Annotated in this window: 54 protein-coding genes, 1 tRNA gene and 1 pseudogene (2 of these 56 only partly in view); 42 read left to right on the forward strand and 14 right to left on the reverse strand. The window is 69.5% G+C overall.

Going from position 1 to position 57671, the window contains the following annotated elements; translation table 11 throughout:
• The 7 genes in view from obgE to rsfS are tightly spaced (at most 50 nt apart) and all read left to right on the forward strand, a layout consistent with a single transcriptional unit that may run on beyond the window.
• On the forward strand, positions 1 to 830 hold the 3' portion of the coding sequence (gene obgE / locus QE388_RS15245) for a GTPase ObgE (RefSeq protein WP_058596274.1). Its footprint begins 715 nt before the window's first position; 830 of the gene's 1545 nt are visible here — the last part of the coding sequence; its start codon lies off the left edge, out of view; its stop codon occupies positions 828 to 830.
• The gene (proB, locus tag QE388_RS15250; protein ID WP_275797596.1) at positions 827 to 1663 is read left to right on the forward strand and encodes a glutamate 5-kinase; all 837 of its coding nucleotides are present in this window, start codon (positions 827 to 829) and stop codon (positions 1661 to 1663) included. The genes obgE and proB overlap by 4 nt, the downstream gene beginning before the upstream one ends.
• 4 nt (positions 1664 to 1667) lie before the next feature.
• Positions 1668 to 2927 carry a glutamate-5-semialdehyde dehydrogenase gene (locus QE388_RS15255; protein WP_275797595.1) on the forward strand — a complete coding sequence of 420 codons (1260 nt, stop codon included), beginning with the start codon at positions 1668 to 1670 and terminating at the stop codon, positions 2925 to 2927.
• A gap of 50 nt (positions 2928 to 2977) precedes the next feature.
• Complete coding sequence (locus QE388_RS15260; RefSeq protein WP_275797594.1) at positions 2978 to 3202, forward strand: hypothetical protein; 225 nt, start codon at positions 2978 to 2980, stop codon at positions 3200 to 3202.
• Positions 3203 to 3212: 10 nt separating this feature from the next.
• Positions 3213 to 3809, forward strand: coding sequence for a nicotinate-nucleotide adenylyltransferase (nadD, locus tag QE388_RS15265; RefSeq protein WP_307386197.1), 597 nt, complete (start codon positions 3213 to 3215; stop codon positions 3807 to 3809).
• Positions 3806 to 4897 (forward strand): hypothetical protein, encoded by a 1092-nt coding sequence (locus QE388_RS15270; protein ID WP_275797593.1) that lies wholly within the window; start codon positions 3806 to 3808, stop codon positions 4895 to 4897. Before nadD ends, QE388_RS15270 begins: the two co-directional genes overlap by 4 nt.
• Positions 4894 to 5271 (forward strand): ribosome silencing factor, encoded by a 378-nt coding sequence (rsfS, locus tag QE388_RS15275; protein ID WP_058596279.1) that lies wholly within the window; start codon positions 4894 to 4896, stop codon positions 5269 to 5271. The genes QE388_RS15270 and rsfS overlap by 4 nt, the downstream gene beginning before the upstream one ends.
• 210 nt (positions 5272 to 5481) lie before the next feature.
• On the opposite strand, the gene QE388_RS15280 is transcribed toward rsfS, so the two are convergent.
• From QE388_RS15280 to QE388_RS15310, 7 genes are all read right to left on the reverse strand, one after another.
• On the reverse strand, positions 5482 to 6411 hold the full coding sequence (locus QE388_RS15280; protein ID WP_307386200.1) for a TAXI family TRAP transporter solute-binding subunit: 930 nt from the start codon (positions 6409 to 6411) through the stop codon (positions 5482 to 5484).
• Entirely contained in the window at positions 6408 to 6968 is a 561-nt protein-coding gene (locus QE388_RS15285) for an ATP-binding protein (RefSeq protein WP_307387157.1), read from the reverse strand. The genes QE388_RS15280 and QE388_RS15285 overlap by 4 nt, the downstream gene beginning before the upstream one ends.
• Positions 6927 to 6999 (reverse strand) — tRNA-Ala (locus tag QE388_RS15290). The genes QE388_RS15285 and QE388_RS15290 overlap by 42 nt, the downstream gene beginning before the upstream one ends.
• Positions 7000 to 7042: 43 nt before the next feature.
• Complete coding sequence (locus QE388_RS15295) at positions 7043 to 7948, reverse strand: 3-methyladenine DNA glycosylase (RefSeq protein ID WP_307386203.1); 906 nt, start codon at positions 7946 to 7948, stop codon at positions 7043 to 7045.
• Positions 7945 to 8655, reverse strand: coding sequence for an SOS response-associated peptidase (locus QE388_RS15300; protein ID WP_307386204.1), 711 nt, complete (start codon positions 8653 to 8655; stop codon positions 7945 to 7947). Before QE388_RS15300 ends, QE388_RS15295 begins: the two co-directional genes overlap by 4 nt.
• A 68-nt stretch (positions 8656 to 8723) precedes the next feature.
• Positions 8724 to 9755: an App1 family protein gene (locus QE388_RS15305; protein WP_307386206.1), complete on the reverse strand. Its 1032-nt coding sequence runs from the start codon at positions 9753 to 9755 to the stop codon at positions 8724 to 8726.
• 5 nt (positions 9756 to 9760) lie between these two features.
• A complete protein-coding gene (locus tag QE388_RS15310; RefSeq protein WP_275797587.1) occupies positions 9761 to 10441 on the reverse strand; it encodes a DedA family protein in 681 nt (226 codons plus the stop codon).
• A 42-nt stretch (positions 10442 to 10483) separates the two neighbouring features.
• Here QE388_RS15310 and QE388_RS15315 point away from each other — a divergent pair, with 42 nt between their 5' ends.
• Together QE388_RS15315 and leuS are read left to right on the forward strand one after the other, a co-directional pair.
• Positions 10484 to 11722 (forward strand): anthranilate synthase component I family protein, encoded by a 1239-nt coding sequence (locus QE388_RS15315; RefSeq protein ID WP_307386208.1) that lies wholly within the window; start codon positions 10484 to 10486, stop codon positions 11720 to 11722.
• 65 nt (positions 11723 to 11787) lie between these two features.
• Positions 11788 to 14361 carry a leucine--tRNA ligase gene (gene leuS, locus QE388_RS15320; protein WP_307386210.1) on the forward strand — a complete coding sequence of 858 codons (2574 nt, stop codon included), beginning with the start codon at positions 11788 to 11790 and terminating at the stop codon, positions 14359 to 14361.
• Positions 14362 to 14510: 149 nt separating this feature from the next.
• Here the strand turns inward: leuS and QE388_RS15325 are convergent, their stop codons facing one another.
• Positions 14511 to 15005 (reverse strand): DUF2087 domain-containing protein, encoded by a 495-nt coding sequence (locus QE388_RS15325; protein WP_307386212.1) that lies wholly within the window; start codon positions 15003 to 15005, stop codon positions 14511 to 14513.
• Positions 15006 to 15103: 98 nt separating this feature from the next.
• On the opposite strand from QE388_RS15325, the gene QE388_RS15330 reads away from it, so the two are divergent.
• From QE388_RS15330 to holA, 3 genes are all read left to right on the forward strand, one after another.
• Entirely contained in the window at positions 15104 to 15721 is a 618-nt protein-coding gene (locus tag QE388_RS15330) for a ComEA family DNA-binding protein (protein WP_307386213.1), read from the forward strand.
• 20 nt (positions 15722 to 15741) lie between these two features.
• Positions 15742 to 18015, forward strand: coding sequence for a ComEC/Rec2 family competence protein (locus QE388_RS15335; protein WP_307386215.1), 2274 nt, complete (start codon positions 15742 to 15744; stop codon positions 18013 to 18015).
• 75 nt (positions 18016 to 18090) lie between these two features.
• Positions 18091 to 19128 (forward strand): DNA polymerase III subunit delta, encoded by a 1038-nt coding sequence (gene holA, locus QE388_RS15340; protein ID WP_307386216.1) that lies wholly within the window; start codon positions 18091 to 18093, stop codon positions 19126 to 19128.
• Positions 19129 to 19553: 425 nt separating this feature from the next.
• Here the strand turns inward: holA and rpsT are convergent, their stop codons facing one another.
• Together rpsT and QE388_RS15350 are read right to left on the reverse strand one after the other, a co-directional pair.
• The gene (rpsT, locus tag QE388_RS15345) at positions 19554 to 19814 is read right to left on the reverse strand and encodes a 30S ribosomal protein S20 (protein WP_307386218.1); all 261 of its coding nucleotides are present in this window, start codon (positions 19812 to 19814) and stop codon (positions 19554 to 19556) included.
• 118 nt (positions 19815 to 19932) lie between these two features.
• Positions 19933 to 20655 (reverse strand): alpha/beta fold hydrolase, encoded by a 723-nt coding sequence (locus QE388_RS15350; RefSeq protein ID WP_307386220.1) that lies wholly within the window; start codon positions 20653 to 20655, stop codon positions 19933 to 19935.
• A gap of 64 nt (positions 20656 to 20719) precedes the next feature.
• On the opposite strand from QE388_RS15350, the gene lepA reads away from it, so the two are divergent.
• From lepA to QE388_RS15430, 16 genes are all read left to right on the forward strand, one after another.
• The gene (gene lepA / locus QE388_RS15355; protein WP_307386222.1) at positions 20720 to 22579 is read left to right on the forward strand and encodes a translation elongation factor 4; all 1860 of its coding nucleotides are present in this window, start codon (positions 20720 to 20722) and stop codon (positions 22577 to 22579) included.
• 13 nt (positions 22580 to 22592) lie between these two features.
• Positions 22593 to 23237, forward strand: a complete 645-nt coding sequence (locus QE388_RS15360) for a DUF1990 family protein (protein WP_307386224.1) — start codon at positions 22593 to 22595, stop codon at positions 23235 to 23237.
• Positions 23237 to 24454: a radical SAM family heme chaperone HemW gene (gene hemW / locus QE388_RS15365; protein WP_307386227.1), complete on the forward strand. Its 1218-nt coding sequence runs from the start codon at positions 23237 to 23239 to the stop codon at positions 24452 to 24454. Before QE388_RS15360 ends, hemW begins: the two co-directional genes overlap by 1 nt.
• Positions 24455 to 24569: 115 nt before the next feature.
• The gene (gene hrcA, locus QE388_RS15370) at positions 24570 to 25610 is read left to right on the forward strand and encodes a heat-inducible transcriptional repressor HrcA (protein ID WP_275796596.1); all 1041 of its coding nucleotides are present in this window, start codon (positions 24570 to 24572) and stop codon (positions 25608 to 25610) included.
• Positions 25611 to 25685: 75 nt separating this feature from the next.
• Positions 25686 to 26807: a molecular chaperone DnaJ gene (gene dnaJ, locus QE388_RS15375; protein ID WP_275796598.1), complete on the forward strand. Its 1122-nt coding sequence runs from the start codon at positions 25686 to 25688 to the stop codon at positions 26805 to 26807.
• A 2-nt stretch (positions 26808 to 26809) separates the two neighbouring features.
• Entirely contained in the window at positions 26810 to 27544 is a 735-nt protein-coding gene (locus QE388_RS15380; protein WP_307386230.1) for a 16S rRNA (uracil(1498)-N(3))-methyltransferase, read from the forward strand.
• Between the two features lie 162 nt (positions 27545 to 27706).
• On the forward strand, positions 27707 to 28054 hold the full coding sequence (locus tag QE388_RS15385) for an HIT domain-containing protein (RefSeq protein WP_307386232.1): 348 nt from the start codon (positions 27707 to 27709) through the stop codon (positions 28052 to 28054).
• 49 nt (positions 28055 to 28103) lie between these two features.
• Positions 28104 to 29129, forward strand: coding sequence for a PhoH family protein (locus tag QE388_RS15390; RefSeq protein ID WP_307387158.1), 1026 nt, complete (start codon positions 28104 to 28106; stop codon positions 29127 to 29129).
• The gene (gene ybeY, locus QE388_RS15395) at positions 29126 to 29593 is read left to right on the forward strand and encodes an rRNA maturation RNase YbeY (protein ID WP_058595589.1); all 468 of its coding nucleotides are present in this window, start codon (positions 29126 to 29128) and stop codon (positions 29591 to 29593) included. Before QE388_RS15390 ends, ybeY begins: the two co-directional genes overlap by 4 nt.
• Positions 29590 to 30894 (forward strand): hemolysin family protein, encoded by a 1305-nt coding sequence (locus QE388_RS15400; RefSeq protein WP_307386234.1) that lies wholly within the window; start codon positions 29590 to 29592, stop codon positions 30892 to 30894. Before ybeY ends, QE388_RS15400 begins: the two co-directional genes overlap by 4 nt.
• Positions 30891 to 31784: a GTPase Era gene (era, locus tag QE388_RS15405; RefSeq protein WP_307386235.1), complete on the forward strand. Its 894-nt coding sequence runs from the start codon at positions 30891 to 30893 to the stop codon at positions 31782 to 31784. The genes QE388_RS15400 and era overlap by 4 nt, the downstream gene beginning before the upstream one ends.
• 32 nt (positions 31785 to 31816) lie before the next feature.
• The gene (locus QE388_RS15410) at positions 31817 to 32764 is read left to right on the forward strand and encodes an NADP-dependent oxidoreductase (protein ID WP_307386237.1); all 948 of its coding nucleotides are present in this window, start codon (positions 31817 to 31819) and stop codon (positions 32762 to 32764) included.
• Positions 32761 to 33348 carry a GNAT family N-acetyltransferase gene (locus QE388_RS15415; RefSeq protein ID WP_307386239.1) on the forward strand — a complete coding sequence of 196 codons (588 nt, stop codon included), beginning with the start codon at positions 32761 to 32763 and terminating at the stop codon, positions 33346 to 33348. Before QE388_RS15410 ends, QE388_RS15415 begins: the two co-directional genes overlap by 4 nt.
• Before the next feature lie 170 nt (positions 33349 to 33518).
• The gene (leuA, locus tag QE388_RS15420; protein WP_307386241.1) at positions 33519 to 35279 is read left to right on the forward strand and encodes a 2-isopropylmalate synthase; all 1761 of its coding nucleotides are present in this window, start codon (positions 33519 to 33521) and stop codon (positions 35277 to 35279) included.
• A 23-nt stretch (positions 35280 to 35302) separates the two neighbouring features.
• Entirely contained in the window at positions 35303 to 36091 is a 789-nt protein-coding gene (locus tag QE388_RS15425) for a methyltransferase domain-containing protein (RefSeq protein ID WP_307386242.1), read from the forward strand.
• A 32-nt stretch (positions 36092 to 36123) separates the two neighbouring features.
• Entirely contained in the window at positions 36124 to 36909 is a 786-nt protein-coding gene (locus QE388_RS15430; RefSeq protein ID WP_307386244.1) for an MOSC domain-containing protein, read from the forward strand.
• An 8-nt stretch (positions 36910 to 36917) separates the two neighbouring features.
• Here QE388_RS15430 and QE388_RS15435 read toward each other — a convergent pair whose 3' ends face one another.
• The 4 genes from QE388_RS15435 to QE388_RS15450 all read right to left on the reverse strand — a co-directional run bounded on the left by QE388_RS15435 (position 36918) and on the right by QE388_RS15450 (position 40403).
• Entirely contained in the window at positions 36918 to 38093 is a 1176-nt protein-coding gene (locus QE388_RS15435; RefSeq protein WP_307386245.1) for an acyl-CoA dehydrogenase family protein, read from the reverse strand.
• Positions 38090 to 39253 (reverse strand): CaiB/BaiF CoA-transferase family protein, encoded by a 1164-nt coding sequence (locus QE388_RS15440; RefSeq protein ID WP_307386247.1) that lies wholly within the window; start codon positions 39251 to 39253, stop codon positions 38090 to 38092. The genes QE388_RS15435 and QE388_RS15440 overlap by 4 nt, the downstream gene beginning before the upstream one ends.
• Positions 39254 to 39307: 54 nt before the next feature.
• Complete coding sequence (locus QE388_RS15445; RefSeq protein ID WP_275796626.1) at positions 39308 to 40012, reverse strand: trimeric intracellular cation channel family protein; 705 nt, start codon at positions 40010 to 40012, stop codon at positions 39308 to 39310.
• 109 nt (positions 40013 to 40121) lie between these two features.
• Positions 40122 to 40403 carry a pyrophosphorylase gene (locus QE388_RS15450; protein ID WP_081317249.1) on the reverse strand — a complete coding sequence of 94 codons (282 nt, stop codon included), beginning with the start codon at positions 40401 to 40403 and terminating at the stop codon, positions 40122 to 40124.
• A 269-nt stretch (positions 40404 to 40672) separates the two neighbouring features.
• On the opposite strand from QE388_RS15450, the gene QE388_RS15455 reads away from it, so the two are divergent.
• From QE388_RS15455 to QE388_RS15520, 14 genes and pseudogenes are all read left to right on the forward strand, one after another.
• The gene (locus QE388_RS15455) at positions 40673 to 46084 is read left to right on the forward strand and encodes a DUF6531 domain-containing protein (protein ID WP_307386251.1); all 5412 of its coding nucleotides are present in this window, start codon (positions 40673 to 40675) and stop codon (positions 46082 to 46084) included.
• Positions 46072 to 46467, forward strand: a complete 396-nt coding sequence (locus QE388_RS15460) for a DUF6188 family protein (RefSeq protein ID WP_275800278.1) — start codon at positions 46072 to 46074, stop codon at positions 46465 to 46467. Before QE388_RS15455 ends, QE388_RS15460 begins: the two co-directional genes overlap by 13 nt.
• 312 nt (positions 46468 to 46779) lie before the next feature.
• Positions 46780 to 47523 carry a hypothetical protein gene (locus tag QE388_RS15465; protein WP_275800279.1) on the forward strand — a complete coding sequence of 248 codons (744 nt, stop codon included), beginning with the start codon at positions 46780 to 46782 and terminating at the stop codon, positions 47521 to 47523.
• Between the two features lie 645 nt (positions 47524 to 48168).
• Positions 48169 to 48714: an Imm26 family immunity protein gene (locus QE388_RS15470; protein ID WP_307386255.1), complete on the forward strand. Its 546-nt coding sequence runs from the start codon at positions 48169 to 48171 to the stop codon at positions 48712 to 48714.
• A 7-nt stretch (positions 48715 to 48721) separates the two neighbouring features.
• The gene (locus QE388_RS15475) at positions 48722 to 49114 is read left to right on the forward strand and encodes a DUF6188 family protein (protein ID WP_275800281.1); all 393 of its coding nucleotides are present in this window, start codon (positions 48722 to 48724) and stop codon (positions 49112 to 49114) included.
• 395 nt (positions 49115 to 49509) lie between these two features.
• Entirely contained in the window at positions 49510 to 50103 is a 594-nt protein-coding gene (locus QE388_RS15480; RefSeq protein ID WP_307386257.1) for a MafI family immunity protein, read from the forward strand.
• Between the two features lie 5 nt (positions 50104 to 50108).
• A complete protein-coding gene (locus QE388_RS15485) occupies positions 50109 to 50489 on the forward strand; it encodes a hypothetical protein (RefSeq protein ID WP_307386259.1) in 381 nt (126 codons plus the stop codon).
• Positions 50490 to 50535: 46 nt separating this feature from the next.
• A complete protein-coding gene (recO, locus tag QE388_RS15490) occupies positions 50536 to 51264 on the forward strand; it encodes a DNA repair protein RecO (protein WP_058613112.1) in 729 nt (242 codons plus the stop codon).
• On the forward strand, positions 51261 to 52067 hold the full coding sequence (locus QE388_RS15495; RefSeq protein ID WP_307386262.1) for an isoprenyl transferase: 807 nt from the start codon (positions 51261 to 51263) through the stop codon (positions 52065 to 52067). The genes recO and QE388_RS15495 overlap by 4 nt, the downstream gene beginning before the upstream one ends.
• Positions 52068 to 52113: 46 nt before the next feature.
• Positions 52114 to 52797: a DsbA family protein gene (locus tag QE388_RS15500; RefSeq protein WP_307386264.1), complete on the forward strand. Its 684-nt coding sequence runs from the start codon at positions 52114 to 52116 to the stop codon at positions 52795 to 52797.
• Between the two features lie 81 nt (positions 52798 to 52878).
• Positions 52879 to 54046: pseudogene (gene dusB, locus QE388_RS15505) on the forward strand (tRNA dihydrouridine synthase DusB).
• A gap of 1 nt (position 54047) precedes the next feature.
• Positions 54048 to 55370 (forward strand): deoxyguanosinetriphosphate triphosphohydrolase, encoded by a 1323-nt coding sequence (locus QE388_RS15510; protein ID WP_307386266.1) that lies wholly within the window; start codon positions 54048 to 54050, stop codon positions 55368 to 55370.
• A complete protein-coding gene (dnaG, locus tag QE388_RS15515; RefSeq protein ID WP_307386268.1) occupies positions 55370 to 57208 on the forward strand; it encodes a DNA primase in 1839 nt (612 codons plus the stop codon). Before QE388_RS15510 ends, dnaG begins: the two co-directional genes overlap by 1 nt.
• Before the next feature lie 89 nt (positions 57209 to 57297).
• Positions 57298 to 57671 carry the 5' portion of an ATP-binding cassette domain-containing protein gene (locus tag QE388_RS15520; RefSeq protein ID WP_307386270.1) on the forward strand. Its footprint extends 400 nt past the window's final position, so the window shows 374 of its 774 coding nt (coding positions 1–374); the start codon lies at positions 57298 to 57300; the stop codon falls past the right edge of the window.

Genomic DNA, 57671 nt, shown 5'->3' on the forward strand with positions numbered 1-57671 from the left:
CTCTCGTGCACGTCCTCGACTGCGCGACCCTCGACCCGGGTCGTGATCCGCTGAGCGACCTCGACGTGATCCTCGCCGAGCTGGGCGCCTATCCGGTCCCCGAGGGGCAGCTGCCGCTCCTGGAGCGCCCGCAGATCATCGCCCTGAACAAGGTCGATGTCCCCGAGGCTCACGAACTCGCCGACTTCGTCCGCCCTGACCTCGAAGCCCGTGGATTCCGCGTGTTCGAGATCTCCACGGTGAGCCGCGCCGGCCTGCGCGAGCTCACCTTCGCCCTCGCCGACATCGTCGAGCAGCACCGCGTGGCGACGATCGACGACGCCCCGGCTGAGCGCATCGTCATCCGTCCGAAGGGTGCCGAGAAGGACTTCGAGATCAAGGTCGAGGGCGGCACCTACGGTCCGGTCTACCGGATCCTCGGCGACAAGCCCGTCAAGTGGGTGCAGCAGACCGACTTCCAGAACGAAGAAGCCGTGGGCTATCTCGCCGACCGTCTCGCGCGCCTGGGCGTCGAGGACGGTCTGTTCCGCGCCGGCGCCGTCGCGGGTGCGACCGTCGTCATCGGCCCCGGCGACGGCATCGTGTTCGACTGGGAGCCCACGCTCACCTCGGCCGCCGAGCTCATGACCGCGCCCCGCGGCACCGACCCGCGTCTCGTGCAGAACCCGCGCCGAACGTCGTCCGAGCGTCGTGAGCAGTATCACGAGCGAATGGATGCCAAGGCCGAGGCGCGCGCCGAACTCGAAGCCGAGCGCCGGGCGGCGCGCGCCGCGGGGATCGACCCGGACGGCGACTCCTCAGCTCTCCTGGACGAGGCGGACGAACGGTGACGGCCGCGACTCGCGCCGATATCCCGCGCGCCGCGCGCGTCGTCGTCAAGGTCGGCTCGTCGTCCATCAGCGGTGACGGCGCGCATCGCATCGACACGATCGTCGAGGCCCTGTCTCGCGCTCATGCGGGTGGCGTCGAGGTCGTGCTGGTGTCGTCCGGCGCCATCGCCACAGCCCTGCCGTTGCTCGCCCTCGACGGCCGACCGAACGACCTCGCGACGCAGCAGGCGGCCGCCGCCGTGGGTCAGAACGTCCTGATGTGGCGCTACCAGACGTCTCTGGACCGTTTCGGGCTCCTCGCCGGCCAGGTCCTGCTCACGGCCGGCGACCTCGAGAACGCCACCCCACGATCCAACGCGCGTCGCGCCATGGAGCGGCTTCTGGGGCTCGGCATCCTGCCCATCGTCAACGAGAACGACACCGTCGCCACGCACGAGATCCGCTTCGGAGACAACGACCGGCTCGCCGCCCTCGTGGCACAGCTGATCGGGGCCGACGCGCTCGTGCTGCTGAGCGATATCGCGTGCCTGTACACCGCCCCGCCGAACGAACCCGGCGCTCGCCCCATCACCGACGTGGCCTGGGGTGATGACCTTTCCGCCTTCGAGTTCGGGGCGGGTGTTGTGAACGGGGTCGGCACCGGGGGAGCGGCGACCAAGGTCTCGGCGGCGAAGCTCGCGTCGACGGCCGGTGTCGGCGTCCTCGTGACCAGCGCCGATCTCGTCGCCGACGCCCTCGCCGGCGAGTCGGTGGGGACGTGGTTCGCTCCGAATCCGGATGCCGTCACCCTGTCGACCGGTCCGATCGGCGCCGTCGCCGCGACGGTAGACTGACGCGATGACCACGATCGCCGTCTCCGTCGAGGAGCGCCTGCGTCTGGCGAAGGACGCGGCGCGACAGATCGGCCTGCTCGACGCCGCCGCGAAGACGTCCCTCCTGAACGCGATCGCCGACGCCCTCGACGCCGCGACCGATGACATCGTGCTCGCGAACGCCGACGACCTCGAGCGTGGTCGGGCGAACGCGATCGGCGACGCCCTTCTGGACCGTTTGCGCCTCGACGCGGGCCGCGTCGCCGCGCTGGCCGCAGCCGTCCGCGACGTCGCCGTGCTGCCCGACCCGGTCGGGCGGGTCCTCGATCGCCGCACCCTTCCGAACGGGCTCGCACTCGAGAAGGTCGCCGTGCCGTTCGGCGTGGTCGGCTCGATCTACGAGGCCCGACCCAACGTCACGGTCGACATCGCCGCTCTCGCCCTTCGATCGGGCAACGCCGTGGTGCTCCGGGGTGGCTCGGCCGCGCAGAGCTCCAACGCGGCACTCGTGACGGTCATGCGCGGGGCGCTCGCCTCGCAGGGTGTCTCGCCCGAGGCCGTGCAGACCGTCGATGACTTCGGTCGTGACGGCGCGCGCGCTCTGATGAACGCCCGTGGGCTCGTCGACGTGCTCGTCCCGCGGGGGAGCGCGTCGCTCATCGAGACGGTCGTCACCGAGTCGACCGTCCCCGTCATCGAGACGGGCGCGGGCGTCGTCCACGTCTACCTCGATGAGACGGCGCGTGCCGACTGGGCGCGCGAGATCGTCCTGAACGCCAAGACCCAGCGACCGAGCGTCTGCAACTCCGTCGAGACGGTGCTGGTGCACCGCGCGGCGGCCGACCGTCTGCTGCCCGAGCTGCTGGTCTCGCTCGCCGAGGCCGGGGTCAGCGTGCACGGCGACTCGACGGTCGCGGGCTACGACCCGCGCGTCGTCGCGGCCACCGACGCCGACTGGGCGGCCGAGTACCTCAGCCTCGACCTGGCGGTGCGCGTCGTGGACGATCTCGACGCCGCCCTCGACCACATCCGGCGCTATTCGACCCATCACACCGAGTCGATCATCACCGACGACGACACCGCGGCGCAGCGCTTCCTCGCCGAGGTCGATTCGGCGGTGGTGCTCGTCAACGCGTCGACCCGCTTCACCGACGGCGGCGAGTTCGGATTCGGTGCCGAGGTCGGGATCTCCACCCAGAAACTTCACGCGCGCGGCCCGATGGGTCTCGCCGAGCTCACGAGCACCAAGTGGCTCGGGCGCGGCGACGGACAGGTCCGCGTCTAACCGCCTAAAATGGCACTGCGCGCCGCGCAGACACCCGAAACGGAGCACTGATGACTTTCGCCTCACTTCTCGCCCATGCCGCCGAAGAGGCCGGTCACCACGGCGGCAACGTGCAGGCCCAGACCTTCTGGTTCGGCGCCCTCGCCTTCGTCGTGTTCGTGTCGCTCAGCCTCGTCACGCTGTCGTACCGCAACGTCTCGAACCGTCACGCGCACAAGGCCGAGGCCTACACGAAGAAGCACGGGACGCCGACGCCCGAGGCGCACGGCCACTGAGGCCCACCGTATGTCGGTGACGCGAGCCCCTCGCATCGGGGTCATGGGTGGGACGTTCGATCCCATCCATCACGGTCACCTGGTGGCGGCGAGCGAGGTCGCGCAGTCCTTCGACCTCGATGAGGTCGTCTTCGTGCCCACGGGCCGCCCGTGGCAGAAGGACGAGGTCACGGCGAGCGAACACCGCTACCTCATGACGGTGATCGCGACCGCCTCGAACCCGCAGTTCACCGTGAGCCGGGTCGACATCGATCGCGACGGCCCGACGTACACCATCGACACGCTGCGTGATCTGAAGAGGCAGCGCCCCGGCGCCGACCTGTTCTTCATCACCGGCGCCGACGCGGTCGCACAGATCCTCAGCTGGCGCAATCACCAGGAACTGTGGGATCTGGCGCACTTCGTCGCCGTCTCCCGCCCGGGACACGTCCTGACCACCGAGGGACTCCCCACCGAAGATGTGAGTCAGCTCGAGATCCCGGCCCTGTCGATCTCATCCACAGACTGCCGCGCCCGTGTGCGCCGAGGACACCCGGTGTGGTACCTCGTGCCCGACGGTGTCGTGCAGTACATCGCGAAGCACCACCTCTACCGGAGTAACGCATGAGCACTTCCGAGAACAATGGAACCCCGCCGCTGACGCGGCGCCAGCTGCGCGAGATCCGCAACACCGGCGCGACGCCGATCATCCCGACGCCGCCGGTCGAGCCCGCCGTCGAGGCGGCGCCCGAGCCCCCGATCGCGAACGAGCCCGCGGTCGCGAACGAGCCCGCGGTCGCCGAGGACGCGCCGGTCGCGCACGACGAGCGCATCGCAGATGGACAGCCCGGGTCGCCCGACGAGCCCACGTCGCACGACGACCGCGCGACGCAGGAGCCGCCGGTGGAGCCCGACGCTCCCGCCTCCTCGACGCAGCCCGCGCAGCCCGTGACGACGCCGGAACCGGCCGTGATCGGACTCCCCTCGTCAGCTGTCGACGACAATTCGGCGTACGCACCGACCGGACTCACCCGGCGTCAGGTGCGCGCGCAGGAGAAGATCCGCACGGCGTCGGTGCCTGTCATCTCGCCCGATCTCACCCCGGCCGTCCCCGGACAGAGCACACCCACGGGAGACCTCCCGGCGATCTTCCGCCCGGCCGTCGCCGAGGAGCCGGAAGCCACCGAACCCGTCCCCGCGCCGCCGGTCTCATCGACGGTGAACCCCGAACTCGGATCCGACCTCCTCAACGGCGCGACGCCCGACATCTCGCTGCCGCCCTCTTTCGATCAGCTGATCGCGCGTAGCGGCGCCGCGACGGGGTCGGTCTCGACCCCGAACGCGCTGATCCTCTCGGACGCCCCCGTCGGCGGACCGCTGGTCGCTCCGGTGACGGCGACGGGCGAGGTCATGATCACGGGAACGTTCGAACTTCCCCAGGGCCTGGGGTCCGTCGGCCACGCCCCCGGCACCACCGACGGCCGCGAAGCGGACGCCGTCCTCCTCGACGGAGAGCTACCGGCCGCGTCGTCGCCCACGCCGATCGCCGCCAGCGCGGCGATCAGCACCGTCAAGCAGCCGGGCGACATCATCCGCCCGCCCGCGCCGGAGAAGGGCAGCAAGCTCGTCATCGGCCTCATCATCACCACCGGCGCTCTGGCGATCGCCGTGGCGGTGGCTCTCGCCATCGCCGTCACGACAGGAGTATTCGGATGACCGCGACCCAGAACGGCCGCGAGATGGCACAGATCGCCGCTCTCGCCGCCGACAGCAAGTCGGGCGAGGACCTCGTCGCCCTGGACGTCTCGGAGCCCCTGCCGCTCGTCGACATCTTCCTGCTCGTGACGGGCCGCAACGAGCGCAACGTCGCGGCCATCGCCGACGAGATCGAAGAGAAGCTCCTCGAGGCGGGTCACAAGCGCCTTCGGCGCGAGGGGCGCCAGGAGTCACGCTGGGTCCTGCTCGATTTCGGCGACCTCGTCGTGCACGTCTTCCACGAGGAGGAGCGCGTCTACTACGGCCTCGAGCGCCTCTGGAAGGACTGCCCCGTCATTCCTCTCGAGCTGCCGAGCCCGGCCACGGCGGACTGACCCGCGCCGACACGGCGAATGCCCCCGCGCCTCTCGGCGCGGGGGCATTCGTGCGTCTTCGCGAGGAGCTTGTGGCTAGGAGCAGGTGTAGGTCACGCCGTTCACGTCGTGGGTTCCCGCCCCGAGATCGACACACGTGCCGATCAGGTTCGCGAAGACGACGATGAGGATGATCCCGACGATGATCGAACCGACGAGCCGAAGGTGACGTCATCCGTAGCGCTGACGATATCGGCGTTCGGCGGCCGGGTGCAGGGCGAGGGGGAGGGTATCGATGAGGCTCGCCGGGGTCAGGTACTGGATGCCGAGAGCGCCAGGAGGCACGAGAGCGGCGGCGTCATCGATCAGCACGTCGACGAGTCGCTCGACCACGAGATCATCGAGATCCTCACGCGCGACGAGAAGAGTCGCCACCCCGATCGCCCGGATAGGTGCCGACGCACCGTACACACCCGCCGGGATCGTCGTCGCGACATAGGCATCGGGGGAGCGGCGACGCAACTCAGGCAGCACCGTGGTGATGTCGAGGACGGCAATCGGCGTTCGCTCCGCGAGGTCGGCGATCTGGGGCGTCGGGATTCCCCCCGACCAGAACAGGGCGTCGATGCGGCCCTGGTCGAGGTCGGCCACGGCATCCCGGAAAGACCTCTCGACGGTGAGGGGCCCCCGATCGCCCGGGCCGAGGCCCGCGGCATCCAGAACCCGACGCGCCGTCGCAGCGGCTCCTGATCCGGGGGCGCCCAGCGAGACGACGCGCCCGGCGAGCTCCGGGAGCGAGCGGGGGCCGTCGTGTGCGCGGACCACGCATTGGAGGTAGTTCTGGTGCACGCGTCCGATCGCGACGAAGGCATCGCGTCCGCGGGCCTCCGCGGCGGCATCCGCCAGCGACAGCGCGAGGTCGATCTCCTGATCGCCGAGCAGGGCGAGGTTCTCGACGCTCCCCTGCGTGGCGAGCACGGTGATCCCCGCCTCGGCACCGGCTGCCTCCCTCAGCAGCTCCCCGAACTGGAGGTAGCTGCCGCCCGCTTCACCGCAGCCGAGCCGGACGACCGGGATACCCGTGGGGGCGCATCCGGCGAGAGCGATCGCGCCGAGTACGGCGCTCGCACAGAGGAAGCCGCGCCGGCTGACCGCCGTCACGTCCGCCTCCAGACCAGGCGGACCGACAGACCGCCGAGCGGGGAACGCGCGAGTTCCATCCGCCCGTCGGCGGCTCGCAGGAGCTGCACCACGATCGCGAGGCCCAGCCCGGTACCGGCGCGCGACGAGTCCCGTCCCGCACGCCAGAACCGCGTGCCCATGCGGGACAGATCCTCGTCGTCGAGATTCTCGCCGGAGTCGTCGGTCGCGTCGCGCTGACCCGAACGGATCCGGATGCCGAGGCTCCCGGCATCCGGATCCCTGTCTGCCTCGCGACGGCGGTGCCCCGCACGCTCGTGCCCGACGCGTCGAGAAGGAGCCCCACGGTGCGAGCGGGGCGTGCGCGGAACCGGAGATCGCCACCGGATACGGATGCCGAACGCGAAACCGTCCGGATCCGTTGACGTTCTCCGGATCTGGCGCACCGGCGCGCGAGGGCGGTCCGATCGAACACCGTGATCGAACAGCCCGAAGGAACGAAGAAAGCCCCCGCCGAAGCGGAGGCTTTCTCTGGGTGGACCTGAGGGGACTCGAACCCCTGACCCCCTGCATGCCATGCAGGTGCGCTACCAGCTGCGCCACAGGCCCGTTTTTTGTTTTCCGCCCCGTTCGAGGCAACTCCATGAGCCTACTACACGCGATCGAGTGGCAAGAAATCGGCGCCGCCGGGCGTGTCGCCTGCGGCTCCGACGGACGTCAGCACAGCGCGTCGAAGACCCTGCGCACGGTCGCTCAGGGCGCGCTGACGGGCGACGTACTGCGCCTTGCCCTCCGCCGTCTCGATGGCGACGGGCGAGTACCCCCAGGCGCGGAGGTCGTACGGGGATGCCTCCATATCGAGCGTCCGGATGTCACGCGCCAGTTCGAAAGCGTCGAGGAGGAGGGGCCCGGGGACGAGGGGTCCGAGCTTCACGGCCCACTTGTACACGTCCATTCCCGCGTGCAGGCAGCCGGGCTGTTCGCGATCCGTCTGGGTCTCGCGCGACAGTGGCTCGCGGTTGCGCGGCACGGCGTCGGGCGAGAAGAAGCGGAAGGCGTCGAAGTGGCTGCAGCGGAGATCGTGCGCGTCGACGACGGCATCCGTCCCGTCCCTCCCCAGTCGCAACGGGACGTCGTGGCGCACCTCGTCGACGCGGTACGCCATCGCCCATTCGTGAAGGCCGAAGCAGCCGAACTGCGCGGGCCGGTGCAGCGTCGCGCGGAGGAGGTTCACGATGCCGCGGTACAGCGATCCGCGCTCGATCCGGAAGGCCTCGGCATCCACCCGCACCCCGCTGCCCTCGCGGCGGTACCAGCGCCAGCCGACGCGCTCGTCGGCGTCGTCGAGCACGACCCCGTGGCCCGGGTGCCACCGCCGGAGGATCGCCGGCTTGTACGAGTAGTAGGTGAAGAGGAAGTCCTCGACGGGATGCTTCTGCGCGCGGCTCGCCCGCGCGCGGTGCTCCGCCGTCAGGGCGTCGGCGCGAGCCGCGTGCGCCTCGGCCGCCGCCGTCCATTCGTCACGACCGAGGACCGTGTCGACGAGCAGCGCGGTCATTCGACCGGCTCGACGAGGGCGGGGGAGTCGTTGCGAACGTTGCCCACGGCCGGCGACACGACGTGGTCGTCGAGCGTCTCGGCGACATCGGGGGCCGCATCGATCGCCGCATCGAGGATGTCACCGACGTTCTCGGTCGTCGGGTCGAGCCACGCGTCGGCGAAGTCGGGATCCATGAACAGGGGCATCCGGTCGTGGATCGACCCCAGTCGGCCGATCGAATCGCGGGTGAGGATCGTGCAGCTGAGCACCCAGCGAGCCGGATCGTCGTCAGCACGCGCGGGGTCCTTCCACCACTCGTAGAGGCCCGCGAAGAAGAGGGGTGAGCCGTCGGCGGGGTGGATGTAGTGCGGCGTCTTGCCCTCGTCGGTCGTCTTCCACTCGTAGTACCCGGATGCCGGGATCACCGCGCGCCTCTTGATGAGGGCGTTGCGGAACATCGGCTTGTCTTCGATCTCTTCGGATCGCGCGTTGAAAGCGCGGGCGCCGATCTTGACGTCTTTGGCCCACCCGGGGACGAGTCCCCACCGCGCGGCCTCCAGCCGACGGACCGGGGGCTCGGTCTTCACCGAGTCGAGCACGATCGCCACCGACGACGTCGGCGCGATGTTGTAGGAGGGCGGGGGCAGTTCATCGCTCTCGACATCGACGCGCAGGACGCCCACCAACTCTGAGGCCACGTTGGCCACGACGAATCGACCGCACATGCCTCCACCGTACGCGCCCCCTCCGACATCGGGCCGGGCGCGTGGCATCCGCGATCAGCCGTCCGCCGTCACGCGTCCGACGCGATGACTCCGGTGCTCTCGAGTCGGTCGAGCAGGGCAGCCCCGTCCGACCCCGTGACCCAGGGCACTTCGGATGCCGAGTGGTCGTCGACGACCGTCCGTCCACCGGCGAGCACGGCTTCAGCGGGAAGGAGCCGACGGATCGCCACGGCGGCGACGTTCTGCGGATGGTCGATCGCGAACTGCGTGTAGATCGCGTCGTCGTGCTGACCGTCGTCACCCACCAGCAGCCACTTGACGTGGGGGAACTCACTCGCGAGTCTGCGGAGGTTCTGCTCCTTGTGGTCGCGGCCGCTGCGGAACCAACGGTCGTGCGTCGGCCCCCAGTCGGTCAGCAGGAACGAACCCGCGGGGAACAGGTGTCGGCGCATGAAGCGCGTGAGCGTCGGGGCGACGTTCCAGGCTCCGGTGGACAGATAGATCACGGGGGTGCCGGGGTGCTCGCGCGTGAGCCGCTCCAGCATCACGGCCATGCCCGGCACGGGCTGGCGCGCGTGCTCGTCGAGCACGAACGAGTTCCAGGCGGCGAGGAGCGGGCGGGGGAGCGCCGTGACCATGACCGTGTCGTCGATGTCGCTCACGACGCCGAACCGCACGTCGGTGCCGACGATGAAGACACGGGTCTCTGCGGGCTGGCTCCCCTCCACCGACATGGTGATGGTTTGCCATCCCGGCGCGAGCGTCGCGGGCAGCCGCGCATCGATGACACCGCCGCGGTCGGCCGACACCTCGTGCGTCACTCCGTCGATGACGACGCTGACCCTCGCCATGCCGACGGGGACGGCCGCGAAGCTGCGCCAGCCCCGAAGGCTGGCGAACTCGCCCGTGGACGTCCGCTTGAGGGGAGGCGCGATGAGCACGCGGCCCAGGACGCGGATCCATTCCTCGGTGCCGTACCCCGGAAAGCCGGTGACGGCGGGACGCAGTCCACGCGCGCGGGCGCGCTTCTCGCGCCACCGATGGAAGCGGCGCTCCAGTCGGGCGAACCAGAGCACTTTGGCGCGGGGGGAACGAGGCATCCGCCTCAGTCTTTCACGTCACCGTCCACCGGTTCGAGGGGGTGCGCGTCGTCGGCGAGATGGCGACGCTCGATCCGCTCGATGACCTTCTTGCCCACGAACACGAGCACGAGGAAGACGACGAGGATGCCGACGAAGACATAGCCGGCGTAATGGATACGATCCGCGAGCTCGCGATACGTGCCCGCCGCCGTCGCCGCCACCGAGATGTACAAGGCCGACCAGATCGCGCACGCCGGGGCCGTCCACGCGAGGAATCGTCGGTAGCTGTACCCGCTCATCCCGACGGTCAGGGGGACGAGGGAGTGCAGCACCGGGAGGAACCGCGACAGGAAGATCGCCGGTCCGCCCCGTCGCCGCAGGTAGCGATCCGCGCGCTCCCAGTTGCGTTCACCGAGCTTCTGCCCCAGCTTCGACGCGCGGATGCGCGGGCCGAAGTACCGCCCCAGCCAGAACCCGCCGCTCTCGCCGAGCAGAGCGCCGACGACGACCGCCGAGGCGAGGATGACTCCTTCGAGCGGAGAGGCGATAGCCGTCCCGGCGACGATGACCATCGTGTCTCCGGGCACGATCAGACCGACCAGCACGCTCGTCTCGAGCATGACCGCGACACCGGCGAGGATCGTGCGCAGCACGGGGTCGACGTTCTGCACGACGTCGAGCAACCACGTGAGGATCTCGTTCACCTCCGTCAGCTTAGAGGCGACGCCGAGGCCTAGCCTGGGAGCGTGCCGCGTTCCGCCCCTCCGCTCGCCCTTCCGCACTGGGTGGACCCGGAGGCGGTGTTCACGAGCCTCTGGGCCGACGAACCCGCGGCGTTCTGGCTCGACGGGGGTGTGGATGCCGAGACCGGGTGGAGCTGGATGGGGGCGGGGCACCGGGAGAGCGCGACCGACCCCCTTCACGTGATCGCGTCGAACGATTCCAGCCGCGCGTTTCACGGCGGATGGGTCGGCTGGATCCCGTACGACGGCGACCCCGCGTGGATCCGCGTCGACGCGGCGCTCGCGTTCGACCACGAGAAGCGGCGCGTGTGGGCGGTCGGGACGGATGCCGAAGCCCTCGCCGACCTCGCCGAGCGGGCGCGCGCCGTCGGGCCGGTCGCAGCCGTGGCTCCTGCGGAACCGCGAGGGGTGGCATCCGGTCGCCATGAAGCCGACGAGTACGCCGGACTCATCTCCGCGTGCCGCGAGCACATCCGCGAGGGCGACGCGTATCAACTGTGTCTCACGACCCGATTCACCGTTCCGGGCCGCTTCTTCGCCCTCGACGTGTTCCGGCGCCTCCGCGGGACCTCGTCATCGCACCACGGCGGCTTCGTGCGCATCGGCGACACCGCTCTGGTGAGCGCGTCTCCGGAACGCTTCCTCGAGGTTCGCGACGGGACCGTGCACACCCACCCCATCAAGGGCACGCGCCCGCGCGCGCTCGACCCCGTCGCCGACGCAGCCCTCGCGGACGAGCTGCGGACGGATGCCAAAGAGCAGGCCGAGAACGTCATGATCGTCGACCTGATGCGCAACGACCTCTCGCGCGTGTGCGTGCCGTCGAGCGTCGGCGTCGACCGGCTGCTCGAGGTCGAGTCGTACCCGCACGTGCACCAGCTCGTCAGCGAGGTGTCGGGGCGGCTGCGTCCCGGAACGACGCTCGGCGCGCTCGTCGACGCCGCCTTCCCGGCGGGCAGCATGACCGGTGCGCCGAAGGCCTCTGCGATGACGATCCTCGAGCGTCTCGAAGGCGCCCCCCGGGGCATCTACTCCGGCACCTTCGGATGGATCGGCGATGACGGCTCCGCGGATCTCGCGATGGTGATCCGCAGCATCGTCGTCGAGCCGGATGCCGCCCACGTCGGCGCCGGCGGAGGCATCACGTGGCGCTCGGTCGCGGCATCCGAAGTGGCCGAGGTGGGAATCAAGGCGCGCGCCCCGCTCGCCGCGCTCGGCGCCCAGGTGCCGCCGGGATGGTGACGGGCCGGGTCCGATAACCTGGACGCTGGCCCTCGGGCCTCCCGACCTCACGATTGGCTTCACCCGTGTCTGAGAACACCACACCCGTGCCCGGCGAGGGCGCCTTCGACGCCCACGCGATCCAGGCGAAGTGGCAGCGCGCGTGGGCGGACAAGGATCCGTTCCGCGCCGGTGGCGACGACGACAAGCGCCCACGCAAGTACGTGCTCGCGATGTTCCCGTACCCCTCCGGCGACCTCCACATGGGGCACGCCGAGAACTACCTCTACTCCGACATCGTGGCGCGATTCTGGCGCCACCGCGGCTACAACGTGCTCAACCCCATCGGCTGGGACTCGTTCGGCCTGCCCGCCGAGAACGCCGCCATCAAGCGCGGGGCCGACCCCGTCGAGTGGACGTACGCGAACATCGCGCAGCAGAAGGAGAGCCTGAAGGACTACGGCGTCTCGTTCGACTGGAGCCGCGTGCTGCACACGAGCGACCCCGAGTACTACCGCTGGAACCAGTGGCTGTTCCAGAAGCTGTACGAGAAGGGCCTGGCGTACCGCAAGGACGCGCTGGTCAATTGGGACCCGGTGGATCAGACCGTGCTCGCGAACGAGCAGGTGCTGCCCGACGGCACCTCCGAGCGCAGCGGCGCCGTCGTGGTGAAGAAGAAGCTGACGCAGTGGTTCCTGCGCATCACCGACTACGCCGACCGCCTGCTCGACGACCTGAACCAGCTCGAGGGCTTCTGGCCGAGCAAGGTCATCCAGATGCAGCGCAACTGGATCGGCCGATCCGTCGGTGCCGACATCACCTTCGAGATCGAGGGTCGTGACGAGAAGATCACGGTCTTCTCGACCCGCCCCGACACGCTGCACGGGGCGACGTTCTTCGTCGTGGCGCCCGAGTCCGACCTCGCGGCCGAGCTCGCGGCATCCGCGGATCAGGGCGTGCGCGAAACGTTCGAGGCGTACCTCGCCCAGGTGCAGCGCGCAACGGACATCGAGCGTCAGGCGACCGATCGCCCGAAGACCGGCGTCTTCCTCGGCCACTACGCGATCAACCCGATCAACGGCGAGAAGCTGCCGATCTGGGCCGCCGACTACGTGCTGGCCGACTACGGTCACGGCGCGGTCATGGCCGTGCCCGCGCACGACCAGCGCGACCTCGATTTCGCCCGCGCCTTCGACCTGCCCGTCAAGGTCGTCGTCGACACGAATGCTCCGGTCACCGGCGCGATCCCCGTGATCGAGCTCGACGACGAGGGCGTTCCGATCGATCCGCTCGGCGACATCGAAGAGACCGACCCCGTCAAGACCGGGATCGCTCTCACCGGTGACGGACGCATGATCAACTCCGGTTCTCTGAACGGACTGTCGAAGCGCAACGCGATCGCCCGTGTCATCGAGGAGCTCGAGGCCAAGGGCGTCGGCCGCGCCGCGAAGACCTATCGCCTGCGCGACTGGCTGATCTCGCGCCAGCGCTACTGGGGCACGCCCATCCCGATGCTGCACGGCGAGGACGGCTCGATCACGCCCGTGCCCGCTGATCAGCTGCCTGTCGTGCTGCCGTCGGTGGAGGGGCTCGACCTGAAGCCCAAGGGCACCTCGCCGCTGGGCGCTGCCACCGAGTGGGTGCAGGTGACCGACCCCGAGACGGGCCAGACGCTGCTGCGCGACCCCGACACGATGGATACGTTCGTCGACAGCTCCTGGTACTACCTGCGGTTCCTGTCGCCGGGAGACGAGACGCAGCCCTTCTCGGGGCGCGAGGCATCGAAGTGGGGCCCGGTCGACTTCTACATCGGCGGTGTCGAGCACGCGATCCTGCACCTGCTGTACGCGCGATTCATCACCAAGGCGCTGTTCGACATGGGCCTGGTGGAGTTCACCGAGCCGTTCTCGAGCCTCATCAACCAGGGCATGGTCATCCTCGACGGCGCCAAGATGTCGAAGAGCAAGGGCAACCTCGTGCTGTTCCAGGAGGAGCTCGACGCCCACGGTGCCGACGCCCTGCGCGTGGCGTTGGCGTTCGCCGGACCGGTGGAGGACGACAAGGACTGGAACGACGTCTCGACCACGGGAGCGGCGAAGTTCCTCGCCCGCGCGCTGCGCATCGCGCACGACGTCGACAGCGAGAAGGACGTCGTGTGGGCCGAGGGCGACCAGGCCCTGCGCCGCGTGACGCACCGCCTGCTGGCGGAGGCGCCGAACCTCATCGAGCAGACGAAGTTCAACGTGGTCGTCGCGCGCCTCATGGAGCTGGTCAACGCCACGCGCAAGGCGATCGACGGCTCCGCCGGCGCGAGCGACCCCGCCGTGCGAGAGGCCGCCGAGGTCATCGCGATGACCCTCGACCTCTTCGCCCCGCACACCGCGGAGGAGATGTGGCAGACGCTCGGCTACGACGGCTTCGTGGGACTCGCGACCTGGCGCCAGGCCGACCCGACGCTCCTTGTGGAGGACTCGGTCACGGCGGTCGTGCAGATCGACGGTAAGGTCCGCGGCACCCTCGAGGTCTCGGCCAAGATCGGCGCCGACGAGCTCGAGAAGCTCGCCCGCGGCGACGAGAAGGTGCGCCGGGCGCTCGGCGACCGTGAGATCGTGCGCGCGGTCGTGCGGCCCCCGAAGGTGGTCAGCTTCTCGACGAAGTGATCGTCGACTCCGGATGCCACGTCCCTGACGCTTTGCGAAGCGGTGGGGCGTGGCATCCGCCGTTCTGCCGAGGAAGCGAGGTCACTCGGCCCGCGCGAGGAGGCTGAGCCTGTCGAAGCCTCCGGGCCGGACGCCGGCACCCGTCGTTTTCACGTGCGGGAGTAGGAAGAGCCGTCCGCGGTGCGGGCGAGGAGACCTTCGTCGACGAGAGCGCGGCGGAGGCCGGCGACGTCACCCGTGACCTCGGCGAGCCGCGCGTTGATCTCGGCCTCCGTGATCGTCTCGTCGGCCGTGAGCAGCCGCGTCGCCAGGTGCTCGAGGACGGCTCGCCGGTCGGCCGCGCGAGCGGGCATGCTGACGAGGCGGCCACCCTCGAGAAAGCGATCGACGCCTTCGCGGCGGGGCGGGCTGCCCGCGGAGGCGAGGGCCTGCGCGAAGACACTCGTGACAGGTTCGAATCCGTCGGGCGTGCGCGCGACGAGTCCCGCGGCCGTGAGCGCCTCGACGATGCGGTGCGCTTTCTTCGCGGGAATCGCCGCGAGGCACTCGTCGACGGGCTGGTCGAGGACGATGCGGGCGTAGACCTCGCGCGCGCGATCGTCGGCGAGGGCGGCCAAGATTGCGCGCCACGCGTTTTCGTGCATGGGGTGATTCTCCTCCCCATCCCGCGCATCGTCGGATCCGTCCACGGATGACACGTGCGGGGCGGCGGACGAGTCGCGGCCCTTCCTAGGGTGTCCGAGTGACCGCGACTTCCGACCCCGCTGGCGACGCGCTCAGCGCGCGTCGACGGCTCGGGATCGGCGCCGTCATCGTGCTCGTCCTGCTCGCGTTCGCCGTGACCATCGGGATCGGCATGGTGCGCGGGGCGTCGGGCACGCAGGTCGTGTCCGTCGCGTCGTCCCCGAGCGTCACGGTGGCGGGCCCACCCGAAGCGGGACTCTACGTGCACGTCGCGGGCGCCGTGCGGTCCCCGGGGCTTTACCGGCTCGAGGCGGGCGATCGGGTCGCGGATGCCATCGCCCTCGCCGGCGGATTCGCGGAGAACGCGGAGCGGGCCGGGGTCAACCTCGCCCGCGCTGTCGCCGATGGGGAGCAGATCGTGGTTCCGATGGTGGGAGCGACGTCGGACGACGCCACGGGCGCGACCCCCGGAACAGCGGCGGGGGGCCTGATCGACCTGAACACCGCGACGCGCGAGCAGCTCGACACGCTGCCGCGTGTGGGACCGGCGATCGCCGACCGAATCATCGCGTGGCGCAAGGAGAACGGCCGCTTCACGAGCGTCGACGACCTCGGGTCCGTTCCAGGGATCGGAGAGAAGATGCTCGACGGGATCCGCGATCTGGTGCGCGTGTGAATCCCCTCCAGCGGCGAGCGATGCGCCCGACCATCGTCGCTCTCACCACCTGGACCGCGGCGGGCCTCGCGACATCCGCCCCGGATCTCGCGGTGCTCGCCGTCGCCGCGGCCGTCGCGGCGGTCGTCAGCGCGGTGACGTTCGCGCGGTTTCGGCATCCGACGCTCGGCATCGCCGCCGTCGCGCTCGCCTGCGCGGCCGCCGCAGCGGGCAGTGTCGCGGCGATGGGACCGGTGCGCGCCCAGATCGCGGCCCTTCAGGTCGAGGGCGGCCGTCAGCTCGAGGTCGATCTCACCGTGGTCGGACACGTGTCCGGCTCCGCCGATGGGGGAGCGTGGTTCGACGCGGTCGCGTCGCGGGTGAGCGCCGGGGCCGTGACGGTGACCGGCGAGATCCCGACCCGCGTCGGCGTGGATCCGCCCGGGCGAGCGGCCGTCTCGGCATCCGGTCTGGGCAGCGAGATCCGCCTCACCGGACGAGCGATTCCCGCGAAGCCGGGGGAGCGGGCCGTTCTCGTGCTGCGCGCGCAGGAGGTGACGCGCGCCCCACCGCCGGAGGGCGTGTGGGCCGGCTTCGAGGCGCTGCGCGATGGGCTGGTCGACTCGACGCGCGGGCTGCCGCAGCCCGGAGCCGGCCTCGTACCCGGCCTCGCGGTGGGCGATACCTCGAGTCTGGATGCCGCGACCGATGCGGCGATGAAGGCTTCGTCACTGTCGCACCTCACGGCCGTTTCCGGTGCGAACTGCGCCCTCGTCGTCGGCGCAGCCTTCATGGTGCTGGCGGCGCTGGGCGCGCCGCGCTGGCTGCGGGTGGTCGGGGCGACGGGGGTCCTCGCGGGATTCGTCCTGCTGGTCACGCCTGAACCCAGCGTGGTGCGCGCGGCGGCCATGGCCGCGATCGCCCTGCTCGCCGTGGCGCTGGGCCGCCCCGCGGTGGGGGTGGCGGTTCTCTCGGCCGCCGTGACCGTGCTGCTGATCACCGACCCGTGGCTGTCGACGTCGCTCGGCTTCGCCCTGTCGGCTGCGGCGACCGCAGCCCTGCTTCTCCTCGCTCGTCCGCTCGCGCGGGGCCTGGAGCGATGGATGCCACGCGCCCTCGCTCTCGCTCTCGCGGTGCCGACGGCGGCTCAGCTCGCGTGCGGCCCCCTCATCGTGCTGATCGACCCCCACGTGCCCGTGCTCGGCGTCGCGGCGAATCTCGTCGCCGACCCCGCGGCCGCCCCGGCGACCATCGCGGGGGTCCTTGCGTGCATCGCGCCCTTTCCCTGGCTGCGGGACGGTCTTTCGGCGCTGGCATGGGTACCCGCGGCCTGGATCGCCGCAGTCGCGCACACGACCAGTGCGATCCGCGCGCAGAATCTGCCCTGGCCCGACGGTGCCTTCGGGGCGGCTCTGCTGGCCGCGATCAGCTTCGCGATCGTCGTCGCCATCATCCGACCGGCGCGGGGTCCGCGCGTGACGGCGATCGCGACCGCGATCGTCGCGCTCACCGTCGGCCTGTGTGCGGGGAACGCGACCGTGCGGACGATCGCCGGCCCGCTCACGGTGCCGACCACGTGGGATGTGGCCATGTGCGACGTGGGCCAGGGCGACGCGACGCTGTGGCGGTCCGGAAGCGCCGTGGCTCTGGTGGATACGGGCCCGGAACCCGAGCGGCTGAGGGAGTGTCTCGACACCTTCGGGATCGACCACCTCGACCTCGTCGTGCTCACCCACTTCGATCTCGACCACATCGGTGGATCGGCGTCGGTGATCGGTCACGCGGATCTCGTCGTCCACGGGCCCGTCGACGTTCCCGAGGATCAGCGTCTGCTCGACCGCTTCGCGGCGGGCGGGGCACGGTTGACGCAGGCCTCGACCGGGATGACGGGCACCGTGGGGGAGACGCGGTGGCAGGCGCTCGGCCCCACGCCTCGAGACGAGCCCGGCAACGGTGCAAGCGTCGCCCTCGACGTGGTCGGCCCCGACTTCCCGCGCACGGTGCTGCTCGGCGATCTCGGTACCGACGCCCAAGCCGCTCTCATGCGCCGAATCGAGGTTCCACGAGTGGAGGTCGTCAAGGTGTCGCACCACGGCAGCGCCGACCAGGACCCCGAGCTCTACCGCCGCCTGCACCCAGAGATCGGACTCATCGGCGTGGGAGCGGAGAACCGTTATGGACACCCCACCGCAACTCTGCTCTCGACGTTGTCCGCCCTGGGGGTGGCGGTGGGACGCACGGACACCGATGGTGATCTCGCGGTGAGCATGGACGACGGGAGCCTCGTGCTGTGGCGGGCGCGGCCGCCAGGCTGAACGCTGCCGTGAGCCCACTTCGGCCGGCCAGCCCCCTGGCGCCGAGATGTCGGACCCCCTCGGTAGGCTGGGAGGGTGACCCCGGCTCCCCGACGCTCCGCTCCGGCGAAGGCCAAAACGGCCATCCCGCAGGTGTCGTGGCGAACGCCTCAGCCGGCGCCGGTCGTTCTCGTCTCCGGTCCCGAGGAGGTGTGCGCGGAGCGGGCGACCGCCGGCATCCGCGATTTCCTCAAGAGCGAAGACCCGACGCTCGAAGTCACCGACGTGCGCGCCGACGACTACGCCGCCGGCACCCTGCTGGCCGTCACCTCGCCCTCACTGTTCGGCGAGCCTCGTCTCGTCCGCGTCGGCGGTGTCGAGAAGTGCAGCGACACCTTCCTGAGCGAGGCGATCTCCTACCTGGCACAGCCGCAGGACGGCGCGACGGTCGTGCTGCGGCACACCGGTGCGAGTGTCCGAGGGAAGAAGCTGCTCGACGCCATCCGCGCGGGTCAGGGCGGCGGTATCGAGATCGCCTGCCCGGCCATCAAACGCGACTCCGACCGCTTCGACTTCGCCGTCGGCGAGTTCAAGACCGCGAACAAGCGCATCGCGCCGGTGGCTCTGCGGGCACTCGTGTCCGCTTTCGCGGACGATCTCACCGAACTCGCGGCCGCGTGCCAACAGCTCATCGCCGACGTGCCCGGTGACATCGACGAGCGCACGGTCGAGCGGTACTACGGCGGTCGCGTCGAGACCTCCGCGTTCACCGTCGCCGACACGGCGATCGCCGGGCAGTACGGCCCCGCGCTGCTCGCGCTGCGCCACGCCCTGGCATCCGGAGCCGACCCGGTACCCCTCGTCGCCGCGGTCGCCATGAAGCTCCGCACCATGGCACGCGTGGCGGGCACACGCGAGTCGTCCTCGCAGCTCGCTCAGCGACTCGGAATGAAGGACTGGCAGGTCGACCGCGCTCGGCGCGACCTCGTCGGGTGGACCGCCTCGAGCCTCGGCCGCGCGATCCACGCAACAGCCCGCGCCGACGCGGAGGTCAAGGGCGCCTCCCGCGACGCCGTCTTCGCCCTCGAGCGCATGATCACCGTGATCGCCACGCGCGCGCCGTACGGCAGCTGAGTTCCCTCACCGCCTCCAGCGAGCTGCGCGCTCTCGCGAACGCCCCGGAAGTGACGAGCGGAGGGGCAGGGACGAGCGGAGGACCGCCGTGCGATCGGCGCCCTCCGCTGGTCCCAGATCCTCCGCCGGGCACGCGAGCCCACGCACCTCCGGGAGCGCTCCAGGCCGCGCGGCCTCGATGACGCGCACGCCGCCGAAGTGACGAGGGGAGGGGCAGGGACGAGCGGAGGACCACCCGGCGATCAACCTCCTCCGCTGGTCCCAGATCCTCCGTGGAGCACACGAAGCCCACGCCACCGCCGCGGGAGGCCGCCGGAGAACACGGGCCGCCGCGCAGCCGCGAAGCCGCAGCCACGAACGCCCCCCCCCGAAAACGACGAAGCCCGCCCCGCGCGATGCGGGACGGGCTGTCGAGGTACGGCGGCTCAGAGAGCGGCGACCGACTTCGCGATGGCCGACTTGCGGTTCGCGGCCTGGTTCTGGTGGATGACACCCTTGCTCACGGCCTTGTCGAGCTTCTTGGTCGCGGTGGCGAGCGCCTTCTCGGCGGCTTCCTTGTCACCGGCCAGGACGGCCTCACGGGTGCGACGCACGTGCGTCTTCAGCTCGCTCTTGACGGCCTTGTTGCGCTCGCGCGCCTTCTCGTTGGTCTTGTTGCGCTTGATCTGCGACTTGATGTTCGCCACGTCGACGGTCTTTCGTTTGAGTGAGTGTTGGAAGTGCCGGGCGAGCGGTAGAGGGACGCTGCACCGGCGGTCGTGGAGGTCGGGAAAAACCCCACACGCAAGCCAAGGGCCAAGCTTATCAGGTCGACGCCTCGATCGTGGTGAGCGCCACCTCCAGCAGCGCGTTGAACACCCGCGGCCGCATCGCCGTCACGAGGTGCGTGGTCCGCGGCACGACGATCAGCTCCGCGTGCGGAGCGAGCGAGACGAACAGCTTCTCGTTCACGCGCAGCTGATCCCACTGCCCGTTGATGAACCACAGCGGAACCTGGATCCGCCGGACGGATGCCAACAGGTCGAGCACCGACAGAGACGCCAGGGCCGTGTCCTGCGCGTCGAAGGCGTACCCGCCCGCGCCGAAGTCAGGCCGGGTCTCGGGCGGCAGCGTCCGATCGAGCACCCGGTTGGTGAGACCGAGACCCCGGTCCGGGAGGCTGTCGAACCGTCGCGCGAGGAAGCGGTACGCCGCGAGCCCCACACCGCGGGGGATCGAGGTGCAGGATGCCGCGATGAACGCTGCAACCGGGGGAGGGTCCTCCCGCCCGACGTACTCGATGGAGAGCAGCCCGCCCATCGAATGCCCGACGAGCAGCACGGGGCCGCGGGTCGCGGCATCCTGAACCGCCCGATCGATCGTGGCGAACGCCTCGTCGAGCGTGAACTCTTCGCCGCGCCGGGTGCCGTGCCCCGGCAGGTCGACGGCCGTCACGGGATTCCCCCGATTCTCGAGGTGTTCGACCTGCGCCCGCCACATCGTCGCCGACGTGCGGATGCCGTGCACGAGCACGACCTGGACCGTCATGGCATCCACTGTAAAAGCGACCGCGGACAGCGACGTCGGCGCGCCCCCGTAGAATCGACGGAACATGTCACCGCGCGCCCTGAAGCCCCTCGAGCCGTCTGCCACCCCGCCGGAGCAGATCCGCAACTTCTGCATCATCGCTCACATCGACCACGGCAAGTCGACGTTGGCCGACCGCATGCTGCAGATCACCGGCGTCGTCGCCGACCGCGACATGCGCGCGCAGTATCTCGACCGCATGGACATCGAGCGCGAGCGCGGCATCACGATCAAGTCGCAAGCGGTCCGGATGCCGTGGGCCCTTCGACAGGCTCAGGGACCCGAGCAGACGTTCGCCCTGAACATGATCGACACGCCCGGGCACGTCGACTTCACCTACGAGGTCAGTCGCTCGCTCGCCGCGTGCGAGGGCGCGATCCTGCTCGTCGACGCGGCGCAGGGCATCGAGGCCCAGACGCTCGCCAACCTCTACCTCGCGCTCGAGAACGATCTGACGATCATCCCGGTGCTGAACAAGATCGATCTCCCGGCGGCCGACCCCGACAAGTACGCGGCCGAGCTGGCCGGACTCATCGGCGGCAAGCCCGAAGACGTGCTGCGCGTGAGCGGCAAGACCGGCATGGGCGTCGAGGACCTCCTCGACCTCATCGTCGAGAAGATCCCGGCACCGGTCGGCAAGGCCGACGCACCCGCTCGCGCGATGATCTTCGACTCCGTCTACGACGCGTACCGCGGCGTCGTCACCTACGTCCGCATGGTCGACGGTGCCCTGTCGCCGCGCGAGCGCATCCAGATGATGTCGACCACGGCGACACACGAACTCCTCGAGATCGGTGTCTCGAGCCCCGAGCCGATCCCGACCAAGGGTCTCGGGGTGGGCGAGGTGGGCTACCTCATCACGGGTGTGAAGGACGTCCGCCAGTCGAAGGTCGGCGACACGATCACCAACCAGCGCAAGCCCGCGACCGAAGCCCTGGCCGGCTACACCGACCCGAAGCCCATGGTGTTCTCGGGCATCTACCCGATCGACGGCAGTGACTACGCGGAGCTGCGCGAAGCGCTCGACAAGCTGAAACTCTCGGACGCCTCGCTGCAGTACGAGCCCGAGACCTCGGTCGCCCTCGGCTTCGGGTTCCGCTGCGGATTCCTCGGCCTGCTGCACCTCGAGATCATCACCGAGCGCCTCTCGCGCGAGTTCGGTCTCGACCTCATCACCACGGCTCCCTCGGTCACGTACGAGGTGACCACCGACACCGGCGACACGGTCTCCGTCACGAACCCCAGCGAGTACCCCGACGGTCGCGTGGCCTCGGTGTCGGAGCCGATCGTCAAGGTCGGCATCCTGCTCCCGAAGGACTACGTCGGCACGGTCATGGAGCTCTGCCAGTCGCGCCGCGGAACCCTGCTCGGTATGGAGTACCTCAGCGAAGACCGCGTCGAGCTGCGCTACCACATGCCCCTCGGCGAGATCGTGTTCGACTTCTTCGATCACCTCAAGTCCCGCACGCAGGGCTACGCGAGCCTCGACTACGAACCGGCCGGTCAGCAGACCGCCGACCTCGTGAAGGTCGACATCCTGCTCCAGGGCGAGAAGGTCGACGCGTTCAGCTCGATCGTCCACCGCGAGAAGGCCTACGCGTACGGCACTCTCATGGCCGAGCGCCTGCGCAAGCTCATCCCGCGCCAGCAGTTCGAGGTGCCCATCCAGGCCGCGATCGGCGCGCGCATCATCGCGCGCGAGACGATCCGCGCCATCCGTAAAGACGTCCTCGCCAAGTGCTACGGCGGTGACATCACCCGAAAGCGCAAGCTCCTCGAAAAGCAGAAAGAGGGCAAGAAGCGCATGAAGATGGTGGGCCGGGTCGAGGTGCCGCAGGAGGCGTTCATCGCCGCCCTGTCGGGAGACGTCGAGGCCAAGAAGTAGAACGGGAGGCATCATGCGTCGGCAGAACTTCACCGATGACACGGTCGACTACGCCGCCGTCGGCGCCACCCAGGCGCACGACCTGATGCAGTACCCGCCGGAGCACTCGGTCCCCGCCGAAGACGCGTGGCGGATCGGCAGCGGCGAGGAGCGCTTCGCCGCGGCCAGCGAACTGCTGCTGTCGTGGGCTCCGCTGCGTTCGGGCGATCTGAGCATCAGCGATGTGCGTCCGGCATCCGGAGGCGGATACTCCGGCGTGGGGTTCGACGCCGACGGGGCACCCATCGCTCCGAGCAGCCTCGAGCCCGAGCAGCGCTTCGCCGCCGACGGCACGCCGTTCGTCAGCCCCGGTACGGGAGTACGCCTGCACGGCAAGGTCGACGGGCACCGCGCCGACGCCGAGCTGCGCGTCATCTCGGTCTTCGAAGAGCCCCGGCGCGTCGGCTTCATCCTCGGCACCGTCGGGCACTCGAACGTGAGCGGCGAGGAGCTTTTCATCGTCGAGTGGCGCGACAACGACGAGGTGTGGTTCGTGGTCCGCGCGTTCGACCGGCCGACCGTGCCCTCGTACCGTCTGTTCACGAGCCGCCTCCGCCGCCGTCGGCGGGCGCTCTTCACGCAGTACCTGCGCGCGATCTCTCCGCTGTACACGTCCTGATGGGCGGACCCCTTCCCCTCGGAGACCCCGCTCCCGCCGATGGGCGATTGCCCGACGACCTGACGATCGATCCGACGACGGACTTCGGCGTCTACCTGCACGTGCCGTTCTGCCGCGTTCGCTGCGGATACTGCGACTTCAACACCTACACCGCGAGCGAGCTCCGCGGAGCGCGGCAAGACGACTTCGCCGACACACTCGCGGCCGAGGTGCGCCTGGCGGGCAGGGTGATGGATGCCGCGGGCCCCCGCCGCATGGCATCCACGGTGTTCTTCGGGGGAGGCACGCCGACCCTGCTGCCGCCCGGCGACCTCGCGCGGATGCTCGACGCGGTACGGACTGAGTTCGGCATCACCGACGGCGCCGAGATCACCGTGGAGGCCAACCCCGACACGGTCGACGATGCCGTGATGGAGACGCTGGCGGCCGCCGGAGTGACCCGCGTGTCGGTCGGAATGCAGTCGGCTCGACCGCACGTCCTGGCGGCTCTTGACCGGACGCACGACCCCGCGAATGTCGCGACCGCAGTCGCGTCCGCCCGCCGAGCCGGCCTCGATGTCTCGCTCGACCTCATCTACGGCGCACCGGGGGAGTCTCTCGACGATTGGCGCGCATCGCTCGAAGCGGCCTCGGTCCTCGAGCCCGACCACATCTCGGCCTACGCTCTCATCGTCGAAGACGGCACGAAGCTCGTGCGACAGATCCGCTCGGGCGCGGTCGCCATGCCGGATGACGACCTGCAGGCCGACATGTACGAGCTCGCCGACGAGGTGCTCGCCGCCGCCGGGTACGACTGGTACGAGGTGTCGAACTGGTCGCGGGGCGTCGCCCACCGTTCGCGGCACAATCTCGCGTACTGGCGGGGGACCGACTGGTGGGGCTTCGGCCCCGGTGCCCACAGCCACGTCGCGGGACTCCGCTGGTGGAACGTCAAGCACCCGGCCGCGTACGCGCAGCGTCTGGCCGCCGACGAGTCGCCCGCCGCTGCGCGAGAGCGGCCCGACGAAACGGCTCGGCGTCTCGAATCTGTGCTGCTGCGCAGCCGGATCCGCGAGGGTCTGGCGGTGTCGGAGCTGCACGGCGAGGGCCGCAAGGCCGTGGCCTCCCTCATCGCCGACGGTCTCGTCGAGGGTCCGGATGCCGTGCGCGGGCGCATCGTCCTCACCCGGCGCGGGCGCCTCCTCGCGGATGCCGTCGTACGGGCCCTCACCGCCTGACGCTGCCCGCAGTCGGGCCGAGTCCACGGCATCCGCGAGCCCCCGGCGACGACGCGCGCCGATCCCGTAGAATTGGCACTCACGACTTCGGAGTGCCAAACGGGAGGAGCAGCTCATGGTGTCGGAACGCGGCCTTCAGGTGCTCCGCGCGATCGTGCAGGACTACGTCGACACACGCGAGCCGGTCGGCAGCAAGGCCATCGTCGATCGTCACGCGTTCGGGGTGTCGGCCGCGACCATCCGCAACGACATGGCGCTGCTCGAAGACGAAGAGCTCATCGTCGCGCCGCACACCTCCTCGGGCCGCGTCCCCACGGACAAGGGGTATCGGGTCTTCGTCGACCACCTCGCCGAGCTGCGCCCGCTCTCGAGTGCCCAGCGCAGCGCGATCACCTCGTTCCTCGACCAGGCGGGCGACCTCGACGACCTGCTCGCGCGGACGGTGCGCGCACTGACGCAGTTGACCGGTCAGGTCGCGATCGTGCAGTACCCGTCGTTCGCGCGGGCGAACGTCACTCACGTCGAGCTCGTCGCGCTCGGCGGGCCGCGCGTGCTCGTCATCCTCGTCACCGACACCGGGCGCGTCTCGCAGCGGATCGCGCTCGTCCCGGCCGAACCCGCCGAGCCCGAGATCGTGCAGCTGCGCGCGCGGGTGGGTGCCGTGCTGGTCGGGCGGAGCGTCGCCGACAGCGTCCAGCGAGTGGCCGACGCCCTCGCCGACGGACCGCGCCCGGGCGTCGCCATCGACGCGATCGCCGACGCGGTACTGCGCGTGGTGGGCGAAGAGCTCGAGGAGTTCCGCCAGGATCGCCTCGTGATGGCGGGAGCGGCGACCCTCGCCAAGCGCGAGCAGGACTTCCGTGGCAGCATCTACCCGCTGCTCGAGGCCATCGAGGAGCAGGTGACGCTCCTGCGCCTCATGAGCGAGATGGTCGCGGACGACAAGGGCCTCTCGGCCAGCATCGGCCGCGAGAACGAGCCGTTCGGTCTCATCGAGGCGTCCGTCCTCGCGAGCCGGTACGACGGCTCCGCCGGCGGCGCGCGGGTGGGTCTGCTCGGCCCCACCCGCATGGACTACTCCTCCAACCTCGCGGCGGTCCGCGCCGTCGCGCACTATCTGACCCGGATGCTCGAAGACGACGACAGTTCCCGCTGACGACGAGCGCGACGAACCCCCCGCGACGAGCACCCCACCGAGAACGATCCCGCGCAAGCGGGCAGGAAGGCGACTGTGGCTGACCACTACGAGGTCCTGGGCGTCGAGCGCGACGCCAGCCCCGAAGACATCAAGAAGGCGTACCGACGCCTGGCGCGCCAACTGCACCCCGACGTGAACCCCGGAGAAGACGCGTCCGAGCGCTTCAAGCTCGTCACGCACGCTTACGACGTGCTCAGCGACCCCGAGCAGCGCCGTCGCTACGACATGGGCGGCGACCAGAACCCCTTCGGCGGCGGGGGAGCGGGCGGCTTCGGCGGTTTCAGCGACATCTTCGAGACCTTCTTCGGCGGAGCTCAGGGCGGCGGGGGCCGCGGGCCGAGGCCCCGTTCACGGCGTGAGCGCGGTCAGGACGCGCTCGTGCGCGTGACCCTCAGCCTCGGCGATGTCGTGTTCGGCGTGCATCGCGACCTCGAGGTCGACACCGCCGTGCTGTGCGAGACGTGCCAGGGCGCGTGCACGGCTCCGGGCACGAGCGAGGTCACGTGCGACATCTGCCACGGCTCGGGCCACGTGCAGCGCACGGTCCGCAGCCTCCTCGGCAATGTCGTCACCAGCCAGCCCTGCAACGTCTGCCAGGGTCACGGCACGACCATTCCCTACCCGTGCAACACCTGCCAGGGCCAGGGACGCGTTCGCGCGCGCCGCACCGTCTCCGTCGACATCCCCGCCGGCGTCGAATCGGGTCTGCGTCTGCAGCTCCCGGGCTCGGGCGAGGTGGGTCCCGCCGGCGGCCCCAACGGCGACCTGTACATCGAGGTCACCGTCGAGGCGCACGAGGCCTTCAGCCGCGAGGGTGACGACCTGCTCGCCACGCTTGAGGTCTCGATGCCGGACGCCATCCTCGGCACGACCACGACGATCGAGTCGCTCGACGGGACCGTCGACCTCGAAGTGCGTCCCGGCGTCCAGTCGGGCGACGTGCTGACGATCAAGAACCGCGGCATCACCCCGCTGCGCGGAAGCCAGCGCGGCGACCTCAAGGTGGGCGTGCAGGTGGTCACCCCGACGCGCCTCGATCACAAGGAGCGCGCCCTCATCGAGGAGTTCGCGAAGCGGACGAGGGCCCCGAAGCCCCGCCTGGCCGAGCACCAGCAGGGCATGTTCGCGAAGTTCCGCGATCGTTTCCGGCACTGACCGTGGCTCTGCATTTCGTCACCGACGAGGCGGCATCCGCTCAGCTCGGTGACATCGTCGAACTCACCGGCTCTGAGGCGCACCACGCGGCCGCGGTGCGTCGGGTGCGCGTCGACGAAGCCGTGACGCTGGGGGATGGGCGGGGGACGTGGCTCTCGGGCCTCGTGACCGGGGCGTCGCCGAAGCAGGTCGACGTCCGGGTCACCGGCCGCGACGAGGTGCCCGCGCCGAGTCCGCGCTTCGTCCTCGTCCAGGCGCTCGCCAAGGGCGACCGCGACGAGCTCGCGGTCCAGGCGGCCACCGAACTCGGCGTCGACGCCATCGTGCCCTGGCAGGCCTCTCGGAGCGTGTCGCGCTGGGATGCCAAGGCCGAAAAGGGCCTCGCCCGCTGGCGGACCATTGTGCGTGAGGCCGCGAAGCAGGCGCATCGCGCCTGGATCCCCGAGGTCGAGGGCGTGGCGCGCACAGCGGATCTCGTCCGGCTCGCCGCGACGTCGCAGGTGCTGGTGCTCGAGCCGTCGGCATCCGCTCGCCTCACCGCCGCCGCGACGGAGGCGTCGGACGGTCGCGACGTCGTGCTCGTGGTCGGCCCCGAGGGCGGGATTGCCCCCGAGGAGCTCTCGGCGCTCGCGGACGCCGGCGCACGGCTCGTGCGGCTCGGCGACACGGTCTTGCGCACCTCCACCGCGGGGGCCGCGGCGATCTCGGTGCTCTCGGCGGCGCACGGTCGCTGGTGAGCGGGGCGCGTCCCTGGTTTGGGGCGCGTTCTTCCGTTTGGGGCGCGGTAGTTCACGCCCCAAACGGTGAAATGCGCCCCAAACGCCGGAAGCCGGTCGCGCGCCGTGGGGAGGTGGGATCGGTCCGCCCCGGTGTCGGAGGCCGTCGATAGACTGGATGCCATGAGCGAACCCTCCGTTTTCACGCGCATCCTGCAGGGCGAGATCCCGGCCGAGATCGTGGCCGAGACGGAGAACGTCTTCGCGATCCGCGATATCGCTCCGCAGGCGCCGGTGCATCTGCTCGTCATCCCGAAGACCGCCGAATACCGGAACGTGGTCGAGCTCGCGGCGGGCGACCCCGACCTCCTGAGCGAAGTCATCGGGCTGGCCAACACGGTGGCCGCCGAGCACGCCGACGGAGATTTCCGTCTCATCTTCAACACCGGCGAGGGTGCCGGTCAGACCGTCTTCCATGTGCACGCCCACGTCCTCGCGGGCGGCCTGAACGAAAAGAGCCTGGGTGGCTGATTCCCCCGAAGAACACGTCGTCGACCGCATCGAGGTCGATGGCGTCGCCATGGTGCAACTCCTCGGCCCGCAGGATCGTCTCCTGCGCGTGGTCGAGAAAGAGCACCCCGACGTCGACGTGCACGTGCGCGGCAACGAGGTCACGCTGTCCGGGGCTCCGGGCGCCGTGCGCGCGGCGCGCGGCCTCGTCGACGAGCTGCTCGCGATGACGCGCTCCGGCCAGGGGCTCGACCCGGCCGACGTGTCGAGTTCGAACCGCATGCTGCGCTCCGACGGCGGTCCCCGTCCGTCCGAGGTGATGGGCGAGGCGATCCTGTCGTCGCGCGGCAAGGTCATCCGCCCGAAGACCGCCGGGCAGAAGGCCTACGTCGACGCGATCGAAGAGAACACCATCGTGTTCGGCATCGGTCCCGCCGGGACGGGCAAGACCTACCTCGCGATGGCGAAGGCCGTGCAGGCGCTGCAGCGCAAAGAGGTCAGCCGCATCATCCTCACCCGCCCGGCCGTCGAGGCGGGGGAGCGTCTGGGCTTCCTGCCCGGCACCCTGACCGACAAGATCGATCCGTACCTCCGGCCGCTCTACGACGCTCTCAACGAGATGATGGACCCCGACATCGTCCCCAAGCTCATGGCGACGGGAACCATCGAGGTCGCGCCCCTGGCGTACATGCGCGGGCGGACGCTGAACGATTCGTTCGTCGTGCTCGACGAGGCCCAGAACACCACGCCCGAGCAGATGAAGATGTTCCTTACGCGTCTCGGGTTCGGCACACGCATGGTCGTGACGGGCGACATCACGCAGATCGACCTCCCGCAGGGGGCGTCGGGTCTCCGCCTGGTCACGCGAGTGCTGAGCAACATCGACGACATCCACTTCGCGTACCTGACGAGCGACGACGTCGTTCGTCACACGCTCGTCGGTCGCATCGTCGACGCGTACAGCGAGTACGACGAGAAGCGCCTCGTCGCTCGACGCGAGCGCGACGAAGCCACCGAGTTCGCCAACCGTGCGGAGCGACGCGGCCCCCGTGCCGCGGGTCCCCGCGATCACCTCCCGAGACGAAACCGTTCATGACGATCGAGATCAATAACGAATCCGGCTACGAGATCGACGAGCAGGTCCTGCTGCGTCTGATGGAGTACAACCTCGCGGAGCTCCACGTGAGCGCCGACGCCGACGTCGCCATCGTGCTCGTCGACGAGGGCGCGATGGAGTCGCTCCACGTGCAGTGGATGGACGAGCCGGGTCCCACCGACGTCCTGAGCTTCCCGATGGACGAGCTCCGCCCGGGATCCGAAGACGCGCCGACGCCCGCGGGACTCCTCGGCGACATCGTGCTGTGCCCCTCCGTGGCCGAAGCGCAGGCCGTGACGGCCAAGCACTCGACCCAGGATGAGCTGATCCTGCTCACCACGCACGGCCTGCTCCACCTGCTCGGCTTCGACCACGCCGAGCCCGACGAAGAGCGCGAGATGTTCGGCCTGCAGCGGGAGCTCATCAGCGGTTTCCAGGCCGTCGAGCGCCGCCGCCGCGCATGACCGAGGCCCTCCTTCTCGTCGCGGCGCTGCTTCTCGTCGCCTTCGGCGGCTTGATGGCGGCGTCCGAGGCCGCGCTCGGAGTGACCTCGCGCACCGACCTGCTCGAACTGGGCTCGTCGGGCCGGAACGCCCGCGCTCTGCAGCGCATCGCCGACGATCCGAGCGCCCACATCACGGCGGTGGGGTTCATCCGCGTCCTGGCCGAGACCACGGCGGCGGTGCTGGTGACCGCGGCCTTCGTGCTGCTGTTCGACAACATCTGGCTGGCGGTCGCGGCGGCCGCGGTCCTGATGACGGGGATCTCGTTCGTGGCGGTCGGAGCGAGCCCCCGCTCGGTCGGGCGCCAGCACGCCCGCGGTCTTCTGACCGGGGGAGCGCCGCTCATCCGGGGCATGCGCATCATCCTGGGTCCGCTCGCGCACGGCCTGGTGTCGGTCGGCAACCGCGTCACGCCGGGCCTGTCGCAGTCGACCTCGTTCGCGTCCGAGGAGCAGCTGCTCAGCATCATCGACGAGGCCGCCGAGAACGAGCTCATCGAAGAAGACGACCGCGAGCTGATCCACTCGGTGTTCGACTTCACCGACCGCTACGTGCGCGAGGTGATGGTGCCGCGCACCGATATGGTGACCGTGGATGCCGCGGCGAGCTCGCGCGAAGCCCTCGCGCTGTTCCTCGAGAAAGGCGTGTCGCGCGTTCCCCTCGCCGACGACGAGGCCGACGACGTCGTGGGCATGCTCTATCTCAAAGACCTGGTCCAGTTCGGCTTCCGCGACGAGGCCGGCTGGCGTGACGCTCCGATCCGGCGCATCGCTCGACCGGCCGTGTTCGTACCCGAGTCCATGAAGGCCGAGACGCTGCTGCAGCAGATGAAGCGCGATGCCGTCCACGTGTGTCTCGCGGTCGACGAATACGGCGGGATCTCCGGCCTGGTCACCCTCGAAGACCTCATCGAAGAGCTCGTGGGTGAGATCGCAGACGAGTACGACGCTCCGTCGACCGAGGTCGTCCCCCTCGACGACGGCCGCTACCGGGTCAACGCGCGACTCGGACTCGACGAGGTCGGCGACCTGTTCGGCCTCGAGCTCGACGACGAAGACGTCGACTCGATCGGTGGCCTTCTGGGCAAGGCTCTGGGCCGTATCCCGCAACCCGGGGCCACGGCCGAGCATTCTGGTCTCGTGATGACCGGGGGAGCCTCGCGGGGCCGCAACCGCGGCATCGCGACGGTCATCGTGGAACGCGCCGAGCCGGAGGACGACGAAACCGACGCGGAGACCGCGCGCGAGAGGAACGACAGATGAGCGACACCCGATCCGGCTTCGTGACCTTCGTGGGGCGACCCAACGTCGGCAAGTCGACGCTGACCAACGCCCTCGTCGGCGAGAAGGTCGCCATCACCAGCGACAAGCCGCAGACCACCCGCCGGGCGATCCGCGGGATCGTCAACCGACCGGGCGGCCAGCTCGTGGTCGTCGACACCCCTGGCATCCATCGTCCGCGGACGCTCCTCGGTCAGCGTCTGAACGACCTCGTCGAGCAGGTGCTGGGTGACGTCGACGTCATCGCGTTCTGCGCACCCGCAACCGAGAAGGTCGGCCCGGGCGATCGACGCATCGCGGAGTCGCTGTCGGGCTACCCGCGCGCGAAGAAGGTCGCGCTGGTGACCAAGACGGACGCCGCGACGCGCGACCAGATCACGGAGCGTCTCGTCGAGGTGGATTCGCTCCGCGAGGACTGGGCCGCGGTGATCCCCCTCTCGGCCGTGACGAACGATCAGCTCGACGTGCTGAGCGACGAGCTGCTGGCCCTCATGCCCGAGGGACCCGCCCTGTACGACGCTGACATCACGACGGACGAGACCCTCGAGGACCGCATCGCCGAGATCATCCGCGAAGCGGCTCTGCACGGTGTGCGCGACGAGCTGCCCCACTCCATCGCCGTCACCATCGACGACGTCGCCCCGCGTGAGGGCAGCGATCTCACCGACGTGTGGGCCAACATCATCGTCGAGCGCGACAGCCAGAAGGCGATCATCATCGGCCGCAAGGGCACGCGTCTCGCCGACGTCGGCGCCCGGGCACGGGCGGGCATCGAACCGCTCGTCGGCGGCCGCGTCTACCTGTCGCTGCACGTGCGGGTCGCGAAAGAGTGGCAGCGCGACGCGAAGCAGCTCGGCCGACTCGGTTTCTGAGTCCGCCGACATCCACGACGAAAGGCGCGATCATGGCGAGAAGGTGGACGGCTTCGGCTCCGGGACCGATCGACACGTGGAGCTTCGACGAGGTCGACGTGGCCCCGCCCGGCCCCGGCGAGGTGACGATTCGCGTGCACGCCGCCGGCGTGAATCCCGCGGATGCCAAACACGTCGCGCAGGCGCGACCCGGGGCGACGTTCCCCGCGCCGATCGGATACGAGCTCTCCGGTGAGATCATCGCGATCGGCGCCGACGCCCTCGGCGGCTCCGGGGAACTCGCGGTCGGAGACGAGGTCGTCGCGTTCCGTGTGCAAGGCGCCTATGCGACCGAGATCACCGTGCCCGCGCGCGACGTGTTCGCGAAGCCGGCCGACCTGTCGCACCCCGAAGCGGCGAATCTGCTGCTCGCCGGAACCACCGCCGCCGAGATGATCCAGGTGACCCGGATCGTGGCCGGTGACACCGTCCTGCTGCACGCCGCCTCGGGCGCCGTGGGCGTGAGTCTGCTCCAGCAGGCGCGCGATCTCGGCGTGCGCGTGATCGGCACGGTGGGTCCGGATGCCGCAGACTCGGCCGAGCGCGTCCGTCGGTACGGCGGCATCCCCGTCGCGTACGGCGACGGGTTGCGCGAGCGCGTGGAAGACGCCGCAGGCGGAGCGCCCATCGCGGCCGCGTGGGACGCGGTCGGCACCGACGAAGCGATCGACGTCTCTCTCGCGCTCGTCGCCGAGCGCGATCGCATCGTCACGATCGTCGACCCCGAACGAGCGAAGAGCGACGGCTTCCTCTGGATCGCCGGAGCGCGGCCCGAGAGCGCCCGGTTCCGCGACATCGCTCGCGCGCGGGTTCTGGAGCTCGCGGCATCCGGTGCCCTGGAAGTGCCCCTCGCACGCACGTATCCGCTCGCCGACGCCGTCGAGGCCGTCCGATTCGTCATGACGGGTCACCCGGGCGGCAAGGTGGCGCTGATCCCGTGACCGGGTCGCCGTTCGTCCTGCCCCCGGCGCCCGAGCGCCTCGAGGTCGTGCGTGAGCGGGTGCGGTTGCGACCGGTCGTCGACGCCGATCTCGAGGCGATGGTGCGCTACCGCGGGGACGCGGACGTGTGCCGCTTCCTGCCCTTCGAGCCGCAGACGGCGGAGGACATCCGCGGACGCATCGGTCACATCTTCGGGGGCACCAGCCTCGAGGGCGAACGCGGCGGGGTCGTCCTCGCGATCGAACACGTCGCCGATGCTACGGTCATCGGCGATCTCGTGATCTTCCACCTCGACCTCGAAGCCGGATCGGCCGAGATCGGCTGGGTCGTGAGCCCGGCGGCATCCGGTCGGGGACTCGCCACCGAGGCGGTCCGCGCGCTGATCGACACCGCGTTCTCGGTGTACGGGCTCCGCCGTCTGGTCGCCCGCGTCGACGCCGACAACGCCCGCTCTCTCGCCCTCGCGGAGCGGGTGGGGATGCGACGCGAGGCCCACCTCGTCGAGAACGAGTGGTTCAAAGGGCGGTGGAGCGACGAGGTCGACTTCGGCATCCTGTCGCGCGAATGGGCGACGGGGGAGTGAACCGCCCCGCGCCGGGCTGGTACGATCGCAGAATGCGCTTCGGTGGTCTGCTTCTTCTTAGCTGCCGCGACGAGTCCTCGATCTAGGGCCATCCTCGTCGCGGAGCTCGTCGTCGGCCCCTCCTGATGCCCTTCCCGGGCGGGAACCACGAACAAGAGAAGCGACACACCATGAATAACACCCAGAAGCCCACGTCCGCTCCGGTGCACAAGTACCGTCCGTTCCACGAGCAGATCTCGGTCGACCTGCCCGACCGCACGTGGCCGAGCAAGCGCATCGAGCTCGCGCCGCGCTGGTGCGCGGTCGACCTGCGCGACGGCAACCAGGCCCTCATCGACCCGATGAGCCCCGAGCGCAAGCGCGTCATGTTCGACCTGCTCGTGAAGATGGGCTACAAGGAGATCGAGGTGGGGTTCCCGAGCGCGAGCCAGACGGACTTCGACTTCGTCCGACAGCTGATCGAAGAGAACCTCATCCCCGATGACGTCACGATCCAGGTGCTGACGCAGGCGCGCGAGCACCTGATCGCCCGCACGTACGAAGCGATCGCCGGCGCGAAGCAGGCCATCGTCCACCTGTACAACTCCACGTCCGTGCTGCAGCGCGAGGTGGTCTTCCGCACCGACCAGCAGGGCATCATCGACATCGCCCTCGAGGGTGCGCGCCTGTGCAAGAAGTACGAGGCGACGATCCCCGAGACCGAGGTGTACTACGAGTACTCGCCCGAGAGCTACACGGGCACCGAACTCGAGTTCGCGCTGCGCATCTGCAACGAGGTGCTCGAGGTCTTCCAGCCCACTCCCGAGCGCAAGGTCATCCTGAACCTGCCCGCGACCGTCGAGATGGCGACCCCCAACGTCTACGCCGACTCGATCGAGTGGATGTCGCGGAACCTCAATCACCGTGAGAACGTCATCCTGTCACTGCACCCGCACAACGACCGCGGCACCGCCGTGGCCGCCGCGGAGCTGGGTTACATGGCCGGCGCCGACCGCATCGAGGGCTGCCTGTTCGGCAACGGTGAGCGCACCGGCAATGTCGACCTGGTCGCCCTGGGCGTCAACCTGCTGACGCAGGGCATCGACCCCCAGATCGACTTCAGCGACATCGACCAGGTCAAGCGCACAGTCGAGTACTGCAACCAACTGCCCGTGCCCGAGCGCAGCCCGTGGGCCGGCGACCTCGTCTTCACCGCGTTCAGCGGTTCGCATCAGGATGCCATCAAGAAGGGGTTCGAGGCGATGGAGGCCCGCGCGGCCGCCGAGGGCAAGCACATCGACGAGATCGAGTGGGCCGTGCCGTACCTGCCGATCGATCCGAAGGACCTGGGCCGCTCGTACGAGGCCGTCATCCGTGTGAACTCGCAGTCCGGTAAGGGTGGCGTCGCGTACCTGCTGAAGGCCGACCACGCGATCGACCTCCCGCGCAAGCTGCAGATCGAGTTCTCGGGCGTCGTCCAGGCCCGCACCGACGCCGAGGGCGGCGAGGTGTCGAGCGACCAGATCTGGGACATCTTCACCGACGAGTACCTGCCCTCGAAGGATGACGACCAGCGCTGGGGCCGCTTCGAACTGCTGTCGACGCGCTCGTCGAGCGACATGTCCGGCGACGTGCACCTCGACGTCACGCTGCGCGACGGCGATTCGGCTCAGCCGGCGTCCGCCGTGGGCAACGGTCCCGTGGCGGCGTTCCTCGAGATCGTCCGCGCCCAGGGGTTCGACGTCACGCTCTACGACTACGTCGAGCACGCGCTGAGCTCGGGCGGCGACGCACAGGCAGCGGCGTACATCGAGCTGCAGGTCGACGACCAGCGCCTGTGGGGCGTCGGCATCGACAACGACATCTCGACGGCGTCGCTCAAGGCGATCGTCTCGGGCGTGAATCGCGCGATCCGCACGCGTCAGACCAGCGGCGAGCTGGCCGGCGTCTGACGCCGAGCGCGAGAGACACGGCCGTGGCCTACGCCCACGGACACCACGAGAGCGTGCTGCGTTCCCACGCGGTACGGACCGTCGCCGATTCGGCGGCCTACCTGGTGTCCTCGCTGTTCGCCGGCGCTCGCATCCTGGATGTGGGGGCCGGCCCCGGCACCATCACCGTCGACCTCGCCGACCGGGTCTTCCCGGGGCAGGTGGTCGGAGTGGATGCCGCCCCCGACGTCGTCGCGATCGCGCGCGCCGCGATCGGGGAGCGCTTGAACGTCGAGTTCCGCGTCGACGACGCGTACGCGCTCGACGCCCCCGATGCCTCCTTCGACATCGTGCACGCGCACCAGACGCTTCAGCACCTCGAGCGCCCGGTGGACGCTCTGCGCGAGTTCCGTCGCGTCGCCGGGCCCGACGGCCTGGTGGCCGTGCGTGACGTGGATTACGGCGGGGTGATCTGGCATCCGCTGATCCCCGCTCTGGATGAGTGGCTCGAGATCTATCACGGCGTGCACCGCGGAGTGTCGGGGGAGCCCGACGCGGGCCGGCGGCTCAAGGCGTGGGCTCGCGAAGCCGGGTTCACCCGCATCGAGGCGAGCGCGAGCGTCTGGGTCTTCGACACGCCGGAGAAGCGCGCGTGGTGGGGCGGGATGTGGGCCGACCGGGTGCTCGCGTCGGCCTTCGCCGAGCACGCGCGCCGACTCGGCCTCGCCGACGACGCTCAGCTCCAGCGCATCTCCGACGCGTGGCGCGAGTGGGCCGCCCACCCCGACGGGTGGATCCTCCTCCCGCACGGCGAGGTGCTCGCGCGCGCCTGAGCGGGAGCGGTACAGGGTGCGAGGATGGGACCGTGCCTCACGTCAGCGCCCTGTACCGCTATCCCGTCAAAGGCTTCACCCCTGAACGCCGTCCCCACCTGGTAATCCAGGACGACGGACGCGTCCAGGGCGACCGTGCTCTCGTGTTCCGGTTCGCCGACGCCGTCGAGCCGGAGGACGCGACGTTCCCGAAGAGCCGCGGACTCGCGCTCATGACGTTCCCCACGCTCGCACGCATCGCCCTCACCTACGACGACGGACAGCAGACGCTGCGCCTCCAGGTCGACGACATCGACATCGAGAGCGACCTCAGCCCGCAGGGGCGCGCCCGGCTCGTGGATGCCGTCACGACCTACCTGCGCTCGACCTCGGATGCCCGGCTCCTCGACGCCGAGGGCGTTCTGCCGCTCGCGCTCATCGGCGACGGTCGGACCGCGCGTTTCCAGGACCGCCCGCAGGGATACATCTCCCTTCACGGGGAGGCATCTGTCGCAGAACTGGATGCCGCGGTGTCGGCCCCCGTCGACGATCGCCGTTTCCGATCCAACATCGTCGTCTCGGGCGCGCCGGCCTGGGCGGAACTGGGGTGGCAGGGACGCATCCGCATCGGCGAGGTCGTCTTCGACGTCCAGAAGCCGATCGAGCGCTGCGCCGCGATCACCGCCAACCCCGACTCCGGCGTTCGGGACGCGCGACTGCTCCGCGTGTTGACGACCGAGTTCGAGCAGGACGCCCCGACGCTCGGCATCCTGCTCCTCCCCGCCGAGGGCGGCGGCGTGATCCGCGAGGGTGACGAGGTTCGCGACGAGAGCGACTGAGCGCTTACTCAGCTCGGATCCGCCGCGCGGAACGCCGGGATACCCGTCAGGTGCGCCCCGAGCACCAGCGTGTGGATCTCGTCGGTGCCCTCATAGGTCCGCACCGACTCGAGGTTGGCCGCGTGCCGCATCGGCGAGTACTCCGCGGTCACGCCGTTGCCGCCGAGGATCGTCCGCGCCTCCCGGACGACCGCGATCGCGGCGCGGGTGTTCGCGAGCTTCGCGACCGAGATCTGATGCGGCTGGAGACGACCGGCATCCTTCAAGCGTCCCAGCCGGAGGGCGACGAGCTGGGCCTTCTCGATCTCGAGCGCCATATCGACGAGCTTCTGCTGCGTCAGCTGGAACGCCGCGATCGGCTGCCCGAACTGCCGCCGCTCGCCCGCGTAGGCGAGCGCGGTGGCGTAGCTGTCGCGCGCAGCGCCGACGACGCCCCAGCCGATGCCGTAGCGCGCATTGTTCAAACACGCGAACGCGGCACCGAGCCCCCGGGCGAGGGGGAGTTCGGCATCGAGGGGCAGCCGCACGTCCGTGAGCGCGATGTCGCACTGGATCGATGCGCGCATCGACATCTTCGGCGCGATCGGGGTCGCGGCGAAGCCGGGAGTGTCGGTCGGGACGAGGAAACCGCGGACGCCCTCGTCGGTGCGCGCCCAGATCACGGCGATGTCGGCGATGGATGCCAGTCCGATCCACCTCTTCGCGCCGTCGAGCACCCACGCGTCACCGTCCCTGCGTGCTCGCGTCGTCATGCTCGCGGGGTCGGACCCCGAGCCCGGTTCGGTCAGTCCGAAGCATCCGATGGCCTCACCGCGCGCCATGCGGGGGAGCCAGGCCTGCTTCTGCTCTTCGCTGCCGTGGAGGTGGATGGCCGTCATCGCGAGCGAGCCCTGCACCGACACGAGAGTACGGAGACCGGAGTCGCCCGCCTCGAGCTCCATCGCGGCGAGTCCGTATTCCACGGCGGTTCGACCGGGGCAGCCGTACCCCGACAGATGCATGCCGAAGACGCCCAGTCCCGCGAGTCCGGGGATCACCTCGACGGGGAAGTGCGCGCGGTCGTACCAGTCGGCGATGAACGGCCGCACGTGCTCGGCGACGAACGCACGCACGCGATCCCGCGTCTCACGCTCCTCGGCGGACAGCATCTCGTCGAAGTCGAGCAGATCGGGCACGGTGTTCATGGGCACTCCTCGGGTGTGTCGTCGAGCCACGAGAGCACCTCGGCGGTGTTCTCTCCCAGGCGCGGGGGAGCGGTAGCGGTGCTTCGGTAGGGCGGCGTCCAGGTGATCGGCGGCCGCACCTGACGAGAGACGCGACCGTCGGCACCGACGGTCTCGACGACGGGATGCAGCCCGAGCTCTTCGGCCAGCGTGAGCCCCTCGCCGATCGAGTTGACGACGCCCGCCGCAACGCCCACCGCGTTGAGCCGGGATGCCCAGCTCGCCGCCGACTCCCCGGCCAGCCGGCCCTCGAGCAACGTCGCGAGGATTTCGCGGTTGCGCACCCGATCGGCGTTGGTGACGAAGCGCGGGTCCTCGGCGAGCCGGTCGATCCCGAGGACCTCGGTCAGCCGCGCGAACTGCGCATCGTTGCCGCAGGCCACCGCTAGCGGCGCGTCGGCGCACCGCAGTGCTTCATAGGGGGCGATCGAGGGATGCCGATTACCCAAGCGCCCCGGCTCGACCCCGGTGCCGAGGTGCGCAGCAGCCTGGTTCGCGAGCGCGCCCTGCAGACTCGACAGGAGGTTGACCTCGACGAGCGACCCGCGGCCCGTCACCTCCCGCCGACGGAGCGCGGCGAGGACGCCGATCACGGCGTCCTTCCCGGTCAGGACGTCGACGAGGGCGACGCCGACCTTCATGGCATCCCCGTCCTGCTCGCCGGTCACGTGCATGAGGCCCCCGACGGCCTGCGCGACGAAGTCGTATCCGGGCAGATCCGCCCCCGCGGCGGATCCGAAGCCGCTGATCGAGACGATGATGAGCCCGGGATGCCGATCTCGCAGGGATTCCGCGTCGAACCCCAGGCGAGCGAACTCGCCGGGGCGGAAGTTCTCGATGACGACGTCGCTGCGGGCGATGAGCTCGGCGGCACGCGCGTGGTCGATCGGGTCGCGCAGGTCGAGCACGACAGAACTCTTGCCGCGGTTGACCGACTCGAAGTACGTCGTCATTCCCGACGGCGCGTACGGCGGACCCCACGCGCGCGTGTCGTCGCCACTGTTCGGACGCTCGACCTTGATCACCCGGGCGCCGAGATCGGCGAGGGTCATCGTCGCGAGCGGACCCGCCAGAACGCGCGAGAAGTCGGCCACGACGATCCCGTCGAGGGGCGCCGTCACCACGGCGGTCCCGCGATCGGTGGCATCATCGCGCAGCCGTGCATGGCGGCGATTCTATCGAGGCGTGTCGTCGTCGGTTCGGATGATCGGGATGCCGGTGGTCTCGACCGCGACCTTGCGGCGGTAGAGCTTCCGCTGCTCGGGAAGCGAGAGATCGAAGATCACGGCGAGCACGCGGATGACCGTGGTGACGATCAGACCGACCACGGCCGCGACAGGGAGGGGCACGCCGAAAGCGGCCGCCGTCGCCACCACCGCGCATCCGCCACCCGCGGCGACCGCGTAGAGCGAGCCGACGTGCATGATCGCGACGGGCAGGCCCATGAGCACATCGCGCAGGACGCTGCCGCCGACCGCCGCAAGCACGCCGACGAACACCGCAGGAACGGCCGGCAACCCCAGGGCGAGCGCTTTACTCGTGCCGAACACGCCGAACAGACCGATGACGACCGCGTCGAGCATGACGATCGCGCGGTTCAGTCTCTGAAACAGCCCCGACAGGAGCATCCCCACAAGAGCCGCGACGGTCGCTGTGATCAGATACCAGTTGTTCTGCAGAGTCGCGGGGGTGAGACCCAGAAGAAGGTCTCGAATGAGACCGCCGCCCATTCCGAGCAGGATGCCGATGATCGCGACGCCCAGAAGGTCGAGTCGTCGCTGGCCCTGGAAGCCTGAGGCGAAGAGGGCGCCCTGCACTCCGCCCAACGCGACCGCGGTGAGGTCGGCCCACAGCGGGATGATGAAGACGGGCGGGTTCACGGCATCCATTCTCTGCGACCCAATGCAAAGAACCGGCTCGCGGCCACCCGTGTCGTGGGGGCGCGAGCCGGTTCTCACGCGAGGCGTCTCGCGTCGAGGAGGGGGAGACTCAGGAGCCGCCACCCGCCGAGAAGATGTTCTGCGAGATCGAGTTGAGCTGCGTGCGCAGCTCTTCGAGCTCCTGCTTGGCCTTGTCGAGCGCAGCCTTGGTCTCGGGCCAGGTGGAGCCGCGGAACTGGGCGGCGAGGGGGCCGTCCCAGACGTTCGGGTCCGACAAGATGCGACCCTGGGCGTCGAGCTGCGAGATCTGGTCGGTGAACCCCCCGTTCACGATCGACTGGATCTGCTGAATGGCCGACTTGGCCTGCTCGGTAGAAAGAACGCGCGACATCATTTCCCCTTTTGCTTCGCGCGGCGCACCCACTGCACGCCGTTCATGACGACACGACGATAAACAACGGCGGGGGAGGTGTCCAGGTGTTGACGAGGGGCCGCGGAGGCGTTTATTGGGGGCGGAACCCTCTTCGATCTGGGTTTATGAGGGACATATGAGAACCTGCCGCAAGACCCTGATGCCCTCACCACCCCGGGGCTAAGCTCTTGCGGTCGTGAGCGGTCGTCGCGTTCTCTGGGCGGCCGCCGAACCAGTGGGGGGTTTCGATGAGCGATGTCGATCTCGAGGTGTACGGCGCACCGGATCTGACCTACGACTTCGGTCTGGCGGACGCGGTGGCCTCCGCCGCGAACGCGGCGGCAGCCGCCGTGGAAGGCCAGACGGCATCGCGCGCGTCGTACGTCGCCACCGCGAAGGAGGACTTCCAGGGCGCCTTCAGCAAGTTGTTCGCGGCCAACGCGACGACCGCCGCGAGCGATGCCCGGGAGCTCGCGTCGCGGCTGCGGGACGTGTCGTCGTTCATCGGACGGCTGAGCGACGCGGCGCGCGAGGAGAACGCTCGCCGCAAGCGGGCGCGCGAGTGGAAGGCCCGGGTGGAGGCGCGGCGGTCGAACTGGCTGGACGCGACGTGGGATGACATCTTCGGTGAGGAGCCGCCGCCGCAGGGCGGCGAGATCTCGCCGCCGGTCTTCGATGCGGCCGCCGTGCCCACCTCGCCACGGCAGACGCCGACCGCCGGTGGGGGCGGCGGCGGGGGCACGTCTTCGGCACGTCCCGACAACCTGCGGACCTTCGCCACGGGGAATTCCACCCTGGATGCGGAGCTCTCCGCTCACCCGGGACGTGTGTCGTCGGCTGCGAGCCAGTTCATGGCGACGTGCGATTTCGGTGGTATCGACGTCGGTCCCGTGGTGTCGGGTTTCCAGGCGTGGTTGAGTGCGAATGCGAACGACACGGCGTGGGCGAACACGATCGCGCAGGCGTTCGAGGACGCGGGGGCGAATGGGGGGATCGGGACGGTGTCGGATGCCGCGTTGGCGGCGTCGCTGGCGGCGGCGGGGGTGTCCGCGACGCGTCAGGATCTGGTGATCGACCCGCCGACGGCGTGGGGTGGGGCTCCGACGACGGGGTTCGTGAACGACCCGGTGAACTCCGCCACGGGGAACTTCCTCGAGCCGGAGAACGACCTGCCGTTCCCCGCGGCGACGGCGCTGCTGTCGCTGACCCGCATGTACAACTCCCTCAACGACGGCGCCGGGGTGTTCGGCCTCGGGTGGTCGTCGATCCTCGATGTCACCCTGCTGCTCGGTGAGGACGACGCCCGGTTCGTGATGGCGGACGGGCGGCAGATCGTGTTCGGCCGGGACGGGCGCGACTGGGCCCGCGGGACGGGGGAGAACTACTGGCTCACCCGCGCGAGCGCGGCGGAGCTCGCGGCGCAGGGTCTCACCGCGCCGGACGGGCTGCTCGTCACCGACAACGCCGGGGCCTGGTGGGCGTTCACCACCGGCGGCGACTGGGTCGCCGCCGGCGCGGGAGCCGGCAACGTCATGACCGTTCTCCGTGACGCATCCGGAGCCGTAACAGCCCTGGAGCACTCCCGCGACCGCCGCATCGACGTCGAGTACGTCGACGGGCTCGTGGCATCCGTCACCTCCTCCGACGGGCGCCGGGTCGAGTACCTGTACGACGACGACCGACGTCTGACCGCGGTGTCGGGCCCGGCGGGGACGCGGACGTACCGGTGGAACGACGACGACCTCATCGACCAGGTCACCGCCGCGACCGGTGTGATCGAGTGCACCAACGTGTACGACGCGCAGCGGCGCGTGCGGGAGCAGACCACGGAGTTCGGGCGTCACACCCGCTTCACCTACCTCTCCGGCCGCGTCACCGAGGTCGCAGACGCCGATGGGTCGAACGCGAACACGTGGATCGCCGACCGCAAGGGCCGCCTCGTCGGGATCATCGACACCGACGGCAACCGCCAGTCGATGGCGTACGACGCGTCCGGCAACCTCGTCTCCGTCACCGACCGCGAAGGACGCATCACCGTCCACGCCTACGACACCCGCGGACGCAAGACCCGCACCGTCACCCCCGACGGCGCCGACATCACCTACGGCTACGACGACCACGACCGCATCACCACCGTCGTCACCGCCGACGGCGGCATCGTCACCTACGACTACCCCAACGATCTGGAGCGGAACCCCTCCCGCATCACCGACCCCGGCGGCGGCGTCACCGAACTCGACTGGGCCGAAGGGCTGCTCCGCCGGGTCGAAGACCCCGAGGGTGTCGTCGTGCGCTTCGACTACGACGCGCACGGGGAACTGGTTGCCACGCGGAACGCCGACGGCGCCACCGCACGGCTGGTGCGTGACGCGACGGGCCGGGTGACGCAGGCGATCACCCCGCTCGGCGCGATCACCCGGTACACCTACAGCTCCGAGGGCTCCCTGCTCAGCCGGGAGGACCCCGACGGCGCGATCTGGCGTTACGAGCGCGGCCCCGGCGGGGTGGTCACCGCGATCGTCGACCCACTGGGTGGGCGCACGGAGCTGGAGTACGGCCCCCACGGGCAGCTCACCCGCACCATTGATCCCCTCGGCCGCACGATCGACCGATCGTTCGACGAGTTCGGCAACGTCACCGGCGTCACCCTCCCCGACGGCGCCGCCTGGGGCTTCACCCACGACGCCCTCTCCCGTCTGCGGGAGATCACCGACCCGGCCGGCGGCGTCTGGACGCGGGAGTACGACGCCGTCGGCGAGCTGGCGCGCACGACGGATCCGACCGGTGTGTCGGCGGAGGCGTCCCGCTCAGACACGACCATGACGGTGCAGACCGCATTCGAGGAGACCTCGGTCCGGTACGACAGCTACGGCCGCCCGGAGAAGATCCAGGATGCCGCGGGCGACGCGTCGCTGGTCACCTACGATCCCTGTGGCCGTCCGGTGGAGGTGCTGAACGCGGACGGCGGCCTCACACGCCTCGAACGCGACCGCGCGGGCCGTGTCACCGCCATCACGACCCCGGCCGGTCGCACGACCCGGTATGAGTACGACTCGTGCGGGCGCCCGGTCGCCGCCGTCGACCCGACGGGGGCTCGAACGGCGTTGGAGTACGACGCTGATTCCCGCGTGATCGCCCGTGTCCTTCCCACGGGGGAACGTGTGGAGGTCGAGTACGACGCAACTGGACGGGTGGTACGCGAGCACGTCCCCGGCGCGGGTGTTGCCCGTTTCGGTTACGACAAAGTCGGACGCCTGACTTTCTCGCACGACACCCGGTTCGGCATCCGTCGTTTCTCCTACGACGCGGCCGGTCAGCTCGTCACCGCGACCAATGGGATCGGTGGGGTGACCCGCTACGCGTATGACGAGCGGGGGCGGGTGGTGTCGATCACCGACCCCGCCGGTGGGGTCACCACCCGCACGTACACGCCGTTGGACAAGGTCGCCTCGCAGACCGACCCGCTCGGGCGGGTCACCACCGCCGACTACGACGCCGCGGGTCGCCAGATCCGGCAGACCAGCCCCGACGGGACCGTCACGGAGTGGTCGTACGACGACGCCGGCCTGGAGTCCGGGCTGAGCGTGAACGGGCGGAAGGTGACGGAGATCCGTCGCGACGCGCGTGCCCGCACGGCGACGATCATCGATCACACCACTGACGAGCCCACCACCCACACCCTCCGGTTCACGCGCCTGGACCGTCTCGCCGAGCGCACCACGGAGGGTCGCTCGACGCGGTGGGAGTATGACGCCGATGGCGCCCGCACCAGCCTCACCACTCCCGACGGGGTGGCGGTCGAGTACACGAGGGATGCCGCCGGGCACCTGACCCGTATCGATCACTCCCGTCTGGGTGCGGTGCACTACACGCGGGATGCGTTCGGGCGGATCCTCGAAGCCCGCGCGGGCGACAGCCTGCAGACCTGGGAGTACCAGGATGGGTTCCCCGTGGCGCATACCCGCACCGACGCCGACGGCGCCACCCTCACCCGCATCACCCGTGACGACGACGGCCGCATCACCGCCGTCGACGGCCCCGACGGCACCACCCGGTACACCCACGACGACGCCGGGCAACTCCTCTCCGCCGTCAGCGACGGACACGCCAACGCCTGGGAGTACGACACCGCCGGCCGCCTCATCCGCGAAACCCGGGACGACGTGGAGCGCTCGTTCGCGTACGACCTCGCCGGGCAACTCCTCACCCTCACCGCACCCGATGGGGACACGAGCTACGCCTACGACGGTCAGGGACGCCGCACCCGCGAAACCACTCCGACCGGGTCGACGGAGTACGCGTGGGACGACCGCGGGTGGATCCGTGCGATCACCCAGCACACCCCCGACGGGGGACAGCGGCGTACCGACCTGCGCGTGAATGCGCTCGGTGAGCTCGCCGAGGTCGACGGCATCCCCCTGACCTGGGATGCCGGGTCCTACGCGTCCGCCCCGCTCACCGTCGGGGACACCGACGTGTTCCACGCCCCCGGCGCTATCACCGGCATCGGCGACACCTGGACCACCGGCGGATGGCGCGGCACCCGCACCACCACCACCGACGACCCCTGGCAGGCTCTCACCACCGCCAACGCCCTCGGCGGCGGAGCCGTCGGGATCAGCCCCGCCGGGGGGCTCGAGGTCGCGGGGCTGGAATGGATGGGCGCCCGCGCCTACGACCCCGCCACCCGCGGATTCCTCAGCACCGACCCCCTCACCGCACCCGCCGGCGCCGCCTGGTCAGCGAACCCCTACTCCTATGCCGGCAACGACCCCCTCCACGCCACCGACCCCTTCGGCCTGCAACCCGTCACCGACGAACAACTCACCGCCTACGCCAACGCCCACCAAGGCGCCCTCGCCGCCGCCGGCAACGCCATCGGCGAATGGTGGAACGACAACTGGGAGTACGTCGCCGGCGGCGCCATGGTCATCGCCGGAGGCGTCATGATCGCCACCGGCGTCGGCGGCCCGGTGGGGGCCATGCTCATCGGCGCCGGCGCCGACACGATCATTCAGAAGGCGACCACGGGAGAGGTCAACTGGGGCCAAGTCGCTCTCAGCGGCGCTTTCGGCCTCGTCCCGGGAGCCGGAGCCGCCAGCGGCCTCCTCGTCCACGCCGGCGTCAACGCCGCCGAAGGTGCCGTCGAGAACACCGCCCAGTACCTCATCAGCGGGCAACCCATCACCCCCGGCGGACTCCTCTCCACCGCCGCCTCCGGCGCGACCATGTCCGCCGTCACCGCCGGAGCCCTCAACCGCATCCCCGCCAGCAACGCGGTCGCCAAACTTGATGAGGTTCCCGTTCGACCGTCGGTCACTGACACGACAGTGATTCCGTCCAGCGGCACGACTTTCGTTGCGACTCCCCAAGGCACCATCTACGACGTACCTTCCGGATGGGCGTTCAGGGAAGCCGACAACGGGAAGGGTCTGGTCGCGCAGGATCCGGATATGGTCGGTGTCATCAACGCGGGCAACAACATGGACTCCAACACCATCCGAATCATGGACCCAACGGACCGATATCCAAACGGGTACTCGCGATACAGCAACGACGTCGGGCAATGGCTGGACCCCACAACGGGCAAGCCAGGCTCGAAGCCAGCGAGCCATATACCTGCCGACTACGAGGGGATTTATCTCCAATGGCCCCAATAGATCCCACAGCACTGATTACTATCTCCGAAAGTAGCACGGTCGATTTCATCGGTGTCGACCATCGTCTCACTCTTCGCTTCTCCGGGAGGGAGGTTGTCACCATAGAGACAGATTTCTTTTTGCTCAGGCACGGGGATCCCGAGCAGCGGTTCGACCCGGACGGTGATAAGAAGACCCTTGGCGAATTCCTCGACCTTTTCGGTCGCACGGTCACAAGTGTTTTCATTGTCGACGGAGAGTTGCAAATTAAGTTCGATAATCATCTGCTGCTACGGGTGCCGCCTAGCGAAGATTATGAGGCGTGGAGCTACTCTGGCGCCGAGAAGCCTCCGACAAAAATCATCTCGATGCCGGGTGGCGAGTTAGCGATTTGGAGCTCCTGATCCCGCGCTTCGCCCTCCAGGGGTACCCCCGCTCCCGCAAGGATTGCAATTCCGCCTCTCAGAACCTGGCGGTACAAAACAAAGTGGACCGTCTCACTCAGTTGCGAGCAGGAGACATTCGTATCAACCAGCAGCAAGTCAACTACGACGGTGTCCGTGTCGGCGTGAACCGTCCGGACCTGCAGTACTTTCTCGACCGACAGTGACACTATGTGGAGTGGGACCGGACCAGATCGAACAGAGGCCCCCTTCACGAAGAGAGGATGTTGGCAACCGATCTCTCGGGATCGTCCATCTTCACACTCTCGACTGATGAGCGGACTTATGCAGAGCTTGTTCGGAGACACCTTCTATCCCGCGACGAAGAGTATGGGATTCATCCGCAGCTCACCCGAATCTCTCGTTCATGCATACAGCGAGTGGTTCGATCGGCTCGGTCACACCTGCCGCATTCAGGTTCATGAAGCACCCCTGCGAACCGTCATGCCGCTCCTGGAACCTCTCACAGGCGACTCGACACGGATCATCGTCGCCGCGACACGGAGCGCAGAATGGTCGGCAATCTTCGACAACCTCGCGACAGGGGGAGACCCGGTCAGCGACATCGCGGTCCTGACGAAAGCACGACGTACGGATGGCGTACTTGTCGGCTACTCTCCCGACGAAAGGGAGACGCCCGACGGCAAGCTCGGGCGGCTCGGCGCCCGAGTCTTCCGCTACACCGAGTACGACCCTGGCAGTCAGCGGTCTATAGCGCCCCCGACCTGGAGCATCTACCTGGCGCGTCAATCGGGTTCGAAGTGGCTCTTCGAAGCGAAGGGCGAGCCACTGAGCTTCGAGGACCTCAACGTCTACGAGCAGCGCCGGGTGAAAGACCGATTCACGCCCGAGATGTTGGAGCGGTACTGCCGTGAGCTCGGTATCGACCCCTTCGACGAAGACTTCTATCCCGGACCCTGCTATCTGGTGGAGAAGCACGTTGATCCCAGCGCGCTCGGCACCATCACCACCTTCGAAGAACAGCAGCGGAAGTGGCAGATCGTTCCGGGTTCCTGATCCCGTCGCACCAACAGGAAACGGCGGAGAGCAGAGAAGTGAGGCCACACATGCCAGACATCGAAACTGTCAAGTTCAGATATGCACCCCCAGGGGGCCCTCGGTGGCTCCCGTCACGGTTGCGACGACGTCGGCTTGAGATCATAGAGGATTGTCCGCCGAACTCCATCGTCGACTTCTACGGCCTGGCTCAACGCTGTCTGGGCGGTGGTACTGATTTTCAGATGTGCCTCACACTTGCCGGGCGGCTCGCTGACGCCCACGACTCACGATGGGTGGGCTTTCCATTCGCCGCCCCCACGGACGACTAGGACGCGCAAGACCAGCAGTCTTCAGTGGACCCGTACGAGGGCAGAAAATGTTCACATCCGTAAGATTTCGGCGAACCGCCGGTGTCGGTCCTCAGCGGATGCCAGAGCGCTTCAGATCCCGGCGGTATGAGGTTAAAGGGGAGGCGACCGAGCCTCGGATCGTGGACCTCGAGGAGCTTTTCCGAACTCTGTGATGGCGGACGCAATACAGATCTCCAGCAATGTCTCTCTCTGGCGACGAGGCTCGCCATCGCGGGCGACCCGCGCTGGGTTTCCTATCCCTCCATCGCAGTGGTCGACGAGTAGTCGGCTCCTTCGATGATCAATCAAAGACATGGAGCGTGAGGAGTTCGAATTGGCAAAGAGCAGCCCGGTATACGCCATTCGCGAGGGCGACATCTTCACAATAGGCATCGACGATCGGCACGTGTACGTGGGGCACGTCATCTGCGAGTACCTGCATGCGTGGTTCGTTGTCATCTTCGACGAATGCAGGACAGCATCCGAAGCTCGCGCGAACCCGACCCACGCACTCGCCTCGCGGCCCCTTTTCGGGGCGATCGTGTTCGACGCGAGGTTCCGCCCGGGAATGTGGGAGCTGATCGGGCATTCCGACTCCCAGCCGGAACGATTCGCCCCCGCGTACAGGACAGGAGATCCTCGCGCCAGAGGCATGAAAATCCTGAACTTCCGGGGTACCAAGATGCGCGCGGCCGCCCCAGAGAAAGCCGAGATCTTCCCTCGCAGGACGTACAACTCGCCGTTGGTGTTGGAGAAGGCCGTCCGAGCCCACGCAGGTCGAGAACGTTGGCTACCGGCGTTCGATGATCTTCTTGTAGCTAACCAGCCAAAATCCGTGGATGTTTTCGGAACATTGTGAGTCGAACATGAGCGCACATCATTCTGCACCCGAGATGTTCTCGAACGGCGGCGACCTCGAGTTCATCGGCGTCGACCACCGCCTCACCCTTCGCTTCTCCGAAGGCGATGTCGTCACCATCGAGACGGAGTTCGCACTGACCCGTCCAGGCTCAACGGAGGTGCTCCTGGATCCTGACGGAGACAAGAAGGCCCTGGGCGAGGTCTTGGCTCTGTTCGGGCGACGCGTCACCGGAGCCGAGATCGTGAGCCACGAATTGCGGATCGCGTTCGACGACTCGACCGTGCTGCGAATCCCTCCCGATCCCGACTACGAGGCGTGGAGTTACTCTGGGCCGGGGAATCCGCGGACACTCGTCATATCGATGCCGGGCGGCGACTTGACAATATGGACCAGCTGATAGGGAAGGAGCATCTCCGTGCGATCCGTCACTTACGGCCAGATCTTCTTCGCCCACTCGTTGTCTGTCCGTCGAATAGACCGAGCTGCGGTCAACCACGTTCCCCCTCGCAAGTTGTGCGGATGAGGCTCCCCTCCGCGCACCTGTGTCGCGTCTGCGGGTACTTCTCAGACGACCCTCCGTGGGGACTCGATGGCCGCTGCCCGACCTACGAGTACTGTCCCTGCTGCGGCGTCGAGTGGGGCTACCAGGACTCCCTGCTGACGTCCACCGAACGATTTCGATCGGAATGGGTGCAGCGCGGTGGGATATGGACGGACCGCACCGTCCCCGCCGACGGCCTCACGACGAACGAGCGCCTCCAACGCCTCGACACCCACCGGGAAGAAACACCGATGACAGACCTCGCGGGCGAGATCATCTTCCATCCGCGGAGCGCGGGCGGCCGCCGCTCGGGTCCGCCGACCGGCGAGAGCTACTTTCCGACGGCCGCCGTTCTCGCGGCCGCCACGTCGGAACGCGACGCGTTCGGCATCCGCGTGCACCTTGCCCACGTGCCGTCGGCAGCGCGATGGACGCCCTGCAGCGTCGGCGTGCTCGTCCCGGGCGCGCCGTTCTCTGAAGCAATGATCCCCGGCGCTCACCTGCTCGTCTACGGAGGCCCGCACGTGGTGGGACAGCTCCGTCTCCTCGGGTCTGCGGACGAGACGAACGCCCACGCGCCGGGAATCGCGCGATGGGCGAGCGCGGAGATCACGTCCCTCTGCGGGGACCTCAGCGGCATCCTGGATCCGGCAGTGCTGCGCGACGTCACCGACCTGGCCGACCATGCGGAGCCCGGAATCGCGCTGGACCTGCTCTGCGACAAGATTCTCGACGCGGACGCTCCGCTCAATGCCGCGCAGCGCAACCGCCTCCTCACCGTCGGACGGGCGATGGGCCTCGACGAGACCGTCGCCTTCCTCGGTGACGCGCCTGCGGAAGGATGACCGACATGGATCGACAGCTCCGCGTCACCCCGCTCAACGCGCAGGTCGCGATTTTCTCCCCGGGCGCGCCCGAGTTCCCGGAGTGGGAGACCGGCGACGAACCGGCCGTGGCGACGACGACGGCAATCCTGATCGCCACCCGAGACGACCTGGCGGGGGAGGTCACGCTCCGCGTCCGCATCGACGCAGCGCCCGTCGACGGTTTCGCCGAGGTCCTCACCGCAACGCTTCTCCTCTCCGACGGCGTCGTCGCGTTCGGGTCCTTCCTGTCCGGAGAGATCGAACGGATGCCACTTCCCACCGCCGGCGCCCACCTCGCGACCGTGTCCGTCGACGTCCCGGGCGAAGCGAGCAGCGTTCTCGTCACCCTGACGCCCGCGTCCTGAGGCGCGGCGCACCGCCGCCTCTCCGCGGCGGGCCCGATAATGGACTGTGCCCACCTACCGCGACGAAGTCGTGGTCCTGCGTACCCACAAGCTCGGGGAGGCGGACCGCATCCTCACCCTCCTCAGCCGCCGCAACGGCAAGATCCGCGCGGTCGCGAAGGGCGTGCGCCGCACGTCGTCGAAGTTCGGGTCGCGCCTGGAGCCCTTCATGGTCGCCGACGTGCAGCTGTTCAAGGGGCGCAACCTCGACATCGTGCAGCAGGCCGAGTCGCTCGGCTCGTACGGAGCCGACATCGTCGTCAACTACGACCGATACACCACCGCCAGCGCGATGGTCGAGACCGCCGACCGGCTCAACGAGGCCGAAGCGACCCCGCAGCAGTACCTCCTCCTCGTCGGGGGGCTTCGTTCCCTCGCCCGCGGCGATCACTCGGAGCGCAGCGTCCTCGATTCCTATCTGCTCCGCGCCATGGCCCTCTCGGGCTGGGCGCCGGGGCTGACCGAGTGCGCGCGCTGCGGCACGGTCGGCGACCACCCGTACTTCCTCGCCCAGCTCGGCGGCGTCGTGTGCTCGACGTGCGCTCCCGCGGGCTCGCCCCGGGTCGCGCGTGAGACGGTCGACATGCTCCGCGCCCTCATGGCGGGGGAGTGGGAGACCATCGACGCCGCCCCGGGACGCACGATCTCGGCGGCCTCGGGTCTCGTGGCCGCGTACGCGCAGTTCCATCTGGAGCGTGGCATCCGTTCCCTCTCGCACCTGGAGACGCACCGATGACGCCCAAGCCGTTCACGCACCGCGACGCCGTGCCGTACCGCCCCCTCGACTGGACGGGGGAGTACCCGCCGACGTACCCGAAGGGGTCGGTTCCCGAGCACGTCGCGATCGTCATGGACGGGAACGGCCGCTGGGCCAACCGCCAGGGGCTCACGCGCGTGGAGGGACACCGCGCCGGCGAGGCCGCTCTGCTCGACGTGGTCGCGGGCGCCATCCAGGCCGGGGTCAAACACCTGTCGGTCTACGCGTTCTCAACCGAGAACTGGTCGCGCTCGCCCGACGAGGTGCGATTCCTCATGGGCTTCAACCGCGAGGTGCTGCACCGTCGCCGCGATCAGCTCAACGAATGGGGCGTGCGCATCCGCTGGTCGGGGCGCAAGCCGCGCCTGTGGGGCTCGGTCATCAAAGAGCTGCAGCACGCCGAACGGCTCACCGAGGGCAACGACGTGCTGACCCTGACGATGTGCGTCAACTACGGCGGACGGGTGGAGATCGTGGATGCCATGCGCCGCATCGGCGACGACATCGCCGCCGGCAAGCTCAAGCCCTCCGCCGTCACCGAGAAACTGATCCGCAAGAACCTCTACCAACCCGACATGCCCGACGTCGACCTGTTCGTCCGCTCCAGCGGCGAGCAGCGCACCTCGAACTTCCTGCTCTGGGAGTCGGCGTACGCCGAGATGGTCTTCCTCGACACCCTGTGGCCGGACTTCCGGCGGACGCACCTGTGGGAAGCCATCGGGCTGTACCTCTCGCGCGATCGACGGTTCGGCGGCGCGATCGACACCCCCACCGGGAAATGAATACCGCGATCGGAATAGATCGCTCACCTGAAGAGTTGTGCCCAATATGACGGATGCCATCAAGATCGACGTGTGGAGTGACATCGCCTGCCCCTGGTGCTACATCGGCAAGCGGAACCTCGAGAACGGCCTGGCCGCCACGGCCGACGACGACGACGCCCCGGTCGTCGAGATCGAGTACCACTCGTTCGAGCTCTCGCCCGACACCCCCGAGGACTTCGACGGCGGCGAGGTCGACTACCTCTCGCAGCACAAGGGCATCTCTCCCGACCAGGCACGCGAGATGCTCGATCGCGTCACCGGCGTCGCCGCCGAGGCGGGACTGGCGTATCGCTTCGACATGCTCCAGCACACCAACACCGTCAAGGCCCACGAGTTGCTGCACTTCGCGAAGGAGAACGGCAAGCAGCTGGAGCTGGCCGAGGTCCTCATGTCGGCGTACTTCCTCGAGGGCAAGCACGTGGGTCGCGACGACGACCTCGTCGCTCTGGCGGTGGAGGTCGGTCTCGACGAGGATGCCGCCCGTGAGGCGCTCGCATCGCAGCGCTACCGTGCCGCGGTCCGTGCCGACCAGGAGCAGGCGCAGCAGTTCGGGATCACGGGCGTGCCGTTCTTCGTGATCGACGGCAAGTACGGGGTGAGTGGAGCGCAGCCGGTCGAGGCGTTCAGCCAGATCGCCCGTCAGGTGTGGGGCGAGCGCCGCGAGGCATCCGCGACCGCCGACGCCTGACTTTTCCTCCACAGCGGTGTCCGCACCCGGCTTCGGCCGGAGCGGGCACCGCTGTCGCACGACGTCTGGGAGAATGAGACAGTGAACACGGCATTGGCTCCGGCGCGGACGCTCCGCATCGGCAACATCGAGCTCGACGCCCCCGTCGTCCTCGCTCCGATGGCCGGCATCACGAACACGGCGTTCCGTCGCCTGTGTCGCGAGTACGGTGCCGGGGCTGTACGTGAGCGAGATGATCACGACGCGCGCCCTCGTCGAGCGCAACGACACGACCATGCGGCTGATCCGCCACCACGAGTCCGAGACCCCGCGTTCGATCCAGCTCTACGGCGTCGATCCGGCGACGGTCGAGGCGGCCGTTCGCATCATCGTCGACGAAGACCACGCTGACCACATCGACCTCAACTTCGGCTGCCCCGTTCCGAAGGTCACCCGGCGCGGCGGCGGTGCCGCCCTCCCGTGGAAGACGTCCCTGTTCCGGGAGATCGTCGAACGGGCGGTCCGCGCGGCGGGCGACAAGCCGCTCACGGTCAAGATGCGCAAGGGCATCGACGCCGATCACCTGACCTACCTCGAGGCCGGGCGCATCGCCGAGGGAGCGGGGGTGGCATCCATCGCCCTGCACGCGCGCACCGCGAGCGAGTTCTACTCGGGCCACGCCGACTGGTCGGCGATCACGAAGCTGAAAGAGACCGTCACGAGCGTTCCCGTGCTCGGCAACGGCGACATCTGGTCGGCCGACGACGCCGCGCGCATGATGGCCGAGACGGGCTGCGACGGCGTCGTGGTCGGCCGCGGGTGTCTCGGGCGCCCGTGGCTCTTCGGCGACCTCGCCCGCGCGCTGGGTCAGCCGGGCGCCGCGCATGGCGAGCCCGTCGACGCGACCCTGGGATTCGTCGCGAGAGCCTTCCGTCGCCACGCCGAACTCCTCGTCGAGTTCTTCGAAGACGAAGGGCGCGGATGCCGCGACATCCGCAAGCACGTCGCCTGGTACTTCAAGGGGTACCCCGTCGGCGGGGAGCTGCGGGCGAGCCTCGCGACCGCGTCGACCCTCGACGAGATCGACGAACTGCTCGCGACCATGGAGCTCGACGCCCCCTACCCGGGGGCGGCGGCCGAGGGCCAGCGCGGTCGCGCGGGCACGCCGAAGCGTCCCGCGCTGCCGGACGGCTGGCTCGACTCGCGCGAGATCGGCGACGCCGCCGGCCGCGAACTCGCCGAAGCGGAGCTGCACCACAGTGGCGGCTGAGGTGACGGTGGCCTCCGCCCGCCCCCTCGGGTACGCGGATGCCGATGCCGCCCGGTTCCACGAAGAGAAGCACCGCTCGCAGCGCGACGACTTCGCGCGCGATCGTGCCCGCGTGCTGCACTCCGCGGCACTCCGGCGTCTCGCGGCGAAGACGCAGGTGCTGAGCCCCGCGAGCCCGGCCGACTTCGCGCGCAATCGCCTCACGCACTCGCTCGAGGTCGCGCAGGTCGGGCGCGAGCTCGCCACCGCGCTGCAGCTCTCACCCGACGTCGTCGACACGGCCTGCCTCAGCCACGACCTCGGTCACCCCCCGTTCGGCCACAACGGCGAGCGGGCGCTGAACGACTGGGCGTCCGACATCGGCGGCTTCGAGGGCAACGCGCAGACCCTGCGCATCCTCACGCGCCTCGAGCCCAAGGTGTTCGGCGCCGAAGGGGAGCCGTTCGGTCTCAACCTGACGCGCGCCAGCCTCGACGCCACCTGCAAATACCCGTGGACGGTCGACGAGCCCGTGCCCGACCCGGGCGGGCGTCTGAAGTTCGGCGTCTACCCCGACGACGAACCGGTCTTCCACTGGATGCGCGGGGGAGCCCCCGCCCGACAGCGCTGCATCGAGGCAGAGGTCATGGACCTCTCCGACGACATCGCGTACTCGGTGCACGATTTCGAAGACGCCGTCGTCAACCGGTACGTCGATCCCGCCCGGCTGGCATCCCGGGTCGGTCGTGAGGGGCTGCTCGACGCGATCCAGCGCTGGGTCGGGTACGACTTCGTGCGCGACGACCTCGCGCAGGCGCTCGACCGGCTCATGGCCATGCCCGAGTGGATCCACTCCTTCGACGGCACGCGCCCCGCTCTCGCCCGGCTGAAGAACCTCACCTCCGACCTCATCGGACGCTTCGCGCGCGCCGCGACCGCGGCCACGCGCGAGGCCTACCCGGCCGACGAGCTCACGCGCTACCGCGCGCGCGTCATCGTCCCCGCCGAGGTCGAGACCGAGATGGCCGTGCTGAAGGGCATCATCGGCGCGACCGTGGTCTCGATCGACGGCCGCAAGGTTCTGTACCGCGAGCAGCGGAACGTGCTCAAGCGCTTGGCATCCGCCCTCTGGGAGAACCCGGGAGCCCTCGACGCGTTGCACGCCCCCGATTTCGCCGCCGCGGCGGACGACACCGCTCGCCGCCGGGTCGTCGTCGACCAGGTCGCGAGCCTGACCGACCAACTCGCGATCGCCTGGCACAACCGTCTGGTGGGACAGGTGGATGCCGCGGAGCTCGGCGTCTGGGCCCCCGGATCCGGTGCGCCCCGCGGGGCGGATGCCTGATGGCCCGCATCCGCCAGTCCGACATCGACGAGGTCAAAGCGCGGGTCAACATCGCCGACGTCGTCGGTGAGCGCGTCGCGCTGAAGTCCGCCGGCGTCGGATCGATGAAGGGGCTCTGCCCGTTCCACGACGAACGCAGCCCCAGCTTCCACGTCCGGCCGCAGGTCGGGTACTACCACTGCTTCGGGTGCGGCGAATCGGGCGACGTCTACTCGTTCCTCCGGGCGATGGACCACGTCTCGTTCACCGAGGCCGTGGAGCGGATGGCCGCGCGCGTCGGCTACACCCTCCACTACGAGGACGGCGGCCCCGCGCCCGAGACCACCGGTCGTTCGCGCCTGTACGCCGCCAACGCGGCGGCCGCCGAGTACTTCCGTGCCCAGCTCATGACCCCCGAGGCTGAGACGGGACGACGCTTCCTGGGCGACCGCGGCTTCGACGCGGGCGCCGCGGCGCACTTCGGCGTCGGTTATGCACCGAAAGGCTGGTCGCACCTCATGGACCACCTCCTCGCGCAGAAGTTCACGCGCGAGGAGCTGTTGCAGGCGGGCCTCGTGTCGCAAGGCCAGCGCGGGGTTTACGACCGATTCCGCGGCCGGCTCGTGTGGCCCATCCGCGATGTGACCGGCCAGGTCATCGGCTTCGGCGCGCGCAAGCTCTACGACGACGACCAGGGACCGAAATACCTCAACACCCCCGAGACGCCGATCTACAAGAAGGCGCAGGTGCTCTACGGCCTCGACCTCGCGAAGCGCGACATCTCGCGCTCGCATCGGGTCGTCGTGGTCGAGGGCTACACCGACGTCATGGCGTGCCACCTCGCGGGCGTCACCACCGCGATCGCGTCGTGCGGAACCGCGTTCGGCAGCGACCACATCACCGTGCTCCGCCGCGTGATGGGCGACGACAGCTCGTCGGGCGAGGTGGTCTTCACCTTCGATCCGGATGCCGCCGGCCAGAAGGCGGCGCTGCGCGCCTTCGCCGACGAGAAGCGCTTCGCGGCCCAGACCTACGTCGCCGTGGCTCCCGAGGGTCTCGACCCATGCGATCTGCGCCTCCAGCGCGGAGACGGCGCCGTGCGGGCCCTCATGGACACCAAAGCGCCGATGTTCGAGTTCGTCATCGACCAGCGGCTGAAGGACTTCGACCTCGGGAGCGTCGAAGGTCGCGCGGGGGCGCTTCGCGCGGCCGCCCCGATCGTCGCCGACATCCGCGATCCCGCGCTACGCCCCGGCTACGTCCGGGTGCTCGCCCGCCGCCTCGGTCTCGACATGCCCGAGGTGCAGGCCGCGGTCGAACGGGCGGCGCGCGGCGCCGATCGGGCCGAGAAACGTGACACGCAGAAGGGGCAGGATCCAGCTCCGGTGGCGATCTCGGTCACCCTCGCCTCGCTTCCCAACACCCGTGACGTCGCCCTCGAGCGCGGCGCGATGATGGCGTTCCTGCAGTACGGGCACCGGATCGAGCCCGAGCTCTTCCTCCGCGCGCTGCAGACGCCGTTCGGCCATCCCGCCCTCGAGGCCGTGCGCAGCGCCCTGGCATCCACCGATCTGTCGCAACCCGGCTGGGCCGTGACGGCGGTCGAGTCGGTTCGCGAGCCGTTCCGCTCGCTCGCCGCCGAACTGCTGACGGCCGAGTTCCCCGCCCGCACCGAGGAAGGCGCGGTCGTCGCGGCCAACGACCTCTCGCGTCGACTTCTCGTCCGCGAGATCGAGCGTGAGAAGGCCGAACTCGTGCGCGAGGTGCAGCGCGTGCCCGCCGACACCGACGAGGGGCGGCGCCTCGGGATGAGACTGCGCGACCTGGAAGCGGACCGCCAGCGGCTCATCGCGTCCTGACCGTCCCCTCCGACGGCACGCGCTACCGCACCGGCGTGTCGAGAGGGAAGCCCGATGCGTCCGCGCGGCTCTTCAGGGAGGATGAGGGAATGCCCCGGACCCTCGACACCGACGTCGCCATCCGCGCCGACGATCTCTCGCTTGCCCGTGGGGGCACCCGGGTGATCGACGGCATCACCCTGAAGCTGCCCTTCGCGCAGACGCTCGTCGTGCGAGGCGCGACGGGATCCGGCAAGACCTCCCTGGTGTCGATGCTCGCGGGCCGCCCCGACGAAGGGCTCAGCGTCGTCGGGGGAGAGGCGTACGTCCACGGCATCTCGGCCCGGCGTCCGGGTCGCGCGCACCGCGAGTGGACGTTCCACACGGGCTACCTGCCGCAGGGTGCCGGCGCGTCGTTGCCCTCGCGCTTGACGGTGCAGGACGTCATCGCCGAGCCCATCACGAGCCGCGACCGCCGCGTCAA

Source organism: Microbacterium sp. SORGH_AS_0969 (assembly GCF_030818255.1).
In the GTDB taxonomy this organism is placed as follows: Bacteria; Actinomycetota; Actinomycetes; order Actinomycetales; family Microbacteriaceae; genus Microbacterium.

What these genes read in the sequence shown, in the direction of transcription:
- QE388_RS15255 (WP_275797595.1), top strand. Translation starts at nt 1,668, where the DNA reads ATGACCACGATCGCCGTCTCCGTCGAGGAGCGCCTGCGTCTGGCGAAG.
- QE388_RS15260 (WP_275797594.1), top strand. Translation starts at nt 2,978, where the DNA reads ATGACTTTCGCCTCACTTCTCGCCCATGCCGCCGAAGAGGCCGGTCAC.
- nadD (WP_307386197.1), top strand. Translation starts at nt 3,213, where the DNA reads ATGTCGGTGACGCGAGCCCCTCGCATCGGGGTCATGGGTGGGACGTTC.
- QE388_RS15270 (WP_275797593.1), top strand. Translation starts at nt 3,806, where the DNA reads ATGAGCACTTCCGAGAACAATGGAACCCCGCCGCTGACGCGGCGCCAG.
- rsfS (WP_058596279.1), top strand. Translation starts at nt 4,894, where the DNA reads ATGACCGCGACCCAGAACGGCCGCGAGATGGCACAGATCGCCGCTCTC.
- QE388_RS15285 (WP_307387157.1), bottom strand. Translation starts at nt 6,968, where the DNA reads ATGGCATGCAGGGGGTCAGGGGTTCGAGTCCCCTCAGGTCCACCCAGA.
- QE388_RS15295 (WP_307386203.1), bottom strand. Translation starts at nt 7,948, where the DNA reads ATGACCGCGCTGCTCGTCGACACGGTCCTCGGTCGTGACGAATGGACG.
- QE388_RS15300 (WP_307386204.1), bottom strand. Translation starts at nt 8,655, where the DNA reads ATGTGCGGTCGATTCGTCGTGGCCAACGTGGCCTCAGAGTTGGTGGGC.
- QE388_RS15305 (WP_307386206.1), bottom strand. Translation starts at nt 9,755, where the DNA reads ATGCCTCGTTCCCCCCGCGCCAAAGTGCTCTGGTTCGCCCGACTGGAG.
- QE388_RS15325 (WP_307386212.1), bottom strand. Translation starts at nt 15,005, where the DNA reads ATGCACGAAAACGCGTGGCGCGCAATCTTGGCCGCCCTCGCCGACGAT.
- QE388_RS15335 (WP_307386215.1), top strand. Translation starts at nt 15,742, where the DNA reads ATGCGCCCGACCATCGTCGCTCTCACCACCTGGACCGCGGCGGGCCTC.
- QE388_RS15350 (WP_307386220.1), bottom strand. Translation starts at nt 20,655, where the DNA reads ATGACGGTCCAGGTCGTGCTCGTGCACGGCATCCGCACGTCGGCGACG.
- lepA (WP_307386222.1), top strand. Translation starts at nt 20,720, where the DNA reads ATGTCACCGCGCGCCCTGAAGCCCCTCGAGCCGTCTGCCACCCCGCCG.
- QE388_RS15360 (WP_307386224.1), top strand. Translation starts at nt 22,593, where the DNA reads ATGCGTCGGCAGAACTTCACCGATGACACGGTCGACTACGCCGCCGTC.
- hemW (WP_307386227.1), top strand. Translation starts at nt 23,237, where the DNA reads ATGGGCGGACCCCTTCCCCTCGGAGACCCCGCTCCCGCCGATGGGCGA.
- hrcA (WP_275796596.1), top strand. Translation starts at nt 24,570, where the DNA reads ATGGTGTCGGAACGCGGCCTTCAGGTGCTCCGCGCGATCGTGCAGGAC.
- QE388_RS15385 (WP_307386232.1), top strand. Translation starts at nt 27,707, where the DNA reads ATGAGCGAACCCTCCGTTTTCACGCGCATCCTGCAGGGCGAGATCCCG.
- QE388_RS15390 (WP_307387158.1), top strand. Translation starts at nt 28,104, where the DNA reads ATGGTGCAACTCCTCGGCCCGCAGGATCGTCTCCTGCGCGTGGTCGAG.
- ybeY (WP_058595589.1), top strand. Translation starts at nt 29,126, where the DNA reads ATGACGATCGAGATCAATAACGAATCCGGCTACGAGATCGACGAGCAG.
- QE388_RS15400 (WP_307386234.1), top strand. Translation starts at nt 29,590, where the DNA reads ATGACCGAGGCCCTCCTTCTCGTCGCGGCGCTGCTTCTCGTCGCCTTC.
- era (WP_307386235.1), top strand. Translation starts at nt 30,891, where the DNA reads ATGAGCGACACCCGATCCGGCTTCGTGACCTTCGTGGGGCGACCCAAC.
- QE388_RS15410 (WP_307386237.1), top strand. Translation starts at nt 31,817, where the DNA reads ATGGCGAGAAGGTGGACGGCTTCGGCTCCGGGACCGATCGACACGTGG.
- leuA (WP_307386241.1), top strand. Translation starts at nt 33,519, where the DNA reads ATGAATAACACCCAGAAGCCCACGTCCGCTCCGGTGCACAAGTACCGT.
- QE388_RS15435 (WP_307386245.1), bottom strand. Translation starts at nt 38,093, where the DNA reads ATGAACACCGTGCCCGATCTGCTCGACTTCGACGAGATGCTGTCCGCC.
- QE388_RS15450 (WP_081317249.1), bottom strand. Translation starts at nt 40,403, where the DNA reads ATGTCGCGCGTTCTTTCTACCGAGCAGGCCAAGTCGGCCATTCAGCAG.
- QE388_RS15455 (WP_307386251.1), top strand. Translation starts at nt 40,673, where the DNA reads ATGAGCGATGTCGATCTCGAGGTGTACGGCGCACCGGATCTGACCTAC.
- QE388_RS15460 (WP_275800278.1), top strand. Translation starts at nt 46,072, where the DNA reads ATGGCCCCAATAGATCCCACAGCACTGATTACTATCTCCGAAAGTAGC.
- QE388_RS15465 (WP_275800279.1), top strand. Translation starts at nt 46,780, where the DNA reads ATGAGCGGACTTATGCAGAGCTTGTTCGGAGACACCTTCTATCCCGCG.
- QE388_RS15470 (WP_307386255.1), top strand. Translation starts at nt 48,169, where the DNA reads ATGGAGCGTGAGGAGTTCGAATTGGCAAAGAGCAGCCCGGTATACGCC.
- QE388_RS15475 (WP_275800281.1), top strand. Translation starts at nt 48,722, where the DNA reads ATGAGCGCACATCATTCTGCACCCGAGATGTTCTCGAACGGCGGCGAC.
- QE388_RS15480 (WP_307386257.1), top strand. Translation starts at nt 49,510, where the DNA reads ATGACAGACCTCGCGGGCGAGATCATCTTCCATCCGCGGAGCGCGGGC.
- QE388_RS15485 (WP_307386259.1), top strand. Translation starts at nt 50,109, where the DNA reads ATGGATCGACAGCTCCGCGTCACCCCGCTCAACGCGCAGGTCGCGATT.
- QE388_RS15495 (WP_307386262.1), top strand. Translation starts at nt 51,261, where the DNA reads ATGACGCCCAAGCCGTTCACGCACCGCGACGCCGTGCCGTACCGCCCC.
- QE388_RS15500 (WP_307386264.1), top strand. Translation starts at nt 52,114, where the DNA reads ATGACGGATGCCATCAAGATCGACGTGTGGAGTGACATCGCCTGCCCC.
- dnaG (WP_307386268.1), top strand. Translation starts at nt 55,370, where the DNA reads ATGGCCCGCATCCGCCAGTCCGACATCGACGAGGTCAAAGCGCGGGTC.